55 protein-coding genes (2 of these 55 cut by a window edge) are annotated in these 57671 nt (G+C 41.9%); 38 read left to right on the forward strand and 17 right to left on the reverse strand.

The window, feature by feature from the left end:
• Window positions 1-528: the 5' portion of an endonuclease gene (locus tag AUR67_RS16805; RefSeq protein ID WP_058586194.1), read on the reverse strand. Its footprint begins 126 nt before the window's first position; 528 of the gene's 654 nt are visible here — the first part of the coding sequence; its start codon is at window positions 526-528; its stop codon lies beyond the left edge, outside the window.
• A gap of 116 nt (window positions 529-644) precedes the next feature.
• On the opposite strand from AUR67_RS16805, the gene AUR67_RS16810 reads away from it, so the two are divergent.
• Window positions 645-998: a VOC family protein gene (locus AUR67_RS16810; RefSeq protein WP_058586131.1), complete on the forward strand. Its 354-nt coding sequence runs from the start codon at window positions 645-647 to the stop codon at window positions 996-998.
• On the opposite strand, the gene AUR67_RS16815 is transcribed toward AUR67_RS16810, so the two are convergent.
• Window positions 973-1698, reverse strand: coding sequence for a hypothetical protein (locus tag AUR67_RS16815; protein WP_058586132.1), 726 nt, complete (start codon window positions 1696-1698; stop codon window positions 973-975). The genes AUR67_RS16810 and AUR67_RS16815 overlap by 26 nt on opposite strands.
• 158 nt (window positions 1699-1856) lie before the next feature.
• On the opposite strand from AUR67_RS16815, the gene AUR67_RS16820 reads away from it, so the two are divergent.
• Window positions 1857-2237: a hypothetical protein gene (locus AUR67_RS16820; RefSeq protein ID WP_054554459.1), complete on the forward strand. Its 381-nt coding sequence runs from the start codon at window positions 1857-1859 to the stop codon at window positions 2235-2237.
• A 7-nt stretch (window positions 2238-2244) separates the two neighbouring features.
• On the opposite strand, the gene AUR67_RS16825 is transcribed toward AUR67_RS16820, so the two are convergent.
• Window positions 2245-2682, reverse strand: a complete 438-nt coding sequence (locus AUR67_RS16825) for a PaaI family thioesterase (RefSeq protein WP_058586133.1) — start codon at window positions 2680-2682, stop codon at window positions 2245-2247.
• Window positions 2683-2843: 161 nt separating this feature from the next.
• Between AUR67_RS16825 and lexA the strand changes: the two genes are divergently transcribed.
• The 5 genes from lexA to AUR67_RS16850 all read left to right on the forward strand — a co-directional run bounded on the left by lexA (window position 2844) and on the right by AUR67_RS16850 (window position 8079).
• Window positions 2844-3461 (forward strand): transcriptional repressor LexA, encoded by a 618-nt coding sequence (gene lexA, locus AUR67_RS16830; RefSeq protein WP_054554457.1) that lies wholly within the window; start codon window positions 2844-2846, stop codon window positions 3459-3461.
• A 437-nt stretch (window positions 3462-3898) separates the two neighbouring features.
• A complete protein-coding gene (coxB, locus tag AUR67_RS16835; RefSeq protein WP_054562878.1) occupies window positions 3899-5041 on the forward strand; it encodes a cytochrome c oxidase subunit II in 1143 nt (380 codons plus the stop codon).
• A complete protein-coding gene (gene ctaD / locus AUR67_RS16840) occupies window positions 5041-6636 on the forward strand; it encodes a cytochrome c oxidase subunit I (protein WP_054554455.1) in 1596 nt (531 codons plus the stop codon). The genes coxB and ctaD overlap by 1 nt, the downstream gene beginning before the upstream one ends.
• A complete protein-coding gene (locus AUR67_RS16845; RefSeq protein ID WP_058586134.1) occupies window positions 6636-7166 on the forward strand; it encodes a cytochrome c oxidase assembly protein in 531 nt (176 codons plus the stop codon). The genes ctaD and AUR67_RS16845 overlap by 1 nt, the downstream gene beginning before the upstream one ends.
• 37 nt (window positions 7167-7203) lie before the next feature.
• Window positions 7204-8079: a cytochrome c oxidase subunit 3 gene (locus AUR67_RS16850; RefSeq protein ID WP_054562877.1), complete on the forward strand. Its 876-nt coding sequence runs from the start codon at window positions 7204-7206 to the stop codon at window positions 8077-8079.
• On the opposite strand, the gene AUR67_RS21515 is transcribed toward AUR67_RS16850, so the two are convergent.
• Window positions 7979-8290, reverse strand: a complete 312-nt coding sequence (locus AUR67_RS21515) for a DUF2909 domain-containing protein (RefSeq protein WP_082665660.1) — start codon at window positions 8288-8290, stop codon at window positions 7979-7981. The genes AUR67_RS16850 and AUR67_RS21515 overlap by 101 nt on opposite strands.
• A 14-nt stretch (window positions 8291-8304) precedes the next feature.
• Between AUR67_RS21515 and AUR67_RS16855 the strand changes: the two genes are divergently transcribed.
• From AUR67_RS16855 to AUR67_RS16915, 13 genes are all read left to right on the forward strand, one after another.
• Complete coding sequence (locus AUR67_RS16855; protein ID WP_058586135.1) at window positions 8305-9054, forward strand: SURF1 family protein; 750 nt, start codon at window positions 8305-8307, stop codon at window positions 9052-9054.
• A complete protein-coding gene (locus AUR67_RS16860; protein WP_054562875.1) occupies window positions 9035-9529 on the forward strand; it encodes a hypothetical protein in 495 nt (164 codons plus the stop codon). The genes AUR67_RS16855 and AUR67_RS16860 overlap by 20 nt, the downstream gene beginning before the upstream one ends.
• Window positions 9530-9549: 20 nt before the next feature.
• Window positions 9550-10539 (forward strand): COX15/CtaA family protein, encoded by a 990-nt coding sequence (locus AUR67_RS16865; protein ID WP_058586136.1) that lies wholly within the window; start codon window positions 9550-9552, stop codon window positions 10537-10539.
• Between the two features lie 9 nt (window positions 10540-10548).
• Entirely contained in the window at window positions 10549-11457 is a 909-nt protein-coding gene (gene cyoE, locus AUR67_RS16870; protein WP_058586137.1) for a heme o synthase, read from the forward strand.
• A complete protein-coding gene (locus AUR67_RS16875; RefSeq protein WP_058586138.1) occupies window positions 11454-12071 on the forward strand; it encodes an SCO family protein in 618 nt (205 codons plus the stop codon). Before cyoE ends, AUR67_RS16875 begins: the two co-directional genes overlap by 4 nt.
• A gap of 169 nt (window positions 12072-12240) precedes the next feature.
• Window positions 12241-12513: an STAS domain-containing protein gene (locus AUR67_RS16880; RefSeq protein ID WP_058586139.1), complete on the forward strand. Its 273-nt coding sequence runs from the start codon at window positions 12241-12243 to the stop codon at window positions 12511-12513.
• Between the two features lie 9 nt (window positions 12514-12522).
• Window positions 12523-12885 (forward strand): response regulator, encoded by a 363-nt coding sequence (locus tag AUR67_RS16885; RefSeq protein ID WP_054562870.1) that lies wholly within the window; start codon window positions 12523-12525, stop codon window positions 12883-12885.
• Between the two features lie 15 nt (window positions 12886-12900).
• Window positions 12901-14982 (forward strand): chemotaxis protein CheA, encoded by a 2082-nt coding sequence (locus tag AUR67_RS16890; RefSeq protein ID WP_058586140.1) that lies wholly within the window; start codon window positions 12901-12903, stop codon window positions 14980-14982.
• The gene (locus AUR67_RS16895; protein WP_054562868.1) at window positions 14979-15464 is read left to right on the forward strand and encodes a chemotaxis protein CheW; all 486 of its coding nucleotides are present in this window, start codon (window positions 14979-14981) and stop codon (window positions 15462-15464) included. Before AUR67_RS16890 ends, AUR67_RS16895 begins: the two co-directional genes overlap by 4 nt.
• A 29-nt stretch (window positions 15465-15493) precedes the next feature.
• Window positions 15494-17821, forward strand: coding sequence for a methyl-accepting chemotaxis protein (locus tag AUR67_RS16900; RefSeq protein WP_058586141.1), 2328 nt, complete (start codon window positions 15494-15496; stop codon window positions 17819-17821).
• A 65-nt stretch (window positions 17822-17886) separates the two neighbouring features.
• Complete coding sequence (locus AUR67_RS16905) at window positions 17887-18705, forward strand: CheR family methyltransferase (RefSeq protein WP_058586142.1); 819 nt, start codon at window positions 17887-17889, stop codon at window positions 18703-18705.
• On the forward strand, window positions 18702-19319 hold the full coding sequence (gene cheD, locus AUR67_RS16910; RefSeq protein WP_058586143.1) for a chemoreceptor glutamine deamidase CheD: 618 nt from the start codon (window positions 18702-18704) through the stop codon (window positions 19317-19319). The genes AUR67_RS16905 and cheD overlap by 4 nt, the downstream gene beginning before the upstream one ends.
• 8 nt (window positions 19320-19327) lie before the next feature.
• Window positions 19328-20362 carry a protein-glutamate methylesterase/protein-glutamine glutaminase gene (locus tag AUR67_RS16915; RefSeq protein WP_058586144.1) on the forward strand — a complete coding sequence of 345 codons (1035 nt, stop codon included), beginning with the start codon at window positions 19328-19330 and terminating at the stop codon, window positions 20360-20362.
• Here AUR67_RS16915 and AUR67_RS16920 read toward each other — a convergent pair.
• Window positions 20349-21380: a polysaccharide deacetylase family protein gene (locus tag AUR67_RS16920; RefSeq protein ID WP_058586145.1), complete on the reverse strand. Its 1032-nt coding sequence runs from the start codon at window positions 21378-21380 to the stop codon at window positions 20349-20351. The two genes, AUR67_RS16915 and AUR67_RS16920, sit on opposite strands and share 14 nt — an antisense overlap.
• On the opposite strand from AUR67_RS16920, the gene dinF reads away from it, so the two are divergent.
• A complete protein-coding gene (gene dinF, locus AUR67_RS16925; RefSeq protein WP_082665662.1) occupies window positions 21357-22691 on the forward strand; it encodes an MATE family efflux transporter DinF in 1335 nt (444 codons plus the stop codon). The genes AUR67_RS16920 and dinF overlap by 24 nt on opposite strands.
• Before the next feature lies 1 nt (window position 22692).
• Here dinF and AUR67_RS16930 read toward each other — a convergent pair whose 3' ends face one another.
• Both AUR67_RS16930 and nfuA read right to left on the reverse strand, forming a co-directional pair.
• Window positions 22693-22962 (reverse strand): hypothetical protein, encoded by a 270-nt coding sequence (locus AUR67_RS16930; RefSeq protein ID WP_054554438.1) that lies wholly within the window; start codon window positions 22960-22962, stop codon window positions 22693-22695.
• 14 nt (window positions 22963-22976) lie between these two features.
• Window positions 22977-23552, reverse strand: coding sequence for a Fe-S biogenesis protein NfuA (gene nfuA, locus AUR67_RS16935; protein WP_054554437.1), 576 nt, complete (start codon window positions 23550-23552; stop codon window positions 22977-22979).
• A 144-nt stretch (window positions 23553-23696) separates the two neighbouring features.
• On the opposite strand from nfuA, the gene AUR67_RS16940 reads away from it, so the two are divergent.
• A complete protein-coding gene (locus tag AUR67_RS16940) occupies window positions 23697-26249 on the forward strand; it encodes a M14 metallopeptidase family protein (protein WP_058586146.1) in 2553 nt (850 codons plus the stop codon).
• 6 nt (window positions 26250-26255) lie between these two features.
• Here the strand turns inward: AUR67_RS16940 and AUR67_RS16945 are convergent, their stop codons facing one another.
• Window positions 26256-26972 carry a ComF family protein gene (locus tag AUR67_RS16945; RefSeq protein ID WP_058586147.1) on the reverse strand — a complete coding sequence of 239 codons (717 nt, stop codon included), beginning with the start codon at window positions 26970-26972 and terminating at the stop codon, window positions 26256-26258.
• Between the two features lie 58 nt (window positions 26973-27030).
• Here AUR67_RS16945 and bioH point away from each other — a divergent pair, with 58 nt between their 5' ends.
• The 5 genes from bioH to AUR67_RS16970 all read left to right on the forward strand — a co-directional run bounded on the left by bioH (window position 27031) and on the right by AUR67_RS16970 (window position 35311).
• The gene (bioH, locus tag AUR67_RS16950) at window positions 27031-27768 is read left to right on the forward strand and encodes a pimeloyl-ACP methyl ester esterase BioH (RefSeq protein ID WP_058586196.1); all 738 of its coding nucleotides are present in this window, start codon (window positions 27031-27033) and stop codon (window positions 27766-27768) included.
• 101 nt (window positions 27769-27869) lie between these two features.
• A complete protein-coding gene (locus tag AUR67_RS16955; protein WP_054554434.1) occupies window positions 27870-28178 on the forward strand; it encodes a hypothetical protein in 309 nt (102 codons plus the stop codon).
• A 5-nt stretch (window positions 28179-28183) separates the two neighbouring features.
• Window positions 28184-29050: a putative metalloprotease CJM1_0395 family protein gene (locus tag AUR67_RS16960; protein ID WP_058586148.1), complete on the forward strand. Its 867-nt coding sequence runs from the start codon at window positions 28184-28186 to the stop codon at window positions 29048-29050.
• A gap of 218 nt (window positions 29051-29268) precedes the next feature.
• Window positions 29269-30000, forward strand: coding sequence for an outer membrane beta-barrel protein (locus AUR67_RS16965; protein ID WP_058586149.1), 732 nt, complete (start codon window positions 29269-29271; stop codon window positions 29998-30000).
• 280 nt (window positions 30001-30280) lie between these two features.
• Window positions 30281-35311 (forward strand): S8 family serine peptidase, encoded by a 5031-nt coding sequence (locus tag AUR67_RS16970; RefSeq protein WP_058586150.1) that lies wholly within the window; start codon window positions 30281-30283, stop codon window positions 35309-35311.
• Between the two features lie 124 nt (window positions 35312-35435).
• Here the strand turns inward: AUR67_RS16970 and AUR67_RS16975 are convergent, their stop codons facing one another.
• From AUR67_RS16975 to greB, 4 genes are all read right to left on the reverse strand, one after another.
• Window positions 35436-37751: a Tex family protein gene (locus AUR67_RS16975; protein ID WP_058586151.1), complete on the reverse strand. Its 2316-nt coding sequence runs from the start codon at window positions 37749-37751 to the stop codon at window positions 35436-35438.
• A 135-nt stretch (window positions 37752-37886) separates the two neighbouring features.
• Window positions 37887-38468 carry a CBS domain-containing protein gene (locus AUR67_RS16980; protein WP_058586152.1) on the reverse strand — a complete coding sequence of 194 codons (582 nt, stop codon included), beginning with the start codon at window positions 38466-38468 and terminating at the stop codon, window positions 37887-37889.
• 49 nt (window positions 38469-38517) lie between these two features.
• Window positions 38518-38823: a hypothetical protein gene (locus tag AUR67_RS16985; RefSeq protein ID WP_058586153.1), complete on the reverse strand. Its 306-nt coding sequence runs from the start codon at window positions 38821-38823 to the stop codon at window positions 38518-38520.
• A gap of 114 nt (window positions 38824-38937) precedes the next feature.
• Window positions 38938-39420: a transcription elongation factor GreB gene (gene greB / locus AUR67_RS16990; protein ID WP_054562853.1), complete on the reverse strand. Its 483-nt coding sequence runs from the start codon at window positions 39418-39420 to the stop codon at window positions 38938-38940.
• Window positions 39421-39586: 166 nt separating this feature from the next.
• On the opposite strand from greB, the gene ompR reads away from it, so the two are divergent.
• Together ompR and envZ are read left to right on the forward strand one after the other, a co-directional pair.
• Window positions 39587-40306 (forward strand): two-component system response regulator OmpR, encoded by a 720-nt coding sequence (ompR, locus tag AUR67_RS16995; protein ID WP_054554428.1) that lies wholly within the window; start codon window positions 39587-39589, stop codon window positions 40304-40306.
• Between the two features lie 5 nt (window positions 40307-40311).
• On the forward strand, window positions 40312-41607 hold the full coding sequence (envZ, locus tag AUR67_RS17000) for a two-component system sensor histidine kinase EnvZ (protein WP_054562852.1): 1296 nt from the start codon (window positions 40312-40314) through the stop codon (window positions 41605-41607).
• Window positions 41608-41714: 107 nt separating this feature from the next.
• On the opposite strand, the gene AUR67_RS17005 is transcribed toward envZ, so the two are convergent.
• Together AUR67_RS17005 and AUR67_RS17010 are read right to left on the reverse strand one after the other, a co-directional pair.
• Window positions 41715-42296, reverse strand: a complete 582-nt coding sequence (locus AUR67_RS17005) for a hypothetical protein (protein ID WP_058586154.1) — start codon at window positions 42294-42296, stop codon at window positions 41715-41717.
• 157 nt (window positions 42297-42453) lie between these two features.
• Complete coding sequence (locus AUR67_RS17010; protein ID WP_058586155.1) at window positions 42454-44496, reverse strand: glycoside hydrolase family 97 protein; 2043 nt, start codon at window positions 44494-44496, stop codon at window positions 42454-42456.
• A gap of 160 nt (window positions 44497-44656) precedes the next feature.
• Between AUR67_RS17010 and AUR67_RS17015 the strand changes: the two genes are divergently transcribed.
• The 3 genes from AUR67_RS17015 (at window position 44657) to AUR67_RS17025 (ending at window position 48166) form a co-directional block, all read left to right on the forward strand.
• Window positions 44657-45274 (forward strand): methylamine utilization protein, encoded by a 618-nt coding sequence (locus AUR67_RS17015; protein WP_058586156.1) that lies wholly within the window; start codon window positions 44657-44659, stop codon window positions 45272-45274.
• Complete coding sequence (locus tag AUR67_RS17020) at window positions 45267-46490, forward strand: hypothetical protein (RefSeq protein WP_414858342.1); 1224 nt, start codon at window positions 45267-45269, stop codon at window positions 46488-46490. Before AUR67_RS17015 ends, AUR67_RS17020 begins: the two co-directional genes overlap by 8 nt.
• 74 nt (window positions 46491-46564) lie before the next feature.
• Entirely contained in the window at window positions 46565-48166 is a 1602-nt protein-coding gene (locus AUR67_RS17025; protein ID WP_058586158.1) for a methyl-accepting chemotaxis protein, read from the forward strand.
• 55 nt (window positions 48167-48221) lie between these two features.
• Here the strand turns inward: AUR67_RS17025 and speE are convergent, their stop codons facing one another.
• A complete protein-coding gene (gene speE / locus AUR67_RS17030; protein ID WP_058586159.1) occupies window positions 48222-49085 on the reverse strand; it encodes a polyamine aminopropyltransferase in 864 nt (287 codons plus the stop codon).
• Window positions 49086-49283: 198 nt separating this feature from the next.
• Between speE and speA the strand changes: the two genes are divergently transcribed.
• From speA to AUR67_RS17050, 4 genes are read left to right on the forward strand one after another with little or no spacing between them, the layout of a single operon-like run.
• Window positions 49284-51164: a biosynthetic arginine decarboxylase gene (gene speA, locus AUR67_RS17035; RefSeq protein ID WP_058586197.1), complete on the forward strand. Its 1881-nt coding sequence runs from the start codon at window positions 49284-49286 to the stop codon at window positions 51162-51164.
• A gap of 21 nt (window positions 51165-51185) precedes the next feature.
• The gene (locus AUR67_RS17040) at window positions 51186-52064 is read left to right on the forward strand and encodes an acyltransferase (RefSeq protein ID WP_058586160.1); all 879 of its coding nucleotides are present in this window, start codon (window positions 51186-51188) and stop codon (window positions 52062-52064) included.
• Window positions 52065-52092: 28 nt separating this feature from the next.
• On the forward strand, window positions 52093-53016 hold the full coding sequence (locus AUR67_RS17045; protein ID WP_058586161.1) for an acetyltransferase: 924 nt from the start codon (window positions 52093-52095) through the stop codon (window positions 53014-53016).
• Entirely contained in the window at window positions 53013-54263 is a 1251-nt protein-coding gene (locus AUR67_RS17050; protein WP_058586162.1) for a mechanosensitive ion channel family protein, read from the forward strand. The genes AUR67_RS17045 and AUR67_RS17050 overlap by 4 nt, the downstream gene beginning before the upstream one ends.
• Here the strand turns inward: AUR67_RS17050 and chrA are convergent.
• On the reverse strand, window positions 54260-55396 hold the full coding sequence (chrA, locus tag AUR67_RS17055; RefSeq protein WP_058586163.1) for a chromate efflux transporter: 1137 nt from the start codon (window positions 55394-55396) through the stop codon (window positions 54260-54262). The genes AUR67_RS17050 and chrA overlap by 4 nt on opposite strands.
• A gap of 33 nt (window positions 55397-55429) precedes the next feature.
• Here chrA and AUR67_RS17060 point away from each other — a divergent pair, with 33 nt between their 5' ends.
• Together AUR67_RS17060 and AUR67_RS17065 are read left to right on the forward strand one after the other, a co-directional pair.
• Window positions 55430-56299, forward strand: a complete 870-nt coding sequence (locus AUR67_RS17060; RefSeq protein ID WP_082665664.1) for a substrate-binding periplasmic protein — start codon at window positions 55430-55432, stop codon at window positions 56297-56299.
• 80 nt (window positions 56300-56379) lie between these two features.
• Window positions 56380-57012 (forward strand): OmpA family protein, encoded by a 633-nt coding sequence (locus AUR67_RS17065; RefSeq protein WP_054562840.1) that lies wholly within the window; start codon window positions 56380-56382, stop codon window positions 57010-57012.
• Between the two features lie 61 nt (window positions 57013-57073).
• On the opposite strand, the gene AUR67_RS17070 is transcribed toward AUR67_RS17065, so the two are convergent.
• Window positions 57074-57671, reverse strand: the final stretch of a protein-coding gene (locus AUR67_RS17070; RefSeq protein WP_058586165.1) for an ABC transporter transmembrane domain-containing protein. The gene runs 1175 nt beyond the window's last position; only the last 598 of its 1773 coding nucleotides appear in the window; the start codon falls outside the window, past its right edge — the gene reads right to left on this strand; the stop codon is at window positions 57074-57076.

Genomic DNA, 57671 nt, shown 5'->3' on the forward strand with positions numbered 1-57671 from the left:
TTGCTTTCTTGCATAAATGGGTGGCTCAAATACGCGTTGCTTAAAGTCAACTTTTACAGGGCATGCTCCGTAACTTGCACTTGATGATGACACCATGCCGTAGCGAAAGTTTGAGCGGTCAGCATTGATCTCGCCTATAGCAGGTGCAAGGTTATTAATGTCGGCTTCCATTTGACGAAACTTTTCACTGACCTTTTTACAGTTTTTGCGACCGCCATTCTGCCAGCATTGTAATTGATGACCAAACTCCCAGGCAGGCACAATGTGCTCCCACTCTATTCTTTTTGCGCGAGCATTCTCTTTTCCTGAGCGGGTGACAGAGTTTCTAGGAATATAACCACAAGCATCAGGGTCTGGCACAAGTTTTTTACCTTGGCGCTTGATATCGCAACCACAATATAAGCTTTTACTGTTGCTTGGTAGATTCTTAATTAAATGCTTTTTGGCACTGTAAAAGCTCGAAAACTCTTTAGCGGATATAGGAAAAGTGAAAATAAAACAAAGGGCTAAGTATAGAAATAAACGCATATCCATCACATCAGTGAACTACAGGAACAGCTATTCTAGAGCGACTATTCTAAAAAGGAAAAGTTTTTCAACTCAGCTATAGTTGTTAAGCCGTTTTTATTAAAGGAATTACAACCATGTTATTAGGTGCTTTTTCTGTAAGTCTAAATGTAAAAGATATTCATGCTTCAAAGCTGTTTTATGAAAAGCTAGGTTTCAAAGAGTTTGCTGGGGAGATAGAACAGCATTGGCTAATAATGAAAAACGGTGAACATTTAATTGGTTTGTTTCAAGGTATGTTTGATAAAACCATGCTGACCTTTAACCCAGGGTGGGATCAAAATGCTGAAGCTTTGGATGAATTTGCAACCTTTGAGCAATTAGCTGCACAATTTCAGCAACAAGGATTAGAAATACAAAAGGCCGGTGACGCGAGTTTTATTATCACCGACCCAGATGGCAATCCTATTTTGATTGACCAACACGTGTAGCTGGCTTTTTACGTTTAATTCGAACGTTTTGTAGTAACAAGAGAACTCCTGTAATACAAAATAGTACGCTGGTGGCTGAGAAGCTGATGAGTAGTGGATTGTTAAAGTTCTCACGCTCATCATAATCCATAATGTGTAGCATCCAGAAAAAGTCGAAAATGCGCCACAGGGTGCTGCGCACAGTTATAACTTTACCGGTTTGGCTATCTAAATATAGGGTTGTTGTTAACCAATCATCGAAGCTCACTTGCCAAACATTGGCTTTGTGACCGATTTCTCTAGGCCCTTTTGTTAATAACTGCGCTTGCGTTATTTTTGCGTCAATAAGCAGGTGGGCTTGCGCATTTTCAATGATTTGCGCTTTACTCGGTGCAGGCATTTTAGCACCTGTTCTGCCATCAAAAATAAACGTACCGCTAGAGGATGTAACTTCTATAATCGGGGTATTTAAAAAATGGCTATATTTAATACCCTCGATTTGCTCGAATTGCGCTGTTATTTTATCAATTGAAGTAGGGTAGTCCGACAATAAAAATGGGCTACTTAAACTGCGATTAGCCAGATGCTTACCATGCACTTTTTCAAGTGGTAATGAGCTCATTACCAGCCCACCTAAGAGCCAAAAAAAGATCTGCAAAGCAAGTAAGTAGCCAAGCCATTTATGCCCTTTACGAGCATACTTAAACAGGCGTTTATTCATTATTACCCCGTTATTATTGTTATGTGGGCGCTATTTTAGGTTGTTTAGCTAGATTGCCAATGCGGCATAATGTCGCATTAACTGTATTCTAGATTTGGTATATATACAAAACTGAGTTAAAGTTTCAGTCGATATAAATAGAGGGTAAAAACGAGAGTATGTCGGAAATTCAATTTTTAAATGTAGATCTGGAGCTTGAGTCAAAGCACGATATTAGTGCGCTTGTTGCTGATTTGAAGAAAAACGCCATGGTTTTACATTATGACCAAGATGAATACCGCCAACTAGCACGTATTGAAGCAACCGCAGATATCAGCTCTCCAGATAAAGCAATTAACCAGCTTTGCGAGCTTATTGAGTCTTGCTCGCGTAATGCATTAAAACAGTGGTTATCGTGCTCAAAGCGTACATTTGATATAGGCTTTGAATCAGGTAATTCGCCTAAATGCTTTAACCAACCCCTGCATGCCGATACCTTGTTACGTATCTCTGCAATTGGCGCAGGGATTGAAATTACTATTTATCCTGTCGAAAAATAGCCTGAATTTATCGCTCTACAACAGCTGCGGTCATTCTTGATACGCAGCAAAGCTCTCCTGCGGCATTGGTAATTTTAATATCCCAAACAGAAGTTCGCTTACCTAAATGCAGCGGTCTCGCAGTTGCTGTTAACGTTCCTTTGCGTGACGCTTTCATGTGGTTGGCATTAATTTCTTGGCCAACAGCATAAAACTTATCGAAATCAACCACGAAATTGGCTGCATAACTTGCCACTGTCTCTGCTAATACAACGTTTGCTCCGCCATGGACCATGCCCATAGGGTTATGATGCTCAGGAATAGCAGGCATGGTTGCCATTAAATAATCATCGCCAATTTCAGTCACCTCAATGCCCATAGTTTTCATTAAAGTGCCTTGACCGGTAATCCCTTGTTCCAGCTCTTTGCAAAGCTCTAACGTGATTGGTTGTTGCCAAATACTCATTGTGTTTCCTTAGCCTGCTAATTAAAGCTAATACCTTATGGCATCTTTCGGTGTGGTTCAATGTTAGTTTTGTAGCAATATGATGGGGTTAATTTAAATTTGCGATTTTCAAATAACTGTATATACTCACAGTTAAATGTACTGTATGGAAAACCAGTTGTATGCGCCCATTAACTAAACGCCAATCGCAAATTTTAGAACTAATTAAAGTCTTTATTAAAGATACAGGCATGCCACCTACGCGTGCTGAAATAGCTCAAACATTGGGTTTTAAAAGTGCCAACGCTGCTGAAGAACACCTAAAAGCACTGGCAAAAAAAGGCATGATCAAAATGAAGCCTGGGGCGAGTCGCGGTATTCAGTTAATTGAAGAAGATGAGCCAGAGCAACTAGGCTTACCTTTAATTGGCCGTGTTGCAGCTGGTGAACCTATTTTGGCGCAAGAGCATGTTGAAAGTCATTGCCAAGTTGATCCTTCATTATTTAAACCTGCAGCCGATTTCTTACTGCGTGTAAATGGCATGAGTATGAAAGACATTGGTATTATGGATGGCGATTTGCTTGCAGTACATAGAACACAAGTTGCTGAAAATGGGCAAGTAGTTGTAGCTCGAGTCGATGAAGATGTAACAGTTAAGCGTCTAGAAAAAGCGGGTCGCAAAGTACTTTTACATGCTGAGAACGAAGAGTTTTCGCCTATTGAGGTTGACCTTGAGCATGAGTCGTTCAACATCGAGGGGTTAGCGGTAGGTGTTATTCGTAACGCTGACTGGATGTAAATGTTCCCAATTTGGTGCATCAAATTGACTCAATTTGGTGCGCCGCTGAAATTTTACTACTTACTTAGGATTTGTGAATCCTTACTCTTCATTTAAAGCCTTATATGGCGCAGTTTTCCTCTCTTTTTATATTTCGTTCTTACTCCTAAACATTAAATAACGCGCTGATTATAGTTGTTATTTCTGCACCAAAATAAACATTTATTATCATTAAAACTTGCTTATTGGTCATTTTTTAACTAATTGGTTAATACACTGTATTAACACCTAATTAATAAAAAGACACAAAAATGTGCGAGGTGTTAGTCAAAGGGTCGGTATCATAAGTGGGTCAAAATGATACGTAGTCGCTCTGAACAATAAGAAAAACGAATGGGCACCTTGTTGTATCGCCTTTTCGCTTTGCGTCTTGCAATAGCATCTAAAGGAGCCGTCACATGGGTAAACTGCGTTACGCCTTGTGGCTTATATTGTTTGCACTTCCTGAGCTTGCATTGGCAAATAGCCAATACAATATGCGTAAAGGGGTGACCGATATAAGTAATAATGTTTATGAGTTACACATGACGATATTTATTATCTGCTGTGTAATCGGCATCATCGTATTTGCGGTGATGTTTTGGGCTTTAATACACCACCGTAAATCCAAAGGGGCCAAGCCTGCCCAATTTCATGAAAGTACAAAAGTTGAAATACTTTGGACTGCCATTCCATTTGTCATCTTAATCGCCATGGCTGTGCCTGCCACAAAAACATTAATTGCCATGGAAGATGCCTCTAAAGCCGATATCACCATTAAAGTGACTGGCTCACAATGGAAGTGGCATTACGAGTACATGGGTGAAGACATTGCTTATTACTCGATTCTATCTACTCCTAAAGATCAAATAGACAACCAAGCAGAGAAAACAGAGCATTATTTGCTTGAAGTAGATAAACCGCTAGTACTTCCTATCAATAAAAAAGTTCGCTTTTTAATGACCTCAGACGATGTAATTCATTCGTGGTGGGTGCCTGATTTTGCGGTTAAAAAGGATGCAAATCCTGGGTTTATCAATGAAGCGTGGACACGTATTAACGAGCCAGGAGTATACCGTGGTCAATGTGCTGAGTTATGCGGTAAAGATCATGGCTTTATGCCTGTTGTGGTGAAAGCCTTACCTGAAGATGAATTTGCTAATTGGCTTGCAGATGCCAAGCAAGAAAAAGCCAATGCGGCCGCAGCAGATGCTGCTTTGCTTGATCAAACATTACCTAAAGAAGAGCTTATGGTCTTAGGTGAGCAAGTGTATATGGCAAGCTGTGCTGCATGCCACCAACCTACTGGTATGGGCTTACCGGGCGTTTTTCCAGCGCTTAAAGGCAGCCCGATTGTATTAGGTGATGTAAAAGATCACATAGATATCGTGTTACACGGTAAGCCTGGCACAGCAATGCAAGCGTTTGATAAACAGCTTTCAATTAAGCAACTTGCTGCGGTTATTACTTATAAGCGAAACGCGTGGGGTAATGATACCGGCGATGTTATCCAACCGAGTCAAATTCAAGCCGCGATTGATGCAGCAGCGGAGGCGAACTAATGAGTAATGTTATTAACGAGCAAGCAACAGGGCATGCGCATCACGACCATCATCATCCAGCTAAAGGTTTTAAGCGCTGGCTATACACTACCAACCATAAAGACATTGGTAGTTTATACCTGATTTTTTCTCTAACTATGTTTTTAATTGGTGGAGCGATGGCAATGGTGATCCGCGCTGAATTGTTTCAGCCTGGATTACAGTTAGTCGACCCGCACTTTTTCAACCAAATGACTACCGTACATGGTTTGATCATGGTGTTTGGTGCTGTTATGCCTGCATTTACTGGGCTTGCAAACTGGATGGTACCTATGATGATAGGCGCGCCTGATATGGCCTTACCACGTATGAATAACTGGAGCTTTTGGATTTTGCCATTTGCATTTTTAATCCTATTGGCTTCGTTACTCATGCCTGGTGGTGGTCCTGCGTTTGGTTGGACTTTCTACGCACCTCTATCAACAACTTACAGCAACGATAACACTGCACTTTTTGTGTTTGCCGTACATATCATGGGTATCAGCTCAATTATGGGGGCGATTAACGTTATCGTGACTATCGTCAACTTAAGAGCGCCGGGTATGACGTGGATGAAGCTGCCGCTATTTGTATGGACATGGTTAATCACTGCATTTTTGTTAATTGCTGTTATGCCAGTTCTAGCAGGGGCGGTCACTATGGTGTTGACCGATAAATACTTTGCAACCAGCTTTTTTGATGCAGCTGGTGGGGGCGATCCTGTAATGTTCCAGCACATTTTCTGGTTCTTCGGTCACCCCGAAGTGTACATCATGATTTTGCCGGCCTTTGGCATTATATCGACTATCGTACCGACCTTCTCGCGCAAAAAGCTATTTGGCTATGCCTCTATGGTGTATGCAACTTCATCGATTGCGCTGCTAAGTTTTATCGTTTGGGCACATCATATGTTTACCACAGGGATGCCTGTAGCAGGCGAGTTGTTCTTCATGTACGCCACCATGCTTATCTCGGTACCAACGGGCGTTAAAGTGTTTAACTGGGTGGCCACCATGTGGCGCGGTTCGATTAGCTTCGAAATTCCGATGATGTTCGCCATCGCCTTTATTGTGTTATTCACCTTAGGTGGTTTCTCTGGCTTGATGCTTGCGATTACACCAGCAGATTTTCAGTATCACGATACCTATTTTGTGGTGGCTCACTTCCATTATGTGCTTGTGACAGGGGCTGTGTTCTCAATTATGGCGGGGGCCTATTACTGGCTACCGAAATGGACTGGCAACATGTACAACGAAACGCTGGCGAAATGGCATTTTTGGTTATCGCTAATCAGTGTCAACGTGTTGTTCTTCCCTATGCACTTTGTTGGCCTTGCTGGTATGCCACGTCGTATTCCTGATTATGCTCTGCAATTCGCTGACTTTAACGCCATTATCAGTATTGGTGGTTTTGCATTTGGCTTATCGCAACTGTTGTTTGTGTTGGTGGTATTTAAATGTGCCAGAGGTGGCGAAAAGGCGCCAGCCAAAGTATGGGATGGAGCTGAAGGTTTAGAGTGGGAAGTCGATTCTCCAGCGCCTTATCACACCTTTGAAACACCGCCGGAGATTAAGTAATGAACCATGCACCTTTGCTAAAAAAACTGCTGATTACATGCTTGCTCATGTTCGCATTTGCTTTTGCAATGGTGCCGCTTTACGACGTGTTTTGCGACGTTACAGGGTTGAATGGTAAGCCATCATTAGAAAAAGCGAGCGCGAGTGAATCAATAAATACACAGCGCCAAGTTGATGTCAGCTTTACCACTCACGCCCAAAGCGGCGCGCCATTTAAGGTGCAGTCTGAGCAATACAGCGTGGCGGTACAACCTGGTGCCATGCGTGAAGTTAAATTCTCTGCAAAGAACACCAGTAATGAAGACAAAGTCATGCAAGCAATTCCATCAGTATCACCGGGTAAAGCGGCAAAGTATTTACATAAAATCGCCTGTTTTTGCTTTGATCAGCAGCCAATGAAAGCCGGTGAAGAAATGGAATTTACCTTGTTGTTTTATGTTGATACTGAGTTACCCGACGATGTTGAGGAACTGACGTTGTCGTATACCGTGTTTGATATTAGCGGGCATGTTGTGGCTAAAAACGAATAAAAGCCGCCAAGCTAATTGCTAATTGGGAGCAAACAAAATGAATCAAAATTATGAAAAATACTATGTTCCAGCCGAGAGTCCTTGGCCCATAGTTGGCGCCATCGCGATGTTTTTAATTGCTGTCGGTGCTGGTTTAACTGTGATGCAAGTAAGTGGTGAGGGCAGTAGTGGCCAGTATGTCTTGTATCTAGGCATTGCCATATTAATTTATATGGTTTTTAGCTGGTTTAGAAACGTTATTGAAGAGTCTCATAAAGGGCTTTACTCAGCACAAATGGACCGCTCATTCAGACAAGGTATGAGCTGGTTCATATTCTCTGAGGTTATGTTCTTTATGGCGTTTTTTGGCGCTCTTTTTTACGCTCGAATGATTTCAGTGCCTTGGCTTGGTGGCGCTGGTAATAACGCTATGACCAATGAAGTGCTCTGGCCAACTTTTGAAGCCGTATGGCCGCTATTAACTACGCCAGCGGGCGAGACCACTCAGGCTATGGGCTGGCAAGGTCTACCTCTGATCAACACGCTTATTCTGCTTACCTCATCGGTCACAATTCACTTTGCTCATGTTGCTATTGAAAACAATAAGCGCGGCGCTCTAAAGGTATTTTTATCTTTAACTGTGCTATTAGGTGTGATTTTCCTTGGCTTACAAGTTTACGAGTATATGCATGCATACCAAGATTTAGGTTTGACTTTAGATGCGGGCGTTTATGGGAATACATTTTTCTTGTTAACGGGCTTTCACGGTATGCACGTGACACTTGGCACCATTATTTTATTTGTGGTGCTACTAAGAATTTTTAAAGGCCACTTCACGAGTGAAAAGCACTTTGCCTTTCAAGCGGCTGCTTGGTATTGGCACTTTGTTGATGTGGTGTGGTTGTGTTTATTTGTGTTTGTGTACGTGCTGTAGCTTTGTGAAGCGGCGACGGGTTGGTGTGAATATAGCCTAATTTCATTGCGGCAATGATGAGCACCAGCACAATACCTGAAAACAGCACTCGACGACCTAAGTAATGCGACATCGGTTTCGAGTGCTCTTTTGCTGACATCATCACAAACAACGCTCTAAATAGGTTGAACAGAATATAAAGTAATAACAAAACAATAATGATTTTAATCATATTAGGTATTCCAAATGCAGTTAATTTTATGGCGTAAACAAAAGCTTAGCTCAATTATCGCAATTTGCGTTGTGATACTTGCAGTGCTTATTTGTTTACGACTAAGCGTTTGGCAATACCAGCGAGGCGAGCAAAAACAGCAGCAACTAAGCCAGTTAGCCGTTTCGAAAGAGCAAGGAGTTTTGAGCTGGCAAGAGCTACAAAATTTACCTAGAGAGCTGAATAAAACGGGCTTGCAAGTCAAGGTCTCAGGCGAGGTAAATGAACAACAGTACTGGCTTCTTGATAATCAAATTTATCAGGGGCAAGTGGGTTATGACTTACTGGTAGCGATGACAATTGCAGGTGAAACCGCGCCTTTAATCGTTAACTTTGGTTGGCTAAAAGCTCCAACAAACCGTAGCCAGTTGCCAACCGTTGTGTGGCCAGAATCAACAAGCTTTACGGCTACTGTGCAATTGAAACAAGGCAACTTACAAGGCTTCACACTTGCCGATGAGATTGGTGCAGAGCAAGGCTGGCCTAAGCGTATTCAAGGCATCGATTTAGCAATTTTTAGTGCTCAATTAGCAAAGCCCTTACAAGACTTTATTGGTTATCGCAATGAAGCAGATGGTATTGCAACCCCGCATTACCAGAGTGTCGTGATGGGGCCAGATAAACATTACGCCTATGCCGTGCAGTGGTTATTAATCGGCTTAGCGTGTGTAGTTATTGCTTATTTTGCGATGAGAAGGAGAGGTTATGAAAATAAACCCGCTTAGTTTATTCGTTTTATGCTGTTTTGTGCCGCTGGCACTTGCTTATGCAGCATTAAAGCTTGAGTGGTTACCGAGTGGTTCGAGTAATCATGGTGAGCTTTTAAGCGAAGAAGTTAAATTAGCTGATTGGCAACAAGGCGATCCCAAACAATGGACAATTGCGCTTAATTATCCAAAAGAGTGCAGTGAAGTTTGTGCAAACCAATTAGCCAGTCTAGATAACCTATATGTCGCTTTAGGTAAAAATCAGCAAAAAGTGGATGTGGCGGTACTGACAAATCAACAGCAGGTATCGGCAAATTGGCGTCAACTAGCAGTAAGTCCTGCGCTCAAAGCGGGAGACTTATATTTGGTTGATCACATGGGCTTAGTGGTTTTGCATTACCCCTACACGGCTGAGCCAGAACAAAACAGACTTATTCAAAAAGGCTTACTTAAAGACTTAAAGAAACTACTTAACTATGCGCGTTCAAGTTAAACCTCATTAAGGGGATAAAGATGTATAAAAATTATAAATATTTAGTCTTAATTACGGTTTTCTTCTCTATCTTAGTTGTTGGGCTTGGTGCTTATACACGGCTGAGTGATGCTGGACTTGGCTGCCCTGACTGGCCTGGGTGCTATGGATTTTTAACCGTGCCAAAACATGAAACCGCTCTGTTACATGTTGAACAAAACTACCCTGATATGATGTTTGAAGCAGCAAAAGCTTGGAAAGAAATGATCCATCGCTATTTTGCCGGTGCCCTTGGTCTATTAATTTTAGCTTTGTTTGTTTTTGCATTTTTAAAGCGCCAATATCCAAATACGCCGGTTAAATTGCCATTAGCACTATTATTGCTGGTGATCTTCCAAGCCGTATTGGGCATGTGGACTGTCACTATGAATCTACAGCCTTTGATTGTTATGGGGCATTTGCTCGGCGGCTTTAGCATTTTGTCGTTGCTGTTTTTATTGTATCTACGTTTAAAAACCGAACCTGTAGTTAGCAGTGATAGCGGCGCAAAGCCATATTACCGGTTAGCGCTGGTGGGCTTGGTGGTGCTAATACTGCAAATTGCATTGGGTGGCTGGCTTGCAGCTAATTACGCCGCTCCGCATTGTAATGGCTTACCGCTGTGTAGTTACGGACAACCGTTTTCTTTGAAGAGCGTTTTTCAATTGCCGCTCGAGCATAGTACCTATGAATATGGTGTGTTATCTCAGCAAGCGCGTATGTCTATTCACTTACTGCATCGTATTTGGGCGCTGGTTACTTGTGTGGTGTTAGCGCTGATCATGTGGCGCATATATTCACGCTGTTACTCTCGAAAAATTAAGCACTGCACAGTCACTGTATTAGTCGCTTTGTTGTGCCAAATCTGTTTAGGCCTAGCTGTTGTGCACTGGCACTTCCCATTAAGTGTTGCGCTTGCGCACAACCTAATGGCCGCATTGTTACTGCTTAGCATGGTAAGACTATGCTTCCACTTAAAAATAAGAACCTAGGAGGCTGTGATGGCATTATTACTAAGCTCAGAAAAATCACTATTTATTCAAAGCTCAGAGTTACTTAAAGATTACTTAGCTATCAGTAAGTTTAAAGTAGTTGCTATGCTTGTACTAACTGCTTGGGTTGGTTTGGCATTGGCTCCCGATGTTGGGCGAGGGATATTTGTGCAGCTTGCAAGTTTGCTAGGCATTGGCTTGCTGTCGGCTGCTGCTGCCGTGATCAATCATGTTGTTGATAGTGAAATCGACAGTAAAATGGCACGTACACGTCATCGTCCTGTGGCAAAAGGTCGGCTCAGTAAACAACATGCTTTGAGCTTTGCTGCGACTATTGGTGTGCTAGGTTTTGTTATGCTTATGGTATGGGCGAATACACTCACAGCCATTCTTACTTTGTTTGCGCTTGTCGGCTATGCCTTTATTTACACCTCATTTTTAAAGCGTGCTACACCGCAAAATATTGTTATTGGTGGTTTGGCTGGTGCTATGCCACCCCTGTTAGGGTGGGTGTCTGAAACAGGCCATATGGCTGCGGCTCCTTGGCTGTTAGTGATGATTATATTTACTTGGACCCCACCACATTTTTGGGCATTAGCGATTGCACGTAAAAGCGATTATGAGCGGGCAAAAATTCCTATGTTGCCTGTTACTCACGGTATCGAATTTTGTAAAACTTGCGTTGTTGGCTACAGCATTTTGCTTGCTTTGGTATGTGTGTTGCCTTATTTAATTGGCATGTCAGGGCTAATTTACTTACTAGGAGCAAGCGCTTTAAACGCGATATTCATTTATAAAGCGTTAAAACTAAAAATTGCCCCAAAAGATGATACAGCAATGGACTTATTTCGTTTTTCAATCGTGCATTTAATGCTACTCTTTATCGCCTTATTCATTGATAAATGGTTAGTTTTATGACGCGAATCGTCGCTTTTTTATGTTTCAGTGCGGTATTGTTTGTAACCGGTTGTGGTAAAAACAACACCGCTCCTGAAGTCGAAGCACTGGTTTATGAGCAAGCAAAGCCGATTAGTCCGTTTTTATTAACCGATCAACATGGTGCACCCGCTGATAACAGTCAGTTTATGGGGCATTGGAATTTGGTCTTTTTAGGCTACACCAGTTGCCCTGATATATGTCCAATGACATTGGCGAAACTAACGGCAGTACAAAAGCAGTTAAGCCAAAATTACAAAGTGCAGGTATGGTTTGTTGCTGTTGACCCAAAGCGTGATACAACCGAAAAACGCAAAGCCTACATTGATTATTTTAATCCTGATTTTCTTGCAGTATCGGGCCCACACAAACAGCTTTTTCCATTTGTCAGAGAGCTTGGCTTAATTTACGCAATTAATGATAGTGATGAGCAAGAATATGCCGTTGATCATAGCGCGTCAGTAGTGATGGTTGATGGCGATGGCTCGGTACGTGCGATTTTTAAGCCTGAATTTAAACAAGGCAGCGTGCCATTAATAAATGCCACAACTTTGACTGAAGAGTTCAAAAAAATAGCAGATTATTACGCAAAGTAAATTTTCTTGGTTAAGGGAGTCATTTTCAGCAAAAGAAAAGCTTCCTTTTTTGATATAAATGTCTAAGCTACTAAAAAATTTTACTATTTTTTGATTCAAATTATGGCATTTTTATTTAGTCAGTCTAAGCTTTTGTTATGAATTGTTTAAAGCAGGGAAGGTATAAGTAATGTTAAAGCTCCCTACAGAATTAGCTATTAGTCAGGTCGAAACACTCCATCAAGATTTGCTACAAGAGTTGTCAGCAAATGATGATATCTGTCTGGATATCAGTGAAGTGAACCGTGCTGACACAGCATCAATTCAGCTTTTATGTGCATTACAGAAGCATTTGCTTTCGGTGCAACACAAAATTATTTGGGTTGGCGAGAGTAAGCCGTTGCAACAGGCAATTAATAGTTTGGGCTTAAGCCATTATCTTGTGCTTGAGAATGCCAATTAAGAGGTTTTTATGAAAAGAATTTTAGCAGTAGACGATTCTGCATCTATGCGCCAAATGGTTGGTTTTACGCTTAAAAAAGCTGGCTTTGATGTTACAGAAGCGAAAGACGGCAGCGAAGCTTTAAATATCGCAAAACAACAAGGCTTTGATGCTGTTATTTCTGATGTGAATATGCCGGTAATGGATGGTATTACCCTTATTCGTGAGTTACGTAGCTTACCTAATTACAAGTTCACACCTTTACTGATGCTGACCACAGAGTCGGGTCTTGATAAAAAGTCTGAAGGTAAAGCTGCTGGTGCAACTGGTTGGATTGTTAAGCCATTTAATCCTGAGCAATTGTTAGCGGTATTGAAAAAAGTGATTCGCTAATAATAGGAGCGGGGCATGAGTATAGATCTAAGCCAATTTTTTGAAGTATTCTTCGAAGAAAGCTTTGAAGGACTCGACGCTATGGAGGCTGAGTTATTAAACTTAGTGCCTGGCGAAGAAGACTTAGAGACGATAAATACAATTTTTCGCGCTGCGCATTCAATAAAAGGAGGCAGCGGTACCTTTGGTTTTAGTGCTGTTGCAGACTTTACTCATGTTCTTGAAACTCTGTTAGATCAAATTCGTGAAGGTTCACGGGATCTTACTGCTGAGCATGTAAATTTACTTTTAAAATCAGTTGACTGTTTACGGGCTTTACTCAGAACTCTACAAGCTGAGCAGCAGCCAGACTTAACTGAAGCTGATGAATTGCGTATTAAGTTTGAAGAAATTCTTGGTATGCGTGCTGCAAGTAAAGAGACTGAGCAAGCGCAAGAAGCTGTTAGCGAAAGCAGCTTTAATACCTATCAAATCGATTTCAAACCACATCATCATTTATTTAAAACCGGTAATGAACCACTGTATATGATCAGTGAGTTGGCTGAGCTAGGTGAGCTTGAAACACAATCCTTTCAAGATGATGTGCCTGATATTACTAACCTTGCCCCTGAAGACTGTTTCTTATCGTGGCGCTTTTTTTTAACCACAGACAAAGAGCAAAGCTGCATCGAAGAAATTTTCGAATGGGTTGAAGATGACGCTGATATCACCATCACCCTATGTGGTGGTTTGTTTGGTGATGAAGAGATTACAGCAGCTGAAACCGTTGCTGAAGAAACTGCGCCAGCACAAGAGGCTGAGCCTGCAGAAGTTAAACCAACTACTGATTCTAAAAAGCCAGCGCCAGTTAAAGCAACCACGGCCAATGCAGAATCAACCTCAATTAGGGTTGGTATCGATAAAGTCGATTCATTGATTAATATGGTCGGTGAATTAGTTATTACCCAAGCGATGTTAAGTCAATTGGGAGAGCAAGAAATCACAGAAACAACAATAGCCTCGCTACAAGAGGGCTTGGCTCAGCTGGCACATAATACTCGTGACTTACAGGAAAATGTCATGCGTATTCGCATGTTGCCAATAAGCTTTGTGTTTAGTCGCTTTCCTCGCTTAGTGCGCGATATCTCGCAAAAGCTTGATAAACAAGTCGAGCTTAAATTACTGGGTGAACAAACTGAACTAGATAAAACGGTAATGGAGAAGCTTTCTGATCCTATGGTGCATCTAGTGAGAAACTCCTTAGATCATGGCTTAGAAACCGTTGATAAACGTGTCGCTGCAGGCAAAAACCCTGTAGGCACAGTAACGCTCAATGCGTTTCATCAAGGTGGCAATATCGTTATCGAAATTATGGACGATGGCCAAGGTCTTAATACCAGTAAAATTCGTGAAAAGGCGATTAAAAACGGCCTAATTTCAGAAACTGATGAGTTGTCTGATAACGAAATCAATGAGCTTATTTTCTTACCAGGGTTTTCTACAGCCGATCAAGTCAGCGACTTATCGGGTCGTGGCGTGGGTATGGATGTAGTTAGGCGAAATATTGAAGCGCTTAGCGGCTCTGTTGAGGTGGCGTCTGCACCAGGCGTGGGGTCGACATTTACAATTCGCTTACCGCTAACATTGGCTATCTTAGATGGGCAGTTAGTCCGGATTGCTGAGCACACTTACATCATCCCACTGATTTCGATTATTGAGTCATTGCAAATCGACATTAGTAAAGTGAGTCGGGTAGGCAAAGACTTAGATGTGCTGCGCTTACGTGACGAATATATTCCAATCTTAAGGCTTTACAACATTTTCAATCATCAAGGGGCGATTGAAACGCTTGATAAAACCTTGTTGGTTGTGGTTGAGAGTGACAACCAAAAAGTAGGTTTATTGGTTGATGACTTACTATCGCAACAGCAAGTGGTAATCAAAAGCTTAGAGGCCAATTATCAAAAAGTTGATGGTGTCTCAGGGGCGACAATTTTGGGTGATGGTCGTGTTTCTTTGATTGTTGATATTAGTGGTTTGATTAAATTATCTGGGCTTAGAAAGCCTGGGAGCCAAGAATTGATTATTGAATCAAAAGCGAATTTGGAGGCGTCATGATTGCACAGCACGACGACCTGCATAACAAGCTAAACCTTGAACAAGATCAAGATGTAAAACAGTTTTTAACCTTCTTCATGGCTGAAGAAGAGTATGGTGTTGATATTTTAACGGTGCAAGAAATTCGCAGTTGGGAAGAAATTACGGTGATCCCTAATTCACCTGATTTCGTCAAAGGGGTTATCAATCTGCGTGGCACCATAGTGCCAATTATTGATTTAAGGCTTCGTTTTGGTATTTCAGCCATCGAATACGGGCCGTTAACCGTTGTAATTGTTCTAAAAGTACAGCTTGAAAATACATGTAAAATTATGGGCATCGCCGTTGATGCCGTCTCGGATGTCTATAGCATTGCTGAGCATGAAGCGAAGGCAGTGCCACATTTGTCTGACTCAGACAACGCGCAATTTGTTGCGGGTTTAGTCAATGTGGGTGAGAAAATGGTCGCATTACTTGACCTACAAAAAACAATGGACATTTAACTGGGTAGATTAACAAGAAGGTGAAGGGTATGGGATGGTTTAGCAGTCCTAAAAATGTTGAGTCGGAAAATGATTTAGTTATTGCGGCACTTAAAAAGTCGCAAGCGATGATTGAGTTTCAACCGTCGGGGCAGATCATAACTGCCAATGCTAATTTCTTAAACACCATGGGTTACCGACTCGAAGAAATCCAAGGGCAACACCACTCTATGTTTGTTGCTGAACAAGAGTCGCAAAGCCCAGAGTACCAACAGTTTTGGCAGCGATTACGCAGCGGTGAGTTCTTCACTGATGAATTTAAGCGTGTCGGTAAAAATGGCAAACAAGTTTGGATCCAAGGTACCTATAACCCAATTATTGATAGTAATGGTAATGTCACTAAAGTTATCAAATTTGCGACTGACATCACACCGCAAAAAGAGCTTGAACGTCAGTCAAAACGTGATGCCGATTTATCAAATGCGCTGCGTGTTTGCCAAGCTAATGTGATGATTGCCGATAACGATTTAAAAATTATCTTTGTTAATGAGCAAGTAAAGCAAATGCTGCAAGCTCGCGAATCAACGTTACAAACTGTGCTGCCGAGCTTTTCAGTTGCTAACCTAATTGGAACCTGCGTTGATGATTTTCATAAACAACCGTCACACCAACGTGAGCTGCTAAAAACCTTATCTGAACCATACAAAACCACATTGCGTTTGGCGGGGCTTATTTTTAGCTTGATTGCGACTCCTTGGGTAAGCGCTTCGGGTAAGCGTTTAGGTACTATTGTTGAGTGGCAAGATATTACTGATAGTGTAAATAAAGCGGATGCTGAAAAGCGTGCAGCAGAAGAAAACTTGCGAGTACGCCGAGCACTTGATCGCGTGGCAACCAATACCATGATTGCAGATTCTGGTAACAACATTATTTACATGAACGAAGCCGTTCTGAACATGATGAAGGTTGCTGAAAGTGATTTACGTAAAGATTTACCTAACTTCAACAGTAATAATTTAATTGGTCAAAATATTGATGTATTCCATAAGAATCCAGCGCATCAACGTAATATGCTTGCTAAGTTAAGTGACACTTACAGCACTGAAATTCAAGTCGGCGGTCGTACTTTTGGTTTAGTCGCAAACCCTATTTTCACCCCAGACAATGAGCGTATTGGAACGGTTGTTGAGTGGGAAGATAGAACAGCTGAAGTCGCAATTGAAAAGGAAATTGCCGGCCTTGTTGCTGCAGCGGGTAAAGGTGATTTGCAAGCGCGTGTTGAAGAAGCGGGTAAACAAGGTTTCTTCTTACGTCTGGCACAGGGCTTAAATAGCCTAGTTAGTATTGTTGATGATGCAGTAAAAGACACTGGCAATATGCTTGATGCTATGGCGAACGGTGACTTATCAAAACGTATTGAGCAAGACTACCAAGGTTCATTCGATAAGTTAAAACGTGATGCAAATGCCACAGCTGATAAGCTTACTGAAGTGATTAATCGCATTAATACCTCAGCAACCTTGGTTGCTAGTGGTGCAGAAGAAATCTCGCAAGGTAATGCTGATTTAAGTCAACGTACTGAAGAGCAGGCTTCATCACTTGAAGAAACAGCGTCAAGCATGGAAGAGATGACCAGTACAGTTCGTCAAAATGCTGATAATGCTAAAGAAGTAAATGAACTTGCTGAAGAAACACGTACTAAAGCACAAAAAGGTGGCGAAGTTGTAAATCGCGCTGTAATCAGTATGTCAGCAATTAATGAATCAAGTAAGAAGATTGCAGACATCATCAGTGTCATTGATGAAATTGCTTTCCAAACAAATCTACTTGCGCTGAATGCCGCTGTCGAAGCAGCACGAGCAGGTGAACAAGGCCGAGGTTTCGCGGTTGTTGCTGGTGAGGTTCGTAACTTAGCGCAACGTTCAGCTGCTGCAGCAAAAGAAATCAAAGAATTGATCCGAGACAGTGTTGGAAAAGTTGAGGATGGTACATTACTGGTTAATGAATCGGGTTCAACATTACAAGAAATTGTTACGGCGGTGCAAAGAGTTACAGCAATGATTTCTGATATTGCTCAAGCTTCTGAAGAGCAAAGCTCTGGTATTGAACAAGTTAATAAAGCCATTGCTCAAATGGATGAAATGACTCAGCAAAATGCTGCTTTAGTTGAGCAAGCATCTGCCGCAGGTGAATCAATGGCTGAGCAAGCGAATGATATGAGCCGCTTATTAAACTTCTTCTCGTTATCAAATAACGAGATGGATATTACAAGCCGCGCAAGTTCAGCCCCTGCTCCTAAAACGCCAAGCTCACCTGTGCGTTCAGCGCCAAAAGGCAATAACTTTGTTGACCCTAGTGATGAGTGGGAAGAGTTTTAAAACTCTTCCCAACTAAATTCTAACTAGTTAATTGCATCTAATGTTACAGCTGCAGGGTCAGGCTCATGAAAGAGTTTTTATTAACGGATAGTGATTTCAAAGCTATTTCGTCACAAGTGTATGATGCTTGCGGCATTGTCTTAGCAGAGCACAAACGCGAGATGGTTTACTCGCGTTTGGCAAGACGTATTCGCCAACATAAGCTTAAGAACTTTAAAGAATATTTAGACTTTCTTGAAGAGAATAAAGAGCAAGAGTTTAGTGAGTTTATTAATGCCATAACCACTAATCTGACTTCTTTCTTTCGTGAGCCACACCACTTTAGTTATCTAAAAAATACTATAGTCCCCAAACTGCTGATTAGTAATGCTAAACAAAAGCGTGTAAGGGTGTGGTCTGCTGGTTGCTCGACCGGCGAAGAGCCTTATACCATTGCTATGACTTTAAGCAGCCTATTTCCGTCTGATTGGGATGTGAAAATCCTAGCTACTGACTTAGACTCAAATGTGCTCGCTAAAGCACAGGCTGGCACTTATACCGCTGCCAATGTGAATGGTTTAGACAAAAGCCAACTTAAGCGCTGGTTTCTAAAAAGCCATGACGGTCAGTTATATAAAGTAAAACCCGAACTACAAAAGAATATTTTCTTTAAACGTCTAAACTTATTACAAAGCTGGCCTATGAAAGGGCCGTTTGATGTTATTTTTTGTCGCAATGTAGTTATCTACTTCGATAAGCCGACGAAAGATACTCTATTTAAACGTTATTACGATTTGTTGACCGATTCAGGTCATTTATTCTTGGGGCATTCCGAAACACTGGGTAAGGACCACAAAGAGTTTAAGAATTTAGGCCAAACTATCTATCAAAAAGGTGGTCTATGAGTAGTCATTTTAAACCTGTATTGTCTGGTTTTGAGCACGTTAAACGGTTTTGGGATGGCAAGCGCCATAAAGTGGTTGCTAAAGTATTACCAGGCGAATTTTATGTGTCTAAGTCTGATGAATTGATCACAACTGTGTTAGGTTCGTGTATTGCTGCATGTATTTACGATGAAGGCTTAGGTATTGGTGGTATGAATCATTTTATGCTGCCGGCGGAAAAAGGCGTTGATCCGAGCAACGCACATAGCCTTAATTGCCGTTATGGTAACTGGGCAATGGAATACTTGATAAATGAAATCCTAAAAAATGGCGGCTCTAGACGCAATCTCAAAGTAAAGCTGTTTGGCGGCGGGAAAATAATCCGCTCAATGACAGATATTGGTGTTGGCAACATTCGTTTTGCAAATGCCTATGTACTTGAGGAAGGTTTAGATTTAGTATCCCATGATGTTGGCGGGCCTTGGCCACGTAAGGTGATGTTTGATCCACAAACAGGCAAGGCGCAGGTTAAGAAAATGCGTGAATTGCATTCTGATAAGCTTGAAAAACGTGAAATTAAATACTTACACGATATTGAGCAGCAAGATGCAGAAACGGATATTGAATTATTTTAGGAGAGCAAATGATCAAAGTACTCATAGTTGATGATTCTGCTTTGATCCGTGGTTTACTCAAGGAAGTGCTCGAGCAAGCGCAAGACATTCAGGTCGTTGGCGCGGCAGAAGACCCTTATCAAGCCCGAGATTTAATTAAGCGCCTTAATCCCGATGTCTTAACGCTTGATATCGAAATGCCGAAAATGGATGGGTTAAGTTTTTTAAAAAACTTGATGCGCCTTCGTCCTATGCCAGTTGTGATGATTTCTACACTGACTCAAAAAGGCTCACCAATCACACTGGAAGCCCTCGAAATTGGTGCCGTTGACTTTATTGCTAAGCCAACTATCAATGTCACTGAAAATCTGCAGCGTTATGCCCATTTATTACATCAAAAAGTACGTACTGCAGCTGGCGCTAGAGTGCGAGCTTTTAAAGAAACAAAAGTTGAAGACGACAGCTCTTTAACAGCATTGCAATTTAAGGCAAACAGCGTGCTTGCAATTGGTGCTTCAACAGGCGGCACAGAAGCAATTAAAGAAGTGCTCGTGCGCATGCCAGAAAGCTGCCCACCGATTGTTATTACACAGCATATCCCTCCAGTATTTAGTACCTCGTTTGCAATGCGCATGGATAGAACGTGCAAAATCAACGTTAAAGAAGCTGAGCATGGCGATAAGCTACAACCAGGCTGGGCGTATATTGCACCGGGCGATCAGCATTTGAGTGTAGTAAAAAAAGCAGGCGGCTTGTTTTGTCAGCTTGATTCAAGTGAGCTGGTTAATCGCCATCGTCCAGCGGTTGATGTGCTATTTAACTCCTTAGTCGTGGCTTGCCCTAAAGTAACGGTGGCAGCAATACTAACCGGTATGGGCAGCGATGGTGCAAAAGGCATGCTTGCATTAAATCAAGCTGGGGCTTACACCATAGCACAGGATGAATTGTCGTCAGTGGTGTGGGGCATGCCTAAAGCCGCAGTAGAGCTTAATGCGGCTAATGAAGTGGTTCGCCTTGATAAGGTTGCAGCGCAAATGCTAAAACAAGCTGCTAAGGTACAATAACCCAAGGTTGTGAGAACCAGTAGTAACTGCCTTTTTTCGCGATAGAAGGGGCTGTGCAGTTAAAGCGAGAGCGGCCTTTTTTCAGTTTTTCAGGTGAGGTGATCTTCACCGTATCTTTACTAAGCCAAGTTAAGTCTGCTTGGCCAATACCAGAGACATAACAAGCAAACTGACTTTTATGAAAGTCCTGCATATCAAATTGAATGCTTATACTTGGTGGGTTTTCGTTTGTAACGCTATCTGAATAGCTGAGCTGTTTGATTGTGAATGCTTGAGAGTCGAGTTTAGTGGCAAGCGTATCAAGCTTTGAATAAAAGCCCGATGCCGGAAAGCGTGGTAATCGGGTAAAGTCAGAATGGATACCTACAGCACCCGAATGTTGACCTATTCCAACAAAGCCTAGCGATTTTACTAGTTGTTGCAATGAATTATTAAATTCACCATAAGGGTAAGCAAGGTATTTAAAATCATGGTCAATTTCTTCTTTAATGCGCTGCTGGGCAGATAAAATATCTTTTTTAGTACGTGCAAGCCATGATTCTTCACTCTCGCCAGACTGTTTGCGATGCAAGTAATTATGAACTTGTGTATGGTTGCTGATCAAGGCGCCTTTATTAGATAGCTCCTTTAACTGCTGCCATGTCATTACATAGCTTTTACCTTCATCAATTAGCTCGGGATTTACGAAAATTGTGTACGGATAGCCAAACTTCTCCAAGATAGGCGCTGCTTCTTCATAGTTATTTTTGTAGCCATCGTCGAAGGTAATCGCGACAGTTTTATCAGTTAGCGGTTGGCCTGCTTGTAACGAGGTGATGAGTTCATCTAGTGGAATAACGTTGAAGTTATTATCTTTTAAATATTGCATGTGTTCAGTGAATGTTTCGCTGCTGACACTGGTTACCGCAGGAAGGCTTTCACTGACGTGGTGATACTGTAGAATGACTGCGCCATGGGCACGCAAAGATAAACCTAACAGGACTGCAAATACTAAATGAAACATTTTCTTAAACGTCATAAGGCACACCATAAAAGTTTACTGTTATTAGCCGGTCCGATGATTTTATCAAATATTACCGTGCCAATGTTAGGTTTAGTTGATACCGCTGTAATCGGCCACTTAGGAAGCGCTCACTATTTAGCTGGTATAGCGCTCGGTTCAGCAGTTATCTCGTTATTATTTTGGCTAGCAGGCTTTTTGCGCATGAGCACCACAGGATTAGTTGCACAGGCTTATGGTAAAAGCGATCACACCTTACTCGCTGAGCTATTAAAGCGCAGCTTGTTACTAGCAACAGCAGTTGCGCTGTTATTAATAGCGCTGAGTATACCTATACAATCCTTAATGGCATATTTATCAAATGCTAATGAAGCTGTTTTAGAACAAGCAAATAGCTATTTTTCGATTCGTATTTTTAGTGCACCAGCTGCTTTGTGTAATTTGGTTTTACTTGGTTGGATGTTAGGTGTTCATTATGGACGCGGGCCGTTTTATTTATTACTTATCACCAATATAACCAATATTGTGCTCGATATTTATTTTGTGGTGTTTCTTGATTGGGGTGTGGCTGGAGCTGCGTGGGCATCTTTAATCGCTGATTATATCGCCCTTGCTTTTGCACTTATGTTAGTTGCACAGCTTGCTAAAAAGCAGGGGGTTAATCTTGCTGTGAAAGCGTGGTTAAGTGTTGCTAAGTTACTTGATTTAGTGAGCTTAAATCGCGATATTTTTATTCGCTCACTAGCACTCCAGCTATGTTTTAGCTTTATGACTTTTTATGGCGCACGTATCGGCGAAACAACCTTAGCGGCTAATGCCGTGTTGCTAAACTTTTTAATGTTGGTGAGCTTTGCGCTTGATGGTATTGCTTATGCCAGTGAAGCTAAGGTCGGTAAAGCGAAAGGTGAGTACAGTACTAAGCAGATTAAGTTATGGGTTAATTTGAGCTTGTTTTGGGGCGGGTTATTTGCGGTGTTTTATAGCCTTATATTTTTATTATTTGGTGAGGCAATTATTCGCTTACTTACCGATGTGCCCGAAGTTATCAGCCTTGCAACGGTTTATCTTCCTTGGGTGATTATTTTACCTATCGCAGCGATGGGCTGCTTCTTATTTGATGGCGTATTTGTCGGTTTAACCCGTGCTAAAGACATGCGTAATACTATGCTATTTAGTGCTCTAGTGGGCTTTTTTGGACTGTTTTGGGTAGTGAGTAGTTGGCAAAATCATGGTTTATGGTTTGCGATGACCAGCTTTATGCTAATGCGTGGGTTAACGTTGTGGTTTCGCTACCGTAAAATTGTCAATAATCAGCAATTATTAGATTAAATTACTTCCACAAATCAGGGTCGTGATTTTTGGGAGACGAGCGCTCTAAAACTTGCGCAAAACGGTTGGCAAAAATACCTAAGTAGCCCCAACCAGCAAAGAATAAAGCCACTGCTAGTATGACTAGGCCAATTAATTGAAATAGTGCGGGCCCATAGTAACCTATGGCAATAAAGATCACGGCTAGCACAAACAGTGCTAGGCCGCGAAGAAAGCGTTTTAAGCTTAACTTGGGGTCGCTACCTAAGCGAAATACCCATTTTTTAAGCATGCTTTATATACCGGTTAGTAGTAAGAGTGCTCACCAGATTGGTGATCAGTAATGTCTCTTACACCGTTGATTTCGTCAAACTTGGCGATCATTTCTTTCTCGATGCCTTCTTTTAGTGTGACATCAATCATTGAACAACCGTTACAGCCACCACCAAATTGCAGTACCGCGATACCGTCAGCAGTAATTTCTACTAGGCTAACTTGGCCGCCGTGGTTAGCGAGCTGTGGATTCACTTCAGTTTCAAGCATATGTTGAACACGTTCTTGCAGTGATGCATCGTCGCTAAGTTTACGTGCTTTTGCATTTGGCGCTTTAAGCGTTAACTGGGTACCCATTTTGTCAGTTACAAAATCGATTTCAGCTTCTTCTAAGAAAGGGGCGCTTTCTGCATCAACAACGGCATCAAAACCATTGAATGGTAGACGAATATCAGTCGCTTCAACGGCGTCTTCTGGGCAGTAAGAAACACCACACTCAGCCTGCGAAGTACCTGGGTTAACTACAAACACACGAATGTTTGTTTGTTCAGCTTGGTCTGCTAAAAGTTTAGCAAAATGAGATTGTGCAGATTCAGAAATAGAGATCATAAAACGGACTATACTTGACTAAATTACTCGGATACTGTGTATCATACTCCGCTCATCGTGTTGTCGCCAGTGTTGAGCGTAAAAAGTTGCATCTATTTTATCGAATGGTAGCGTTAAAACATCAAATAATTACGGGTGCTATCTATGCGTTTCATAATAACAATATTAACCATGCTAGTGAGCGTTAGCGCATTAGCAAAACCTCTTTCTTATTACTTTGAACAAGATGTGAAATTTGACCCAAGTATTCCGACTCCTGAGCAGGTGTTAGGTTACGAAGTGGGTGAGTGGCATGTACGTCACGATCAACTTGTGCAATATATGCAAATTCTTGCTGAAAAAAGTGACCGAATGAATTTTAAAGTAATCGGTCGCACTCATGAACAGCGTCCACTGGTGATGCTAACGGTTACAGCGTCAGACAAACTTGGCCAAGTAGAGCAAATCCGCAAGGCGCATTTAGCTCGCCTAAATGGTGGGGAAAGTGACTCAAGCAAACAGCCTGCGGTTGTTTGGATGGGTTACAGTGTTCACGGTAATGAATCATCAGGCAGCAACGCATCGCTTCTCGTTGCGTATTACCTTGCAGCCGCACAGGGTCCAGAAATCGATGCCTTACTTAACAACACGGTTATTTTACTCGACCCATCATTAAACCCAGATGGCTTAGCACGTTTTGCTAATTGGGCAAACAGCAACCGTGGCATGAAGTTGTCATCAGATCCACAAACTCGCGAGCATATTGAAAGTTGGCCAAGTAGCCGTACTAACCATTACTTGTTTGATTTAAACCGTGACTGGTTGTTACTGCAGCACCCTGAATCGCGTGCGCGTATTGCACAGTTTCACCAATGGAAACCGAATATCCTAACTGACTTCCATGAGATGGGCCCAAACAGCACTTACTTTTTCCAACCAGGGATCCCAACTCGTAAACACCCAATTACGCCAGAAGAAAATGTCACGCTGACTAAAGCCATTGCAAACTATCATGCAAAGACACTTGATGAGCACAATGCACTTTACTTCACTGAAGAAAGCTTTGATGACTTTTACTATGGTAAAGGCTCAACTTATCCAGACGTAAATGGCGGTGTAGGCATCTTATTTGAACAAGCGAGCTCGCGTGGTCACTTACAAGAAACTATTAACGGCCCGTTAAGTTTCCCGTTTACGATTAAAAATCAGTTATTAACTAGCTTATCGACGTTCCAAGCGGCGATTGATAACCGTACAGACTTACTTGATTATCAAGCAAAATTTTACAACAAAGCAGTTGATCTTGCTGGTGATGAAGATTTTAAAGGGTATGTAGTTAAAGGCGGCGCTGATCAAAGCCGCATGCAATACTTCCTTGATTTATTGAGACAACACCAAATCAATGCGTACATGTTAGAAGAGCCGTTAAAAGTAAACGGGCAAAGCTTTTCTGAGCAGAGCTATTATGTGCCATTAGCACAGCCACAATTTCGTTTAATTAAAGCGATTTTCAGTGAGCAGCAGCGTTTTGTTGATAATACCTTTTATGATGTATCTGGCTGGACACTTGCTCATGCCTTTAATTTAGAATTTGCAAAGGTAAGCAGCAACTGGGGCTTAAATGTGGCTAAAATGCCTTGGCAGCAAAGTGTTAAGTCAAGCTTTGCAGCATTACCGCAAAGCTATGCCTATGCATTTAAATGGGATGATTACCTAGCGCCAAAAATGCTTAATAGCTTGCTTGAACAAGGTGTGAAAGCACGCGTGGCATTAAGCCCACTTACAGCAAAAACACCATCAGGTGAAATAGCTTTTGAACCAGGCAGTATTCTTGTTCCTGCTGGTCTGCAAACTGATAGCAACTGGGTTAGCTATTTAAACCAAGCACAGAATGAATTTGGTATTGAAATTACGCCAATTAGCTCGGGCCTAACGGTTAAAGGTGCAGATTTAGGTTCTCGTGCAATGGCGGTTGTGAAAGCGCCTAAAGTATTACTCGTGGGTGGTCAAGGAACTAGCCAGTATGAGCTTGGTGAAGTGTGGTATTACTTAGATCGTTTTGTTGGTACCGCGCCAAGCATTATCGAAATGGAGCGCTTAGGTAGGGTAGACCTTGAAAACTACAGCCATATTATTTTAGCGCACGGAAATTTCAATCGTCTTGACGATGCGACTAAAGTGGCTATTAAATCGTGGGTTCGTAAAGGCGGTGTTATTTGGGGCCACAAAGGTGGTGCCAAGTTCTTAGCTGATCAGCAGCTACTAAAAGCTAATTACTTATCTCGTCGCGATGTAGCCAGTGCCTTTGATACAACAGGGCTTACTTATGCTGATAAAGATGACTTAGCAGGTCGTCAGCGTATTGCCGGCGCAATTTTTAATACCTCAGTGGATTTATCTCACCCACTTACGTATTCGCTGAACCGTAATACATTACCAGTATTTAAGAATAGCACTTGGCTACTTGAGAAGTCAGATGCCCCATTTGTTAATGTGCTTACTTACACAGATAAGCCGCTTTTAGCTGGCTTTACCGATGACGTAAACGTAGAGCAAGTAGCGGGTGCTGCTGGCCTAATTGCGCATTCATATGGCAAGGGCAGTGTAATAGGTATGACAGATAACCCTGTGTTCCGTGGTTACTGGTACGGTACGAGCCGATTACTAAGCAATGCCTTATTTTTTGGTAATGCCTTTCATGCTTCAGGTGATAAGTAATCACAATTAATCATAATGCAGATTGCCTAACCCCGTTAGGCAAGTGAGCATAGCCCACACTTGCTTCGCTCCTGCATTTTTTATGGCTTCTGTCGCAGCATTTATGGTTGCGCCAGAGGTCATCACATCATCAATAATTGCCACGGTTTTTCCTGTTAAATCTTGCTGACAAACAAAGGCATTTTGTAGATTTTTAACTCTCTTCGCTTTACTTAACTGTGATTGCGCTATGGTTGCTTTATGCTTGTAAAGAGCTGAGCTAACAGTACATTGCTGGTTTTTCAAAACAGGCAGCCAAGTTTGGCTTACCTGATTAAAGCCGCGCGCTAAAAAGCGTTGATTATGCAGTGGTAACACAATAAAAAGATCGGGCCAATTTGTATTAACTTGATGAGCTAATTGCAGCTGCCTCTGTATTACTTGTTGTAGCGCCACACGAAAATACTGCTGGTCATTAAATTTCAATTGCTTGAGCCAAAGTTTAAAAGGCGCTTGATACCAAGCACAGGCAATTAAATGATCAAAATTACTATCAGGAAATGCATCACATATATCTGGTCGGTGTAACAAATTTGGATGGCGTGTAAGGTCAAATAAATTAAGGTCATCTAAACAATACTGACACAAAGCTTGATCAGCCTGTATGTGATTCTGGCAGCTAATGCAAAAGTTGGGGAATAGTGCGTCTAGCCCTAGTTTTAAGGCATGAGGGAAGCGAGACATTGCATTCATTCCTTTAAACGCTATTATGAGCGCTAAGTGTGGTTGGGAAATACAAAATATGCAAAATGAGATGGTGCTATTACATGGCTGGGGAATGAACCAAGGGGTTTGGCAAGTGATCAAACCTGAGCTTGAGTTTTTTCATGATGGTGAAGTCCGATGCCTCGATTTACCTGGCTTTGGTAACGCGCAGTCAATCCCTACACCTTACACTTTGCATGCTGCAGCTGAGCAACTAAGTACACAGCTAAATGAAAAGTCTATTCTTGTTGGCTGGTCGTTGGGCGGGCTTTTTGCCTTGTATATTGCAGCACATTGGCCTGACAAAGTAGCAAAGGTTGTGTTGGTTGCCTCAACGCCTTTTTTTGCGCAAACCGACGAATGGCCAGGTATTAAACCTGACGTATTGAATGCATTTAAAGATCAGCTAGTTAGTCACAGAGAAAAAACGATAGAAAGGTTTTTGGCGATACAAGCGATGGGCAGTGAATCAGCTCGAGATGACATTAAGCAACTTAAAGCACTTTTAAACCAATACCCAGCGCCTCAAGAGCAAGCTTTAAGTGCGGGCTTAGACATTTTACAGCAGGATGATTTACGCGAACTATTCGCTAACCTTAGCGTACCAGTGCGTGGTATTTTCGGTCGCTTAGATTCATTAGTACCTTATCGCGCGATTGAAAAAATGCATGCCTTACAACCTCAGTTTGAATATGAAGTTTTAGATAAAGCCTCACACGCGCCATTTATTTCACATAAAGCGGCATTTATATCAGCACTGAAATCAATGTGTTAAGCAAAACTCGCTGGGAGGCCAGAAAAATAGCGGGATTTAGCTTTATTTTGCTCGTTTTATGAGCGATACTTAACGGGTAGATCTCACTGTTGGAGGGTGTTATGCCAATCAGTTCTGTTTTTAATAATGCGGTAGAAGGTTATAACCGTGCAAGCCAAGGTATCGAAAAGGCGAGCGCTGAGATTAGCCGTGCCTCAATTGATCAGCAAGATGATGCCCAATTAGCTCAACAACGCCAATTACAAGCGGCAACTCCAAATGAAGCTGTAACTCCGCCAGTTTCACAACCTGCCCCAATTGATGAGTCGCTTGTTAATTTAAAAGTTGAAGAGTTTAATGCAAAAGCCAATATCAACACGATTCAGACTGCTGATGAAGTGCTGGGTACATTAATAGATATTAAAGTTTAGTACTTATGAATATCGTCACTCCGTTTCCTTCGATTAATATCAACACAGCGAATGTACACACCGAAAGTGCTCGCCGTGATAATCAGTTACGTGAAGTGATCCCGCCTCCTGCTGCTACCAAGCCGAGTAACGCAGAAAATAAAACCCTGAATGATGGCGACAAAACCAAGCAGCCAGGTTCTGAAGCTGGTACCTATGATGCTAAAGGTCGTCTTGCTGAAGATAAGGTGATTGAAGAACGTCAGCAAGGTGGTGAGCAGGGTGAGCCTGAACAATCAGAGCAAGAACAGCAAGAAGCTAAACAAGAGCAGCAAAAAGAGCAAAAGATTGCTGAGCAAGAGCAACAAGACGCTGAGCAAATCAAAGAGCTAAAAGCCCGCGATACCGAAGTGCGTATTCATGAACAAGCTCATGCAACCGTAGGGGGGCAATATGCAGGCTCACCAAGTTATGAGTATCAACGCGGCCCTGATGGTACAAACTATGCCGTGGGCGGCGAGGTGCAAATTGATGTTGCTGAAATTGAAGGCGACCCAAAAGCCACAATTGAAAAAATGCAGACAGTGCGTGCAGCTGCGCTTGCACCACAAGAACCTTCAAGTGCTGATCGCTCAATTGTCGCCGATGCCACACAAAAGCTTATGGCAGCGCAAGCTGAGCTTGCCAGTCAATCAGCTGATGGCGATGCTGACTCAGGCAAATCGACTTTCAAAATAAACAGTGAGTATGCCGAAGATAGCGCTACTCAAACCAGCGAAACAAAAACAGCAAAGCGTGATGTAGAAGTAGACGAGCGCGCAGCGCGTATTGCTAATTTTTATCAAGCGGCAACCTCACCAGCTAATCAAAATCAGTTCTCTGCTTTTATTTAAGCCCATACTAATTCACATTAATAATTCATCATTTAGTGGGATTAAACCTGTCCTTAACGAGGTTTTATTGCCTCAAAATAGCTCAATTGATTAAATTTTTACCCAAATTTTTATAACAATTTCTTACATTTAGCCTACAAAAACGAATGTTGTTTCTATTGTGGGTTTGTCTTCGCTTTGGTAAATTGTGCCCGATTTATAATTAGGATGATTAAACAATGAAATACACTCTTCTTGCTTGCGCATTATCACTTGCTTCGACAACAGTAATGGCAGAAAACACTTCACCATTAAGCTATGACTATGTTGAAGCCGGATATAAAAAGACAGAAATTGATGAGCTAAACGATTTTTCTCTTTCAGGTATTGGTATTAATTTTAGTAAGCAATTTGCTGAAAATTGGTTTGTATTAGGACATTACTCAACAGCTTCGGATGACGATAAAGAATCAAGCTACTACGATGGCTATAACGTCTATGATTCATTTGGCAATTTGATTGGTGAGTCTCAAATTTCATATTTAGGCAAAGTCGACCTTGATATTACTCGTTTTGAGCTAGGCCTAGGCTATATCTACTCTCTTTCTGATCGCACTAACCTTGATTTCTCAGCAAAAATTGGTCAGCTTAAATTTGAGGTGGATTCAAGTTTTTCAGTGGAAGAAACATATCAAGATTATGTACTTGAAAGTTACTCAGATAGCTACTCTGATTCAGAAACCGCAGATATTTTATCTGCTAACGCGCAAATCAGACATCTATTAACTGATTCATTTGAGATCAACGCTGGCGTTGGCTACGAGCGTTTGCACGACGAAGAGAGCGAAAATAATGCTGTATTTCATGTAGGTGCAAACTATGCCTTCACACCAGCTTGGCTGATAAGCGCAAGCTATCGTGATGCAAATGATTACTCAGATCTTGCATTGTCGGTTCGTTATAACTTCTAATTTTTTAGCAGCTAGGGATGACTTTCCCTAGCTGTTTTCACTCCTCATTTTGTTTCTGTAATCGTATTTTTGTACAAAACGCTACATTTTGTATAAATATCCCGCAAAGCGTTTATTTTTACCGCTTTGGTGTTTATTTAATGTTAATTTTGTGTCTCAGGTGTGTACAGGTCGGTTTGACCATGTAACCCCCCCTCTGTATATGTTTGCCTGCTAAATAATTTAGTGTGTCAGCTCAAGCAATTTATGAGCTGTTTAGAATTAAATCAGTGGGAATCATATGCAACCTTGCAATAAGAAAATCGCACACTTGAAGAAAAGTTCAGTAGCCGTACTTACAGCCTTGTATGTCGGTGCTACAGGCTATGCTGCGGCAGAGCCTGGCTTTAACAAAGTGTCAGATAAAGGCTTCTATCAGCCAACATTTACAGCTGAAGATATCGCAAATTACCAACAAGAAAAACAAATCGAAGATCATCCAAGCTTACTCAAAGGGAGTGCTCAACGCTTAAATCAGCACTATCAAAGTCAGCAGCCGGAACATGTTTTTCAACCTCAAGATGGGGTGACAGGGATTCAAACTTACATTGTGCAAATGCATGATGAACCTGTAGCAAGTTATCAAGGTGATATTCAAGGCTTCAGCGCTACAGCCATTACAGAGTCACGTTCTTTAATGGTAAAAGAGCGCATTGATACAGCTTCGCAAAGCGTGCGCGCGTATCAAGGTTTTTTAAAGCAACGTCAAACAGCAGTATTAAGTAAGGCGCGTGCAATAGGTGCCAATATTGCAATTAAAAAGCAATTTACTCTTGCAAATAACGCGGTAGTGGTCGAAATGACACAAGCTGATGCAGAGCTACTTGCGACACAATCAGGCGTAAAGCGTATTACTCCTAACCGTATTTTTGAATTACGCACAGACCGTGGTCCTGAGTTTATTGGTGCTGATCAATTATGGCAGGGTGCAACACCGGCTTCATCGGTAGGTGTTAAAGGTGAAGGTATGGTTGTAGGTATTATTGATACAGGTATCAATACAGACCATCCTGCATTTGCTAGTGACGAACAATACAGTGAGAAAAATCCACTAGGTGCAGGTAACTTCGTAGGCGACTGTGAGGAAGAACCTGAGCTATGTAATGACAAGCTAATTGGTGTTCGCTCATACCCAGAAATCACTGCAATGAATGCCGATTATCAATTTGCACGTGCAGATCGCCGTCCTGAAAATGGTGAAGACTATAATGGTCACGGTTCTCACACAGCAAGCACTACGGCGGGTAATTACATCGAAAACACACCGCTTCAAGCTGCAACAGGTGAGAAGGTAAGTGATGGTGAAAACTTACCATTTACGTTTGAAAGTACCAGTGGTGTGGCACCTCGTGCGCACATTATTTCGTACCAAGTGTGTTATGCAGGAAACTCGGGTGATCTATATTCTGGCTGTCCTGAGTCAGCTATTTTATCAGCATTTGAAGATGCAATTGAAGATGGTGTAGATGCAATCAACTTCTCAATTGGTGGTGGTGAAAGCTTCCCGTGGGAAGACCCAGTGGAAATGGCTTTCTTAAGTGCGCGTGAAGCGGGTATTTCAGTAGCAGCAGCAGCGGGTAACTCAGGCCCATATTATATGTCTGCGGATCATACTTCGCCTTGGGTAACTACTGTAGGCGCTTCAACCCATGATCGTGTAATGGACTTAGGTGCTAAAACCATCAATAACTTCCAAGGTACGCGCACGCCTTATACTGGTGAGTATTCAGGTAAGAGTTTCTCTGGCGGTATCACAGGTGAAGTTGTACTTGCTGAAAAGTACGACGATCCGAACGAAAATGATGATTACGATGCAGCAAGTTGTAATGCCCCTTTCCCAGCAGGCACGTTTACATCTGACCAAATTGTAGTGTGTTTACGTGGTGACATTGCGCGTGTCGACAAAGCTAAGAACGTGGCAGCTGGTGGAGCAGGTGGCTTCATTTTACAAAACATTAGTTCGGCAGAAAATATTGTTGCTGATAACTATGTGATCCCAGGTATTCACTTACCAGCAAACGCACGCTGGACAATTCGTAACTGGATTAATGCTAACCCTGATGGCGCAGCGATTGCGACAATAGGTGAACCAGAAAATCATTATTCATTTGATGAAGAAGCAGGTAATGAACTTGCGATCTTTAGCTCGATGGGGCCAAGTTATTACATCAATAACCTTGTTCCAGATGTGACGGCACCAGGTGTAGATATTTATGCAGCGAATGCCGATGACCAGCCATTTACAGCTAATCCTCGTGCATCTGACTGGACTTTCATGAGCGGTACTTCAATGGCTACGCCGCATGTTACTGGTGCAATGACGCTACTTATGCAAATGCACCCTGATTGGACGCCTGCAGAAATTCAATCAGCGCTAATGATGACGGCGAACAAAGTGCGCATTTCTAATGGCGTTACTTTAATTGACCCATACTACAACTTCATGGCTGGTGGCGGTGCGATTGACGTAGCACAAGCTGCCAATGCAGGTCTTATCATGGATGAGACTATTGAAAACTATCATGATGCCAACCCGCGCAATGGTGGTTTAGTAGAGTGGCTTAACCTACCTTCGTTAGTTAACCAAGACTGCGAACTTGAATGCACGTGGATGCGTACAGTTAAGGCCACAAAAGATGGTACTTGGGATGCAACAGCTTATGGTTGGGCTGTTGAAGGTGAAGAAGAAAGCTTTGGTGTAGAAGTTAGCGTAACACCAAGTAATTTCACACTTCAAGCAGGTGAAACACAAGATGTGATGGTTACTATGAAGTTGCCGAATATCATCGAGTCTAAGCTTGATCCTGTTGAAGAAGGTGCGCCTTGGGACAATATCTTAAATAAAGATGCTTGGTTCAACGGTAAAGTGTTATTCAAGAACACTGATGGCGACTCACCTGATGCTCATTTCACATTAGTTGCGAAAAACGTCATTGATGAGTTACCAACCATGGTTGATATCGATATGGCACGTGCAAGTGCATCAGAATCAATCGTTGTTAATACCGATAGCTACAGTGAATTTACGCCGACTTATTATGGTCTAGTAAAACCAACGGAGATTACCGCAAATATCTTAGGTGTTGCACCTTATGTGACAAAAGACCGCGTTGAAAAAGCGTGGGATATCCAGGCGTTTGAAGTACCAGAAGGTACAAAACGCTTAATGGTTAAAGTTGCATCTACCGAGCAAACTACAGATTTAGCAGACCTTGTTGAGCCTCGCTGGCAAATGAAAAAAGCACACTTGGTTGTGGGTTATGATGCTAATGAAAGCGGCTCATTCATGGTGTCTGATGAAGAGATTGCGGAAGATTCTACTGCACTGATCAAAGCGCTTAATGAAGAAATGATTTGTTATTCTTCAAGTAGTGTTGAAGATAACTACTGTAACATTATTGACCCTAAGCCTGGTAAATACTGGTTTGCGACCGCAGCTCTAGCAGGTTTACGTGATGTTGGTTACCAAACAGTGACGCATTACGCCATTGTTAAAGAGCAAAATACTGGTGAATTCAGTGTATCAGCGCCACAGCAGCACAGCGGCAATGGTAACTATGAAATTGCTGTAAATTGGGATTTACCAGATGCGCAACCGAATGATGTTTATTATGGCGGCTTTGCATTAGGTAATGCTGAGGGAGCTGAAGGCACCCTTGGTTTCACATCGGTTAATTTAAAGCGTGATGCAGAGGCACTTACTTTAAATGTTGACCAAGACACTGCTCGCGCTATGGACCTAGTTAACGTTAATGTAAAACTTAAAGCCAACTATGAATCTAAAGCACGTGACTATTCATTGTCATTGACGATTCCTGATGGCATGCAAGTTTGGCCTGAAACGCTAACTTCAAACAATGAAGAAGTTGAAGCTTCGTTAGTTGTAGAAGGCAACACGTTAACTATTCAAGGTACACAAGACGCAACGCGTAACGTAAAACGTGATTATGTGGTAACTAACAACATCACTAATGAGATGTGTAAAACGCCAATGATTGATGAATTCTCGACAGGGGGATATATCGATTTATGGGGTGATTTCCGCATTCAACCTGAAGCTGCTTGGTATGAAGGTGGCTCAAATGTGTACTTTGATGTGCCAATTGATTGGTTATTCTATAAAGAAGGTGCGAAGTTTGAAATTTACAACCAAGTAAATAATAACGAAGTACGTTTACACCCAACAGGTGCAATGCAGTTCACACCTATTTGGTGGATGATGAGTGCACACCGTGGTCCTGGTTTCTTAGTTGAAGCGCTTGCACCATTCTGGCGTGGCTCGTTTGAAATCGAAAACCTTCGCAATCCAACGGATCCAACAGGTCTAACAATTGCTTCTCAGTATAAAGAAGAGCGTCCTGACTTAGGTGATCTCGTATTCTTGGAATTCGATAACGTGACTGATAAATACACAGGCGACACGTTTGACTATGAAGTGATTTTACGTAGTGGTATCGATGACCATGAAGGTATGTTCGAAGCTATCTTTGCTTACGATAACCTAGGCGCAGGTGTTGATGAAGGGACTATCTTTATTGAAGGTGGTGATAGTGTTTACTCTACAACTGCCGGCTTTAAAGACGGTGCATTAAGCAATGTGGTTGGTTATGACGACCTTGGCAAGATCTTACAAGATGACTTAGTGATCTGTTTTGATTATGTTGGCCCAGAGCAAAGTGAAGTTGAGTTTAACTTTACTGCTACGGTTATGCCTGATGCGAAAGGTTCTGTGCAAGATATCACTCTTGATTACCAACTAGGTAGCCAAGAAGGTGGTATGTTAATGCACTCTATTGGTGTACAAAGCAACCTGAAAATGAGCGACATCGCTGATATGACGGTAGCAGAAAATGGCCGTATCGATGGTGTTGATGTGATGGTTGTTGATGCAGACCAGTCGCCAAATGAATTAGTGGTAACCGGCGAGAATGTTACGGCTGAAGTTGATGGAATGTCGTTTAACTTAATCCCTGATGCACATTTCTATGGTGAAACAATGGTGACAGTCACAGTGCAAGACAAAGCAAACCCAGCAGACAAAGTAAGCAAAGAATTCTTACTAATGGTTGAGTCTGATGGTGTTGAGCTTGGCTGTACTGATGCTGCTGCAACTAACTATGATGCGACTGCGAATGAAGATGATGGTAGCTGTGAATTCGCTTCACAAGTAACACCTGAAACTGAAGCTGAAACTAAGAGCTCTTCAAGCGGCTCATTAGGTCACTTCATTGTGTTACTACTGCCATTACTTGCACTTCGTCGTCGTAAGTAATAGCGATAAAGGCTCAGTTTATTGAGCCTTTCATAGCAACGAGACTGATTAAGTTGCTATACAAATAAAAAACCGCGTAAGTTTACACTTACGCGGTTTTTTTTCGACTTATGCCTACAGCCTATTATTTTTTCACTTTTGCATTGGCAAATGCATCAGCAAAGGCATTACCCATGGCAACATTGCCAAACTCGCGTTTTTGCTTAGGTGCACTTTTCGCTTTCGCAGCTGGCTTAGGTTTGCTAGCTGGTGCGGCTTTATTGCTGGTATCAACATCATCGTCTAAACGCATGGTAAAGCTAATACGTTTACGAGCAGCATCTACTTCAACTACTTTTACTTTTACAATATCGCCAGCTTTAACCACTTCACGTGGATCAGAGATAAACTTGTTAGTAATCGCAGAAATATGCACTAAACCGTCTTGGTGCACGCCCACATCAACGAAGGCACCAAAGTTAGCAACGTTAGACACTACACCTTCTAAAATCATACCTGGTTTTAGGTCGTTAATAGTTTCAACACCGGCTTTAAATTCAGCTGTTTTAAACTCAGGACGCGGGTCACGACCCGGTTTATCAAGTTCTTTGATAATGTCGGTAACCGTTGGTAAACCAAATTTTTCGTCTGTGTAGTCGTTTGCAACGAGCTTATTTAGGATGTCAGAGTTACCAATTAGGCTGTTTACATCTAAGCTGTTCTTCTCGCAGATACGCTTAACAACCGGGTAGGCTTCAGGGTGAACTGACGAGTTATCAAGAGGATCTGAGCCTGTGCTGATACGTAAGAAACCGGCAGCTTGTTCAAAGGCTTTAGGCCCTAAACGTTCAACTTTTTTAAGTTCAGAACGTTTGCTAAATGAGCCATTCGCATCACGGTAGCTAACAATATTTTGTGCTAACGTTTTGTTTAAGCCAGATACGCGAGTAAGTAGTGGCACCGACGCCATATTTAAGTCTACACCCACTGAGTTTACACAGTCTTCAACCACTGATGTTAGTGTTTGACCAAGTTGGCTTTGCGATACATCGTGTTGATATTGACCTACACCGATTGATTTAGGCTCAATTTTTACCAGCTCAGCAAGTGGATCTTGTAAGCGGCGTGCAATAGACACAGCACCACGTAGGGAAACATCAAGGTTAGGGAATTCATTAGCGGCAAACTCAGACGCTGAATAAACAGAAGCGCCGGCTTCACTAACCATCACTTTATTAAGTTTAAGCTCAGTGTTGGCTTTAATCAGTTCTGTTACTAATTTGTCAGATTCACGTGAGGCTGTACCATTACCAATAGCGATTAGCTCAACTTTATGCTGGCGGCATAATTGCTCAAGAGTACGAAGCGATTTATCCCAATGATTTTGTGGTGCGTGCGGGAAAATCGTTTGTGTTGTTAACAGCTTGCCTGTGCTATCTACAACGGCAATTTTACAACCAGTACGTAAACCAGGATCTAGACCTAACGTGGTGCGTGGACCTGCTGGAGCGGCCATTAATAAATCTTTTAAGTTCTTAGCGAAAACGTCAATTGCGCCGGTTTCTGCTTTTTCGCGCATTGCACCTAAAAATTCATTCTCAAGGTGAAGGCTTAACTTAATTTTCCATGCCCATTGCACTACACCCATTAACCAAGCGCTTGCAGCAGAATTGCTAACATCTAAGCGATAATGATCGGCAATCATTTGTGCGCACACTTGCGCCGGATTTTCTGCGCTTGGCTCTGGGTTGATACTAAGTTGTAATACGCCTTCATTGCGAGCACGCAGCATAGCAAGTGCACGGTGTGATGGTACTTTTTTAAGCGGTTCTTGATGCTCGAAGTAGTCGCGGTACTTTACACCTTCATTTTCTTGGCCAGCAATTACAGTACTTTCAATCTGACCATGTTGTGCGATATGACTACGGAATTTAGCTAGCAGTTTGGCGTCTTCAGCAAAGCGTTCCATTAAGATAAATTTAGCACCATCTAGCACCGCTTTATTATCTGCAAAGCCTGCATCAGCATTAATGTAGTCACTTGCTTGTTGTTCAGGGTCGAGACTTGGGTTGTTAAATAGCGCATCGGCAAGCGGCTCAATACCCGCTTCAATGGCAATTTGCCCTTTTGTACGACGTTTAGGTTTGAAAGGCAGATATAAATCTTCAAGCTCAGTTTTACTGTCAGCGTTATTAATATCAGCAGTTAGCTCGGCTGTTAACTTGCCTTGCTCTTCAATAGTATTAAGGATAAAGCTACGGCGTTCTTCTAATTCACGTAAATACGATAAGCGCTGTTCAAGTAAACGTAGTTGCGTGTCATCTAAGCCACCAGTTACTTCTTTACGATAACGGGCGATAAAAGGAACTGTGGCACCTTCATCAAGTAATTTGATTGCAGCAACAACCTGTGGTTGCTGGGCACTTAGCTCGGTTGCTAAGCGTGCAGAGATATTGCTCATGCATAAACCTTTTTAAAAATAGAAAATCAGTAAAACTGAAGATTAATTGCCTGAATAATATCACAATAAGAAGGCCTTAAAAGCACTGCTTTTAAGGCCTGCAAAAATAGTCTTACACAACGCAGATTTTAACGCTTAGTGCGGGTGATCAACCTGCTGTAATACTTCACTAAAGCCATTAGCAATTGGGTTGATATTAACAGGGATATGTAATTTTTTAGCGATCTCTCGAGCTGAAATCAAACCACATATTTCTTGTTTAGCACTGGTTACTAATAAGAACATCATACCTTGGTGTTCCATGGTTTGCAGTGCATCGCCAATACTTGCGTAGCTGATGCTTTGTAGGCTCACACCAGCTAAGCTGCTAAGTGGCGTCATTACATCGTGTAAGGTAATTTCGTCACGGTGTAAGTTCAAGCGCTGTGCAAGGATCATAATTTTTGAGCTTTGCAGATCAGCACTAGAGGTGATACCGAGTAGTTTATCTTCGCTATCAACCACTAAAATAAAATCTGAGCAACAGCTATTTGTTTGCTTTAGAGCATCAACAATAGTGGTACCGTAATGTGCACGTAAAGGGTCTTTTTTAGTAAAGCTATTAAGTACTTTTAAAGCTGAAGAAGTGAGATCTAGTGTTGGCTCAACTTCATTCACTGCATTAGATAATGCGCCATTAGAGATATCTTGAAGACGTAATTCTTTGAAATTATTCATTTTGGTCACCATACATTTTAATAAAACTGAAATAGAAAATTTGAGTTAATTAAAAAGCAGGTGGCCCTCGCTGGTGCGCGCTATAAACAGACACCTTATTACAAGGGTGAACATACGAAACCACACGTGCATCTGGCAGTGGTTGGGCTACATTAGCAACGAACGCAGGAGTATGTTTATCGAGGTCGGTATCTAAGTTGGCAGGGTCTGCACTATCACACGCAATAAAGTGAGCGGTTGGCGTAACACTGTCTGAATGGCTCTCTATATCACTGGCGTAAGATATCAAACTCACACTAATTAATAGTGCGAATACAATGGCATTATTCATTATGCGTTGTATTGCGTTTGACATACTTACTACCTTCTAAAACTCAAGTAATGATTTATCTTGAGTAACTTTAGTTATAGATCACATTTTTAGACTAAACAATCACTAATTAACGCTTTCTGAATTTTCTGGCAAAAGTTATTTCGCATCCGGATAAGTTATCTCGTTGATATACCATTCTTTTGCGCCTTCAGGCGTGTTCACCGAAAAATCATCATCTACCTGTTTGCCAAGTAGCGCTCGAGCCATAGGTGCATCAATCGAAATGTAATCTTTGCGCTCGTAAATTTCGTCGGGGCCGACAATACGAAAGCGCTTTGTTTCGCCTTGCTCATTCTCAATTTCGACCCAAGCACCAAAAAACACTTTTCCCGCTTGCTGTGGGTTGTAGTCAACAATTTTAAGATCTGGCATGCGTTTACGAAGATAGCGTACACGGCGATCTATCTGTCGTAAAACACGCTTATTAAATTGATAATCGGCGTTTTCAGAACGGTCGCCTAAGCTTGCTGCCCAAGTAACAATTTTGGTAATTTCAGGGCGCTTTTCATGCCATAAGTAATCATGTTCTTGTTGTAATTGCTGATACCCTTCTCGGGTTATTAAATTTGTCTTTGCCATTTTATTCAGCCTAAAAAGAAAACCAGCCGCAAGGTATAAAAGTCTTTTACCTTTGTCGAGTGGGATTTTGAAATGTTCAGTAACAATCTAAGCGCGTAATTCGTTTTTTATTCTTAACTTTTTCATTTATATTAATAAGTAACATATTACAAAAAGAATGAAAGTTATGGGACACGAAACGACAAAAGTATTGGTTGTTGATGACGATATGCGCTTACGTAGTTTGCTAGAGCGTTACCTTGTAGAACAAGGCTTTATTGTTCGCTCAGCAGCAAATTCAGAGCAGATGGATCGCTTATTAGAGCGCGAGAACTTCCACTTGATTGTATTAGATTTAATGTTACCAGGTGAAGATGGGTTATCAATTTGCCGTCGTTTACGTCAAAAAGAAAATGACATTCCAATTGTAATGCTTACAGCCAAAGGCGATGAGGTTGACCGTATAATCGGTTTAGAGCTTGGTGCTGATGATTACATTCCTAAACCATTCAACCCACGTGAACTGTTAGCGCGTATTAAAGCAATTTTACGTCGTCGTGCTAAAGAAGTGCCAGGTGCGCCTGCTGCCGAAGAAAACGAAATTAGCTTTGGTGACTTCACACTAAACCTTGCGACCCGCGAAATGAGCCATGGTGATAAAACAATGTCGTTAACCAGTGGTGAGTTTGCGGTATTAAAAGCATTAGTGACTCATCCACGTGAACCGCTTAGTCGCGATAAATTGATGAACTTAGCTCGTGGCCGAGATTACAGTGCGCTTGAGCGCAGTATCGATGTTCAGGTTTCACGCTTACGCCGTATGATTGAAGTGGATGCTGCTAATCCTCGTTATATACAAACAGTATGGGGCTTAGGCTACGTATTTGTGCCAGACGGTGAAAAATAACAGTAATGGGCATGTTTCCACGTAGTGCGTTTGGACAAACGGTATTTTTGGTTGCAGCCCTGCTGTTAATCAATCAAATTGTCTCTTATATCACGGTCAGTTTTTATGTTGTTAAACCAACTATAGAACAAGTAAACCTGATCCTATCTAAACAGGTGAAAACCGTGTTTATCGAATGGGAAGAAGGGGTTGAGGTAAGCAAAGAAGCCTCAGACAAGTTTTTTGAGATCACCGGCATCGAAGTGATGACTCAGCGTCAAGCGATGAGTGAAGGGTTGGCTGAAACTCGTGAGTACTCAATGTTATCGCGCAGTATGTCGAAAGAGCTCAATGGCTCTGCTCGGGTACGAATAAGCCAAACCGATCCACTTGTTTATTGGGTTGAAGCACCGCAAGCACCGGGTTATTGGGTGCGCGTGCCGCTCACTGGCCTGCAAGAAAACAACCTAAAATTCTTAACCTTTTATTTATCGAGTATTGGCTTTTTAAGTGTGCTCGGTGGTTGGTTGTTTGCCCGCCATCTAAATAGACCTTTAAAAGCACTGCAACAAGCTGCTGTGAAAGTCGGCGTAGGTGACTTTTCAACTAAGCTAGAAGAGCAAGGCTCTACTGAAGTCATTGAAGTAACCCGTGCGTTTAATCAAATGTCGCGAGGTATTGCAGCTCTTGAGAACGACCGTCGGTTATTAATGGCTGGTGTTTCTCATGACTTGCGCACGCCGCTTACACGTATTCGCCTTGCCACCGAAATGATGTCGGACGATGAAGATTACCTGCGTGAAGGGATCATTCATGATATTGAAGATATGAATGCCATTATTGACCAATTCATTGAATATTTACGCCATCACAAACGTGAAGAACTTGAGCTAGAAGACTTAAACGCGATTGTTTCTGAAGTTGTCGAAGCTGAACAAAAACATCACCGCACTATTACCTTTAAAGAGAATCCGAGCTTAAGCGAAGTGCCAGTGAGTATGGTAGCAATAAAGCGTGTTGTTACTAATATGATTGAAAACGCAATTCGCTATTCAGATGGTGATATAGAGGTTGAAACCCGCGTGAGCAGTAATAAAAAGTTTGCCATGGTCGTGGTTAACGATCACGGCCCAGGGATCCCTGAAAGCGAACTTGAAACTGTATTTGAACCGTTTAAACAAGGTGATGCTGCTCGCGGTAGCGAAGGCAGTGGCTTAGGCCTTGCGATAATAAAACGTATTGTCGATATGCACGGCGGCCGAGTACAACTACTTAATCGCCCAGAAGGTGGCCTAAGCGCGCAAATCTATTTGCCTTTTTAAAAAGTATTTAGCTTTAAGCTATAAGTTTCAAGCAGCCCGAGTGGGTTGCTTTTTTATGGGTGGAGATTTATAGAGCAGTTAGTTACTTATAATTTAAGTTGCCACAGTTATGAGTTATCGATAAAACTAGTTTTAAAGTGCTTTCTGGCTTTGAAAGGTGCTGAAGCAATGATGAAATTTAAAGAAAGTAACAAGATAACTATTAAGATAGTTAGCCAGTTTAAAGCCATCTGAATGAGAGTTGGTGGTTCATAAAAGCCAAAATGCATGAAATCGGCAATTAAAATTTTATTTTTATAAATTAAGCTGTTACAAAAATTGCCAAGTGCAAAAAAAGATACACTAACCAGAAATAGCATAGCAGTTATAGTTGCCACTTTGAGCTTTAAAATATTTACCTTTATATGTTTCGTTAAAAAATATAGAAATACTAAAAACGCAATACTGCTTACAAAGAGCGTGGCACCTAGCCCCAGAGTTAGTAGATTTGAAACCACCCATACTGGCTTTACAGTTATTGGCAAATCATTCGGATTTATGTCGTCAGTCACTAAAAAGATGTAAATAGACATATAAGTCAAAATACTGATTACAGTGATCGGAATATGCCAAAGTAATTCACGCTTTTCTTTTTTACGAGCTGTTTTATGTGCGGTATTTCTCTGTGCAAGTCTTTCTAAAGGGTCCATTCTTTACTTACCTGAGTAATCATTCAAAAAATTTACCTTTGAGAAAGGTGATTTGCAAGTAACCATAGCCATTACTAGTCCTCCTATTTCTCAAAACAATAAAAAAGCGCGACATCAAATGCCGCGCTCTTTTTTCTTGAAGCTTAAAACTTACAGCTTACATCGCTTTAAATCGAATCGCTGTGCCGCCGCTGGTGGCAAGCTTTAACGTTAGCTTATCATCAGCAGTAACAATGCGTTTTTCTACTTTTAAGTCGTAAGGGTTATTTACCCATTCAGCTTTGTCACCGTCACGGTAGATTTGCGCTTCAAACTTTTTACCTTTATCTAAGAAGTCTAACTTCACTTCTAAAGTGCGGGCTTTTTCGTCTGTAACAGCACCTAGATACCAGTCGTTACCTGAGTATTGATCACGCTTGCGTTCTTTACGTGCAAATACAACGTAATCGCCTACTTCACCTTGTAGTGCAATACTTTGTTGCCAATCAGTTGGTACATCCTGAATAAACTGGAATGCATCTGGCTTCGCTAAGTAGTTACGTGGTAAATCTGCCGCCATTTGAATTGGGCTGTACATTACAACATATAGTGCTAATTGCTTTGCTAGGGTCGTTTGTGGGCGGTTGGTATCAGCACCTAAACCGTTAAAGCCCATATCAAAAATACCTGGCGTAAAGTCCATTGGGCCTGCAAGCATACGCGTGAAAGCTAGCATTGGAATATGCTCTGGTGGGTTCGGCGGTGTACCCCATGCGTTAAACTCTTGACCACGGGCACCTTCACGAGCAATCCAGTTAGGGTATGTACGACGTAGGCCGGTATCTTTCACAGGCTCATGCGTGTTGATACTAATTTTATGTTTTGCAGCAAGTTTTACGTTGTGTAGGTATTCATTAACCATGAACTGACCATCGTGCCACTCTTTGCGTACAATACCGTTTTCATCGATGCGCTTGATGTTACCACCGTCAGCGACATAACCTGTTTTAACTTGGCTTACATTTGATTTTTCGTATAACGCAAATGCATCTTCCATTTGGTTACGGTAGTTAGTCACGTTGCCCGAAGTTTCGTGGTGACCAATTAATTGTACGCCTTTTTCTTTGCCGTAACGTGTCAGCTCTTCAATATCAAAGTCGTCATAAGGTTGTGTGAAACTAAATACATCACCGTTATAGAACCAGTCGCCATCCCAGCCAGTATTCCAACCTTCAACTAACACACCATCGAAGCCATATTTAGCAGCGAAGTCCATGTAATATTTAGTGTTTGCAGTAGTTGCACCATGAATTTTACCGCTACCCCAAGTATTTTCATTGATGTGCATACCCCACCAAATACCTACGTATTTACCCGGTTTAACCCAAGATACATCGCCGAGTTTATTTGGTTCGTTTAGGTTTAAGATGATATCTGAGTTGATTAAATCAACGGCTTCATCACCAATTTGAATTGTACGCCAAGGAGTATTAAATGCGCCGTGCTTTTTAACCGCTACACCGTCTGACCAAGGTGTTAAATCGGCTTGGAAAGTACCATCACGACGTTGATTTAAAACCATGCCTGCATAATCAACAAGGGCAGCTTCGTGAATACTGATATGCACACCCTCTTTATTTTTTATAGTAAATGGTGTGTGCACAAGTGCCGCTTTATGAAGTGGGGTAGTGTTATAAACATACTCATAACGGTTCCAACCACGAGCGGGGATCCACCAAGCTGTTGCATCTGATGAGTCTGTAATAGCAAACTCTGTAAGCTCTTTAGTGATTTCTACATCATCATAGCCAGCTTGTTTAGGTAATTCGTATCGAAAGCCGACACCATCATTAAAAGCACGAAAACGTACTGTAAACGTACCACCTTGTGGTTGTGGCTTTTTAAAGGTAACAGCGATCTCGTTATGGTTATCAACTACCGTTTGGCGTTCACCCCAAGGTTGCTCCCAACTGCTTTTTACCGAATCATTGATTTGGCTGCTAATTTTGTAACCTTCGCTCATTGCTGGTTGTTTTTTAAAAACAAGGCCTAACGATGAGTTAGCAATGACTTGTTTACCTGCAAAGCTGATTTCGTAGCTAGGTGTGTGTTGCTCATCTGAGATAGTTACTTTGATCTGCCCATCAGGTGAACTGACGGTTGTGGTTTGTGCTAGGCAAGTACCTGAAAAGGCTGCTAACATTAAGGCAGTTAATCGCATTGTTGTTCCTTGGCGGCTTATGGTTATGGATTGTTGTCATGTATTCACATACATCCTTAAAGCATAAAGTGACTTGCTGGTTAATACGAGAGATCTGCATACGTATTCAACAAAGTGAACGCGGCGATATCCAGCCCAGCACCTAAAAAGGTTTAGCAAAATGACAAGAATAACCCTGTTGCTACTACTATTGTTCAGTCAAAGTTTACTGGCACAGCAGATACAGATAGTTGATAAGCAGAATCAACCAGTCAAAAATGCCGTGGTTTGGCTTAAAGGTTCAAAACAAGTTTCAGCTCTTGATAGTCATTACACTATGAGCCAAAAAAAACGTGCCTTTGTGCCTCATGTGTTGGCAGTGCCACAAGGGGCTAATGTTGAGTTTCCTAACCTTGATTCAATCATGCACCACGTTTATTCATTTTCTAAAACAAAGCAATTTGAGTTAAAGCTTTACCACGATAAACCAGAAAAACCGATTAACTTTGCACAATCAGGGGTTGTTGAGCTTGGCTGTAACATTCATGACTGGATGCTGGGTTACATTGTTGTTGTAGATGGGGGGATTTATGGGCAAACAGATGAACAAGGTATGGTTGAGTTACGCTTACCAGAAGGTAAGTTTACTTTGGCTGTTTGGCATGACCGCTTTAATGATATCAGCACACCAGAAACCATCGATATGACTAACAATACAAAGCTATTGAGCTACCAGCTAAAACAAGCCTTATTACCAAAACTAGAATTAAGCAGTGACGAGTTTGATGATTATGAATAAATGGCAAGCCTTGCTGTTGGCTGGTGTTTTTGGCTTCCCTGCAGTGGCATTTGCCGTGCATGATGGGCAGGTAACCGTAACGGCTGTGCGTGGTGACCAACTGGCGAGCTATCAGCGCAAAGGAATTGGCTTATACCGTTATGACCAAGAGCATGATGGTGTTGTGATATCCCAAGCTATGCTGAGTAGTCGTTTTGAGTTAACGAGTGATTGGTCTGCGCATACAGTGGTTAACGCCCATCCTGATCCTGAACTAACAATCGGTTTTACTCAGGCTTATTTACAATATCAACCGCTCACTGCAAGTCGTTACAAATGGGCTGTTAAAGCGGGTGGCTTTTATCCAAAAATGTCACTTGAAAACCCACAAAGTGGCTGGATGTCACCTTATAACTACACTAACTCTGCAATTAATTCTTGGATTGGCGAAGAGGTACGGGCCTTTGGTTTAGAGGCAAACATCAAGCGTCCAGGTAGAAAATTTAGAAGTAACCATAGTTTTGAAGGCTTTGCTGCGGTTTTTAAAGGTAACGATCCAGCGGGAACACTCTTGTCATGGCGAGGGTTCGCTATGCATGACAGGCAAACCACGTTCAATGAACAAATCGACTTTGCTATTCCACATTCTTTTGAGTGGACGCAGTTAGATAAGCAAGCTGAGTATGTGGAGCCTTTCGAAGAAGTCGATGGGCGCTTTGGTTATTACGTCGGTGCACATTGGGATTATCAAAAAAAATCGCAATTACGTGTTTATTATTATGACAACAATGGCGATCCAGGTGCGTTGAATACCCGTACTGGTCAATATGCGTGGGATACACGTTTTTTAAGCGCGGCATGGTTGTATAAGTTTAATAAGCAAACCCGCATTATTGTACAGATCCTTGATGGTAAAACAGCGATGGGTACAAATCGTGGGGTAGACAATGATTTTTATAGTCATTTTGTTCTATTAAGTCACAAGTTGGACCAGCATCGTCTCACAATTAGGTATGATTATTTTAAGGTTAGCGATCATGATGATTGGCAATTCGATCCTAACCAAAGTCGTGGAGAAGCTTTAACCGCAAGTTGGCGTTATCAACTGTCGACCAAGTGGCAAGTAGGTGCTGAATATTCAGTGCTGAGCAGTGACGCTCAAAATAGACCCGGTATGGGATTTAATGAGCATAACTCGCAGCAGCAATTGCAACTTTCAGCGAGTTGGCACTTTTAATTTCATACACTTTTTTAGTTTTTCTACTAACATTCTAATGAACGTGCTGATTAGAATTTGAATTAGGATAATGTATGAAGTTACAAAGCATTCGCGTCAAAAGTTCTTTGCCTATTGTGCTACTTGGCATTGCTATCGTCATTTTAATTGCCGGCTATACCTATCTAATTAACCTTCAAAAAGAAGCGATTGATGCACAGTCTGAACGTTTCTTAAATGCGGTTTCTGTTGTTGTTAATGCTGACCGAGATTTATACCAAGCCAAAGTAGCAGAGCTGCACCTGGTTACCCAAATGAAAGGGGATAAAGGCCAACTTACTGATCATCAAGAAAATGCCGAGCAGGTTAAAGACCGTTTCAAGCAATATTTATCTTATATGTCGCCATACTCTGAGGTGACTGGTCAGTTTCGTAATTTTGATAGCGCATTTGACGCTTGGTATGCAGCATCAACAGCTCATATTAATAACCCAGCAAATGCTTCACAAAAACAAGCGTCTGAGCAAAGTTTTTCGGCACTACGTGATATTTTAGATAAAGCCGGAGAAGCGGCAGACAAAACCTCTCAAGCAGAAACAGAAAAGCTGATGGATAAAGTAATGGGCTTTAAAGTGATGCTTATGGTGATGATTGCAGTGGTTTTAGCTGTTGCTGGTTGGTTTAGTTATTTTGTGCCGCGACAGCTTACAAAACAAATTAACTTTGTCACAGAGCGGATTAACGAGATAGCCTCTGGAGATGGTGATTTAACAGGTCGTATCAATGTTAAAACGCAAGATGAATTTGCCGAGTTAGCAACCGCATTTAATCGTTTTTTAGATAATCTGCAGCAGTTAATCAAAGATATTTTAGAGCAAGCGAAAGAGCTACATAATCTAGGTAACGATTTAGATAACTTTGCTAATCAAAACCATCAAGTTAACCAAAAGCTTAGTCAAGCTTCTGAGTCGATAGTCAGTGCTGTCCACGAAATGAGTGTAGCAAGTCGCGAAGTAGCGAATGTGGCGCAAAACTCATCTCATGAAGCTGATAATTCACAGCAGCTAGCTAAACAAGGGTTAGCTGCGGTTGATAATTCAAGCCGTAAAATTAATGCCCTGTCAGACAATATGGAGCATGCTAGCCAGCGTTCAACTGAGTTGCAACAAAACTCAGACAACATTGCCAAAGTGCTTGAAGTTATTCGTGCTATTGCTGATCAAACTAACTTACTTGCACTGAATGCGGCAATTGAAGCGGCCCGTGCCGGAGAGCAAGGGCGAGGTTTTGCGGTGGTTGCTGATGAGGTTCGCACCCTTGCAACTCGCACGCAAGAGAGTACTAATGACATTCAAACTATGGTTGAGCAGTTTGCATCAAGCGTTGAGCAGTCACTGCAAGCTATTAACAGTGGTAAGCGTTATGCAGATGAAGCAGTTGAGTCATTCACACAAACCAATGATGTGCTCAACTCAATGCAAGAGTCATCAGTTAAGGTAAATGATATGGCGATGCAGACAGCGCAAGCGACTGAAGAGCAAACCGCTGTGGCAGATGAAATTAGCCAAAATTTATCAGACTTAAATGACCAAACCCAACAAGGGGGCGGCTTAGCAAGTTCAACACAAGAAGTAGCTAATCGCATGAACCAACTAACTAATGAGCTAAATCAATTAGTGAATCGATTTAAAGTCTAGTTAAAGCCAACAAAAAAGGGCTCAATGAGCCCTTTTTTACATCTAGCTAAAACGCTTACTTTTTCTCAAAAGCACGCTTCATATAATTTGGTGTCGCTAATGCGCCGTAGTGAATACCTGCATTGTAGTATTCTGTGCTTTGCGCAAGTGTATTTGCATCATTTTCACGAAACCCTGCGAATGCTTCTGATTTACGAGCAAGGGTTACTGACCATAAGCCACTTGGGTAAATTGGCTGTGGGAAAGGCAACGTTTGTAGGTCAACAAAACCCACTTCTGTCATTGCATCACGCATTTCTACTAATAGTGGCATATGCATTAGTGGTGATTCACTTTGCTGAATTAAGATGCCACCAGGGCGAAGTGCAGTTAAACAGCTAGTATAGAAAGCGTGGTTGAATAAACCTTCGCCCGGGCCAACTGGATCTGTACCATCAACAATAACCACATCGATTGATTCTGGCGCGGCTTCACGCATGTACTTTATGCCGTCGTCAAACATCACTGTTGCACGAGGATCTTGGTTTGATTCACACAACTCAGGGAAGTACTTAAGTGACATTTGCGTCACGACTTCGTCGATATCAATTTGCGTTACGCTTTCAACACTTGGGTGTTTTAAAACTTCGCGTAAAGTACCGCAGTCACCACCACCAATGATCACAACATTTTTTGGATTTGGATGTGCAAGCAATGCCGGATGGCTGATCATCTCGTGATAGAAAAAGTTTTCACGGCTACTTACCATAGTACAACCGTCAATAATCATCAGATTACCGAAGTCAGTTGTTTCGTACATTTCTACTTTTTGAAATGGCGATTGCTGTTCATCAAGCTTTTTAGTAATGCGTAATGAAAAGGCACTACCATCACGGTCACTAATTTCAGTGAACCAGTTGTTTTGATCTAAATTAGCCATCTTGCTTATACACTTTTGGTTAATGGTAAAAAAGGGGGGCAATTTTGCCAGTGCTTGACCAATTGCTCAATCAAATTTTAATCAGTATAGCGAATATTTTTTATCACTTTGGCATATAGCGCAATTTTTGTTAGCGTGGTCAGCCCTAGCGTATTAAAATGTGCGTTTATATCTATTGAAATTACAGAAGACATTGCCATGACTTGGGGTTTAGACAAAGCACGCGATACATACAATGTTGCTCACTGGAGTGACGGTTACTTTGACATTAACGCACAAGGTGAGCTGGTGGCTTACCCTGATGGCGATCAAACTAAAGCTGCGGTGTCTTTATCTGAACTAACAGAGCAATTCAAAAAGCAAGGTCTTACTTTACCTGTACTGGTACGCTTTACCGACATTCTACAAAATCGTGTTGATACACTAACGAGTGCTTTTACCAAAGCCTGTAATGCCCGTGAATACCAAGGTAGTTATACCTGTGTTTACCCAATCAAGGTTAATCAGCAGCGCTCTGTGGTCAGTAAATTACTTGCTCATCCAAGCGGTTTAGTGGGCCTTGAAGCAGGCTCAAAACCTGAGCTTATGGCGATTTTAGGTGTAGCACAAGAGCCAATTACCATTGTTTGTAATGGCTACAAAGACAGTGAATTTTTGCGCTTGGCCTGTATCGGTCAAGGTATGGGTCATAAGGTTCATATTGTTGTTGAAAAACTCTCTGAACTAACCACCTTGTTGGCTGAAATTGATGACTTAGGTCTTGAGCCATCAATCGGTATTCGCATTCGCTTAAACTCGGTAGGCAAAGGTAAATGGCAAAACACCGGTGGTGAAAAAGGCAAATTTGGTTTAACTGCAGGCCAAGTACTTTCTGCGGTTGAGCTACTTAAGTCACGTAATAAACTTCATTTAATGCAACTTGTGCATTTCCATATAGGCTCTCAAATTGCCAATATCCGTGATATTCATCGAGCACTGCGAGAATGTGCTCGCCATTTTGCAGAGTTAACACAGTTAGGCGTACCACTTAATACAGTTGATGTTGGTGGTGGCTTAGGTGTTGATTACGAAGGCTCTGGTTCACGTAGTTCATGTTCAATGAACTACAGTGTTGATGAATATGCACGTAATGTAGTGAATGCATTTGCTGAAGTGTGCCAACAACATGATCTTAAGCACCCAGCCATTATTACTGAATCAGGCCGTGCGTTAACAGCGCACCACGCAGTATTAATTACAGATGTTATTGATGTTGAGCGTGCACCTAACCATGCGAATCCAACTGCACCAGATGTAGGCAGCGTATTAGTGCTCGATGAAATGTGGCAGTGCTTACAGCGTTTAACGCCGCGCATGGCATTAGAAATTTATCATGATGCAATGCACCTATTCAGTGAAGCCCATGACCAATATGTGCATGGCTTGCTCACCATGCTTGAGTGGGCGAAGCTAGAGCAGCTTTATTTTACTATTTTACACCGCGTTCGTGCATCCCTCAGCGAGAATGCCCGTGCCCACCGTGAAGTGTTAGACGATCTAAACGAAAAGCTGGCCGATAAGCTATTCGTTAATTTCTCATTATTCCAATCACTGCCAGATGTTTGGGGTATTCAGCAGTTATTCCCTGTGATGCCTGTTGAAAACCTTCATCAGCCATTAACGCAACGCGCTATTATTCAAGACATTACCTGTGACTCTGATGGACAAATTCGTAACTATGTTGAAGGTACAGGTATTGAGAGTAGTTTACCTATTCCTGAGTACAAGCAAGGTCAGCAATACCACATTGCCATGTTCTTAGTGGGCGCGTATCAAGAAATTTTAGGTGATTTACATAACCTGTTCGGCGACACAGATTCAGTGCATGTTGAGCTTACTGAAGCGGGTTATCAGCTGACTAACGCAATTAAAGGTGACAGCGTTAAGGACGTATTAAAGTTTGTTGATTATGATAGCGACATTCTTGCTGAAAACTTTGCAAAACGGGTTAACTCACTGGCAATTGATGAGCAATTTAAGGCACAATATTTGTCAGAACTAAATGCAGGCCTTGCTGGCTATACGTATTTTGAAGATTAAGCATTAAAGGAATAAGTAGTAATGTCCATGATCCGTTGTGTGTTCAGTTTTATATTTTACACCCTCAATACACTTTTTTGGTTTGTGCCCATCTTTATTTGTGGCGTGATTAAACTGATCCCAATTAAGCCTCTACAAAAAGCAATGAGTTGGATAGCTAAGCAATGCGCCACTATGTGGGTGAGTTGCAACAGCATCAACCAAAACATATTTGCTTCATATAAGCTAAACGTGATAGGTCTTGAGCAACTAAAAGCGAAAGACTGGTACTTGGTGATCGCAAATCATCAAAGCTGGGTAGATATCGTTGTAATGCAACGCGTGTTTAATCGCCGCATACCGTTTTTAAACTTTTTCTTGAAAAAAGAGCTAATCTACGTTCCTTTTTTAGGTCTTGCTTGGTGGGCATTGGATTTCCCATTTATGACTCGCACGAGTAAAGCCCAGTTAAAGAAAAACCCTAAATTGCGTGGTAAAGACTTAGAAACCACGCGCAAAGCTTGTGAAAAATTCAAAGAAATGCCAGTAAGTATCGTTAACTTTGTTGAAGGTACGCGTTTTACACCGCAAAAGCACTCGCGTCAAAATAGTCCTTTTGAACACTTATTAAAGCCAAAAGCGGGTGGTGTTGCGTTTGTTATGCAAGCAATGGGTGAGCAAATTTCCAAAGTGGTTAATGTCACTATTCATTACCCTGGTGGTATTCCTAGTTTTGTGGATTTTGCCAGTGGACGTGTAAAAGAAGTCGAAGTGCGAGTAGAAGTGATGGAAGTAAGCCCTAATTTAATCGGTGATTACACTGGTGATGCTGAGTTTAGAGTTAACTTTCAAGCTGAATTAAACCGCATTTGGAATGAAAAAAACCAGCAGCTAGCCGAGTTAGAAGCAAAAACGCAGTAGTATTGCTAACGCAGTCGAGAGCACACTTATGTTAAAGAAATTTTTACCAAATTGGTTAACAGGCGTTCTAGTTAGCATTGTCTTGTTTGCTAATGTAATCATTTGGGGCACGATTGTGCTGCTGTTTGGTGTGCTTAAATTAATACTGCCATTTAAAGTGGTTAGCGACATTCTTCATGTGGCTTATCGCGGTTGGTGTAAAGGTAACCGCTTAGCTTTGTGGTTAGGTTGCCCCACAATAGATGTTGATATTAAAGGCAAAGTCAGTACAGATGGTTGGTACTTACTTATCTCTAATCATATGAGTTGGCTAGACATTGTTGTTCTAAGTGCGATTGATGTTTTACCCGCGCCAAAGTTCTTTTTAAAAGATGAGCTGAAGTATGTGCCATTCATTGGCACCGGCGCGTGGGCCATGGGTATGCCTTTCATGAAACGTGTTAGCAAAGCACAGCTGGCAAAAAATCCTAAGCTGAAAGGTCTCGATGTTGAGCGCACTAAGCGCAGTTGCCGCGACTTTCGTAATCACCCGACAACCATTATCAACTTTGTTGAAGGTACGCGCTTTACGTGCCAAAAACACAAAAAACAAAATAGTCCGTTTACTTATCTTTTAAAACCTAAAGCGGGCGGTATTGCATTTGCCCTTGAGGTGTTAGGCGAACAGTTTGATGCATTATTAAATACCTCGATTATTTACCAAGGCGAGGGCGACCATATTTGCCGTAATCTGATGCGTGGCCGCCTTAATGTGATCAAAGTTGAAATGCACGTACAAGCAATTAGCGCAGAGATGATTGGTGATTACCAGCATGACCGCGCATTTAGAACGGCTTTTCAACAACATATTAATGAGTTATGGTTGCAAAAAGACGCTCAGCTACTAACTTATCATCAAGCCCAACAAGCTGAGTACCTTGCCAATATCAATAAAGAGGTTGAAGCGCCATGAAGCAAACTCACCTGCAAGAGCTGGTGATGCCTTGGTTTGAATCAATGCCAGACGCGGCGCTGTTAAGTGCATTAACGGCTACAGCGATTGGCGTTGGCTCATTACTATTAATTTATATGTTTACCCGTCGACTGCTGCTGCCGGGTATTCAAAAGGTTGTTACACGTCTGTCTCCAGAGCGCATAGGTGCGCTTACTCCAATGCTCAATAAACTGAATCGTCGTTTTGCGGGTATATTGTGCTGTGTACTGTATTTGGCAACCTTTGATTATGTTTACCCAGTTCATGATGTCGCTGCGTTGGTACTTAAAACCGTAGGCCAAGTTGCATTGATCATTTATGGTGGCTTCATTTTAAGTAGTGTGGTGAGCATTGCTGGTGGCATTTATAACCAACTTGATTTTGCCCGCGATATTCCGATTCAGGGTTTGATCCAAGTTGTAAAACTTATCACTTTTATGGTTTGCGCCATTCTCATTGTGAGCATTTTGCTAGAGAAGTCACCAACTTATATTCTCTCTGGCTTTGGTGCGATAGCGGCGGTGACCTTACTCGTATTTAAAGATACCATTTTGGGATTTGTCGCCAGTATTCAAATTGCAGCTAATCGATTAGTGACCTATGGTGATTGGATCCAAGTGGATAGCTATGGCGCGGATGGCGAGGTTATCGACCTTGGCTTAAATACGGTAAAAGTACGTAACTGGGATAACACTATCACAACCATTCCGACTTATATGCTGGTTGCTGGGTCATTTAAAAACTGGCGTGGCATGCAAGAGTCGGGTGGTCGTCGTATCAAGCGTGCTTTAAACATTGATATGAACAGTATTCGTTTGGTTGATGATGCGTTTCGAGAGCAAATTGATGCTGCTATTCCACTTAACGACTATATTCGCGTTTCAAGCTTGCCCGATCCGGTGACAAACCTTGGTTTGTTTCGTCGTTATGCTGAAGGTTACTTAAAACAACACGAAAAAATTAATCGTGATTTGACCTTAATGGTGCGTGAGCTACAACCGATGAATCATGGCTTACCTATTGAGTTTTACTGCTTTAGTGAAGATAAGCGCTGGATTTCATACGAGCACTTGCAAGCAGAGATTATGGATCATTTACTTGCTGTGCTACCAATCTTTGGACTCAGACCATATCAAAGTGTTACTGGGCAGTTAAGTACAAGCGAAGCTCAAACAGGGCTAAAACCAAGTATCAAGGTTGCTAACCCTGTGCGCGAAAAAACTTAAAACTGACTAACTAGCACGCTCAGTGCAATAAAGCCTAACAATAGCCACCAAATAGGTGGCTTTGCCATTCTTAGCCACGTAAATGCTGCAATGACTAAAGCTACTTGCCACAAATTTTGCACTGCCGATTGCCAAATAGGTGAATAAAGGGCGGCAGCTAAAAAGCCCACTACAGCGGCATTTAACGCTGCAATACTGCCCGCAAAGCGAGGCTTATCAGCCAGCTGTAGCCAGCTTTTCATAAAGGCTAACATCAATAAAAAGCCCGGTAAGAAAATCATGATGGTCGCAACAATCGCACCTATAAGTGGTGTATTCGGCGACACTTGTGCGCCTAAGTATGTGGCGATAGTGAACATCGGTCCAGGTATGGCCTGAGCACTGGCATAAGCAGATAAAAACTGCTCGGTTTCAAGGCTCGGCACGCCAGCTTGTAAAATGGGTAACACAACGTGGCCGCCACCAAAGACCATAGCACCAGTTTGGTAAAATGGGGCAAACAAAGAAAACCCTTCGCCTAAAGGCAAAAAGCTAATTAGTAACAAGACGGTAAATAAACAAAGCGGTAACCAAGCAATTTTCACAGGTTCATGTTCTTGGTTCTCTGGCAGTTTAAGCTGAGGATAAAACCAACCTATGGCTGCAGCTGCAATCAGCACTATAATTTGACTTGATAACTGTGAGAAAACAATCAGTGCAATCGTGCTCAATACCGCGATAAGCTTGTGTAAGTGGTTTTTGCAAAAGCTCATTGCCATACTGTAGGTCGCATCGGCAACAATCACCACAGCGAAGAGTTTAAGCCCGGCAATGACCGCAAAGTAAATATCACCAAACTGGTGAGCGCTAAGAGCCAAAAAAAACATAATCAAAAATGAGGGCAGGGTAAAACCAATAAAAGCACATAGGCCGCCTAATATGCCCCCTTTTTCAACCCCCATTGCAAAGCTAACTTGGCTTGAACCAGGGCCTGGTAATGCTTGGCTTAGGCTAATCAATTGCGCATAGCGCTCAGCAGTGAGCCATTTTAAATTATCAACAAAGTGGCGCTTAAAATAACCAAGGTGTGCCGCAGGACCGCCAAAGCTCATACAGCCTAATAAAAAGAATTGTTTAAAGATGATAAATAACATTACTTTTACCGTTACAGGGTGATTGTTTCTATTATGACAAAATTGTATGACATTTTTGTGGTTTTTATGACACAAGGCCGTCTACAATATAGAGAACGAGTGAACGTAGTTATGAGTATCACTATGAAACGCTATATTACCAGTTTATTGTTATTACTTTGCAGCAGCTTTGCACTTGCAACCTCTTTTGAGAAAGTTGTGGTGGCTGTTGATCATGCGCCTCCTTATGGCATGGTCTCTGAAGATGGTAGAGTCAGTGGCGCAATAGTGGATATTATGCGTGAAATTCAGCGTACCTTACCAATCAAGCTTGAATATGTCGCTTGCCCGTTTTCTCGTTGTTTAAAAATGCTCGAGCAGAATGAGCTAGATGTGATGGGCGGGCTTATTCGCACAGAAGCGCGCGAGCAAAAAATACAGTTTCTTACCCCGCCGTATATGATGCTGTCATCTTCTTTCGTGTTTTATGCAAAAGCTGATAGCGAACTTAAAATAAATAACTACCAAGACCTAGTCGGGAAGCGCATTGCGGTAATGCGAGGTGCTGCGCATTTTCCTCGTTTTGATAACGATAAAACACTCACTAAAGTTGAAGCCTTAAGCGAACATAATGCGTTTGACATGTTACTAAAAGACCGTGTTGAACTGGTAATTGCTGTTGAGGAAACAGCTGACCACGCCTCAGTATTTTTGCAGCGGCCTTCACAAGAAATTGTAAAAATGCCTTATCGCTATAAAGATGTTATTTATGGTCACATTGCCCTAAGTAAACAGTTTGCAAGCTCGGGTTTAGCCGAAAAAATTCAAGACCGCCTCAATACGTTAGTCCTCAATGGCCGTTTAACAGAATTGGTCAAAAGTTATAACTTACCTCCGGTTACTGCTGTAGCAATCGATAAGTAACCCATTCTTCATAGTTTGTTCATAGACGTTCATTCATAATTGTTAACAATTCAATTTGAATAATTGCCATGGAGAGACACATGACTTTTACAAAATCAGTTTTAACAGTGGGCGTATTAGCCGTTCTATTAACAGGTTGTGAGACAACGAATACAGGTAAAGGCGCTGCGATTGGTGCTGCTACAGGTGCAGTACTAGGTAAAGCAACGGGTGACCATGACGATAAACGTATCTTCATTGGTGCGGCTATTGGTGCATTAGCGGGTGCTGCCGTTGGCGATTATATGGATAAGCAAGAAGAAGCATTTCGCGATGAGCTTGCAGGTTCAGGTGTTGAAGTGGTTCGTGAAGGCGACAATATTCGTCTAGTGATGCCATCAAATATTACTTTTGCAACTGACCAATCTTATATTTCGTCTGGCTTTCATAGCACCCTAGATGCGATTGCTAAGGTAATGAATAAATACGAAAAAACCTACTTAAGCGTTGAAGGTCATACCGACAGCACAGGTAAAGATAGCTACAATATGACGTTATCTCAACAACGTGCGCAAAGCGTAAAAGATTACTTAGTTAATCATCAGATTATGTCTGCGCGTATCAGCACTCGAGGCTATGGTGAAACACGCCCTGTAGCGAGCAATGACTCAGCAAATGGCCGAGCTTTAAACCGCCGCGTAGAAATTCAGATCGTACCGAATACACAAGGTTAGATTTTATATCTAGATTTGTGGTCAGGTTTGATATGCCCTTTCAAACCTGACATTTCCCTTCTTAATCTCGATTAAACTGTAATTCGCACAATTGTTTATACAATGGGTTAGTTTCAAACAATTGCTGATGCGTACCCGTTGCAATAATTTCCCCTTTATCCATCACGACAATTACATCGGCGTGTTTAACTGTTGCTAAACGATGGGCAATAATCAGTGTTGTTCTGTCTTTCATTAGATGCTCAAGGGCAGCTTGTACATGAAACTCACTTTGTGCGTCGAGTGCACTGGTTGCTTCATCAAGCAATAAAATGGCAGGGTCTTTTAATATTGCACGCGCTAGTACTATGCGTTGTTTTTGCCCACCTGAGAGCCTAACACCTTGCTCACCTAAAAAGCTGTGATAACCATCTGGTAGTTGCTTAATAAACTCATCGGCATGGGCATATTTAGCCGCAGCATATACTTGCTCGTCGCTGGCGCTTGGGTTGCCATAGCGAATGTTATGCATTACATCAGAGCTAAATAAAATTGGGTTTTGTGCCACCATGCCCATTTGCTGGCGTAAGCAATCAAGAGAGAGTGCTTTTATGTCTATTCCTGCCAGCGAAATACTCCCAGAGCTTGGGTCATAAAAGCGCTGTAGTAACTCAAACAAT

The organism is Pseudoalteromonas sp. XI10 (assembly GCF_001469895.1).
GTDB lineage: Bacteria > Pseudomonadota > Gammaproteobacteria > Enterobacterales > Alteromonadaceae > Pseudoalteromonas.

Bases quoted from the DNA above. Each gene is read 5' to 3' on its own strand.
- chrA (WP_058586163.1), bottom strand. From the start codon at position 55,396: ATGTTATTTATCATCTTTAAACAATTCTTTTTATTAGGCTGTATGAGC.
- AUR67_RS16985 (WP_058586153.1), bottom strand. From the start codon at position 38,823: ATGTCAAACGCAATACAACGCATAATGAATAATGCCATTGTATTCGCA.
- AUR67_RS16860 (WP_054562875.1), top strand. From the start codon at position 9,035: ATGAAAATAAACCCGCTTAGTTTATTCGTTTTATGCTGTTTTGTGCCG.
- AUR67_RS16900 (WP_058586141.1), top strand. From the start codon at position 15,494: ATGGGATGGTTTAGCAGTCCTAAAAATGTTGAGTCGGAAAATGATTTA.
- AUR67_RS16875 (WP_058586138.1), top strand. From the start codon at position 11,454: ATGACGCGAATCGTCGCTTTTTTATGTTTCAGTGCGGTATTGTTTGTA.
- AUR67_RS16850 (WP_054562877.1), top strand. From the start codon at position 7,204: ATGAATCAAAATTATGAAAAATACTATGTTCCAGCCGAGAGTCCTTGG.
- AUR67_RS16970 (WP_058586150.1), top strand. From the start codon at position 30,281: ATGCAACCTTGCAATAAGAAAATCGCACACTTGAAGAAAAGTTCAGTA.
- AUR67_RS17060 (WP_082665664.1), top strand. From the start codon at position 55,430: ATGACAAAATTGTATGACATTTTTGTGGTTTTTATGACACAAGGCCGT.
- AUR67_RS16885 (WP_054562870.1), top strand. From the start codon at position 12,523: ATGAAAAGAATTTTAGCAGTAGACGATTCTGCATCTATGCGCCAAATG.
- ctaD (WP_054554455.1), top strand. From the start codon at position 5,041: ATGAGTAATGTTATTAACGAGCAAGCAACAGGGCATGCGCATCACGAC.
- AUR67_RS21515 (WP_082665660.1), bottom strand. From the start codon at position 8,290: ATGATTAAAATCATTATTGTTTTGTTATTACTTTATATTCTGTTCAAC.
- AUR67_RS16895 (WP_054562868.1), top strand. From the start codon at position 14,979: ATGATTGCACAGCACGACGACCTGCATAACAAGCTAAACCTTGAACAA.
- AUR67_RS17015 (WP_058586156.1), top strand. From the start codon at position 44,657: ATGACAAGAATAACCCTGTTGCTACTACTATTGTTCAGTCAAAGTTTA.
- ompR (WP_054554428.1), top strand. From the start codon at position 39,587: ATGGGACACGAAACGACAAAAGTATTGGTTGTTGATGACGATATGCGC.
- AUR67_RS16820 (WP_054554459.1), top strand. From the start codon at position 1,857: ATGTCGGAAATTCAATTTTTAAATGTAGATCTGGAGCTTGAGTCAAAG.
- AUR67_RS17065 (WP_054562840.1), top strand. From the start codon at position 56,380: ATGACTTTTACAAAATCAGTTTTAACAGTGGGCGTATTAGCCGTTCTA.
- coxB (WP_054562878.1), top strand. From the start codon at position 3,899: ATGGGTAAACTGCGTTACGCCTTGTGGCTTATATTGTTTGCACTTCCT.
- envZ (WP_054562852.1), top strand. From the start codon at position 40,312: ATGGGCATGTTTCCACGTAGTGCGTTTGGACAAACGGTATTTTTGGTT.
- AUR67_RS16810 (WP_058586131.1), top strand. From the start codon at position 645: ATGTTATTAGGTGCTTTTTCTGTAAGTCTAAATGTAAAAGATATTCAT.
- AUR67_RS16880 (WP_058586139.1), top strand. From the start codon at position 12,241: ATGTTAAAGCTCCCTACAGAATTAGCTATTAGTCAGGTCGAAACACTC.
- AUR67_RS16975 (WP_058586151.1), bottom strand. From the start codon at position 37,751: ATGAGCAATATCTCTGCACGCTTAGCAACCGAGCTAAGTGCCCAGCAA.
- AUR67_RS16905 (WP_058586142.1), top strand. From the start codon at position 17,887: ATGAAAGAGTTTTTATTAACGGATAGTGATTTCAAAGCTATTTCGTCA.
- AUR67_RS16915 (WP_058586144.1), top strand. From the start codon at position 19,328: ATGATCAAAGTACTCATAGTTGATGATTCTGCTTTGATCCGTGGTTTA.
- AUR67_RS16855 (WP_058586135.1), top strand. From the start codon at position 8,305: ATGCAGTTAATTTTATGGCGTAAACAAAAGCTTAGCTCAATTATCGCA.
- AUR67_RS16965 (WP_058586149.1), top strand. From the start codon at position 29,269: ATGAAATACACTCTTCTTGCTTGCGCATTATCACTTGCTTCGACAACA.
- speE (WP_058586159.1), bottom strand. From the start codon at position 49,085: ATGGCTAATTTAGATCAAAACAACTGGTTCACTGAAATTAGTGACCGT.
- AUR67_RS16930 (WP_054554438.1), bottom strand. From the start codon at position 22,962: ATGCTTAAAAAATGGGTATTTCGCTTAGGTAGCGACCCCAAGTTAAGC.
- AUR67_RS16980 (WP_058586152.1), bottom strand. From the start codon at position 38,468: ATGAATAATTTCAAAGAATTACGTCTTCAAGATATCTCTAATGGCGCA.
- AUR67_RS17020 (WP_414858342.1), top strand. From the start codon at position 45,267: ATGAATAAATGGCAAGCCTTGCTGTTGGCTGGTGTTTTTGGCTTCCCT.
- AUR67_RS16865 (WP_058586136.1), top strand. From the start codon at position 9,550: ATGTATAAAAATTATAAATATTTAGTCTTAATTACGGTTTTCTTCTCT.
- AUR67_RS17010 (WP_058586155.1), bottom strand. From the start codon at position 44,496: ATGCGATTAACTGCCTTAATGTTAGCAGCCTTTTCAGGTACTTGCCTA.
- bioH (WP_058586196.1), top strand. From the start codon at position 27,031: ATGCAAAATGAGATGGTGCTATTACATGGCTGGGGAATGAACCAAGGG.
- AUR67_RS17025 (WP_058586158.1), top strand. From the start codon at position 46,565: ATGAAGTTACAAAGCATTCGCGTCAAAAGTTCTTTGCCTATTGTGCTA.
- AUR67_RS16920 (WP_058586145.1), bottom strand. From the start codon at position 21,380: ATGACGTTTAAGAAAATGTTTCATTTAGTATTTGCAGTCCTGTTAGGT.
- AUR67_RS16945 (WP_058586147.1), bottom strand. From the start codon at position 26,972: ATGTCTCGCTTCCCTCATGCCTTAAAACTAGGGCTAGACGCACTATTC.
- AUR67_RS16960 (WP_058586148.1), top strand. From the start codon at position 28,184: ATGAATATCGTCACTCCGTTTCCTTCGATTAATATCAACACAGCGAAT.
- AUR67_RS17050 (WP_058586162.1), top strand. From the start codon at position 53,013: ATGAAGCAAACTCACCTGCAAGAGCTGGTGATGCCTTGGTTTGAATCA.
- AUR67_RS16955 (WP_054554434.1), top strand. From the start codon at position 27,870: ATGCCAATCAGTTCTGTTTTTAATAATGCGGTAGAAGGTTATAACCGT.
- AUR67_RS16815 (WP_058586132.1), bottom strand. From the start codon at position 1,698: ATGAATAAACGCCTGTTTAAGTATGCTCGTAAAGGGCATAAATGGCTT.
- speA (WP_058586197.1), top strand. From the start codon at position 49,284: ATGACTTGGGGTTTAGACAAAGCACGCGATACATACAATGTTGCTCAC.
- AUR67_RS17045 (WP_058586161.1), top strand. From the start codon at position 52,093: ATGTTAAAGAAATTTTTACCAAATTGGTTAACAGGCGTTCTAGTTAGC.
- greB (WP_054562853.1), bottom strand. From the start codon at position 39,420: ATGGCAAAGACAAATTTAATAACCCGAGAAGGGTATCAGCAATTACAA.
- AUR67_RS16940 (WP_058586146.1), top strand. From the start codon at position 23,697: ATGCGTTTCATAATAACAATATTAACCATGCTAGTGAGCGTTAGCGCA.
- dinF (WP_082665662.1), top strand. From the start codon at position 21,357: ATGAAACATTTTCTTAAACGTCATAAGGCACACCATAAAAGTTTACTG.
- AUR67_RS17040 (WP_058586160.1), top strand. From the start codon at position 51,186: ATGTCCATGATCCGTTGTGTGTTCAGTTTTATATTTTACACCCTCAAT.
- AUR67_RS17005 (WP_058586154.1), bottom strand. From the start codon at position 42,296: ATGGACCCTTTAGAAAGACTTGCACAGAGAAATACCGCACATAAAACA.
- cyoE (WP_058586137.1), top strand. From the start codon at position 10,549: ATGGCATTATTACTAAGCTCAGAAAAATCACTATTTATTCAAAGCTCA.
- cheD (WP_058586143.1), top strand. From the start codon at position 18,702: ATGAGTAGTCATTTTAAACCTGTATTGTCTGGTTTTGAGCACGTTAAA.
- AUR67_RS16890 (WP_058586140.1), top strand. From the start codon at position 12,901: ATGAGTATAGATCTAAGCCAATTTTTTGAAGTATTCTTCGAAGAAAGC.
- AUR67_RS16825 (WP_058586133.1), bottom strand. From the start codon at position 2,682: ATGAGTATTTGGCAACAACCAATCACGTTAGAGCTTTGCAAAGAGCTG.
- AUR67_RS16845 (WP_058586134.1), top strand. From the start codon at position 6,636: ATGAACCATGCACCTTTGCTAAAAAAACTGCTGATTACATGCTTGCTC.
- nfuA (WP_054554437.1), bottom strand. From the start codon at position 23,552: ATGATCTCTATTTCTGAATCTGCACAATCTCATTTTGCTAAACTTTTA.
- lexA (WP_054554457.1), top strand. From the start codon at position 2,844: ATGCGCCCATTAACTAAACGCCAATCGCAAATTTTAGAACTAATTAAA.